This is a genomic window from Paucibacter sp. PLA-PC-4, assembly GCF_026241155.1.
Taxonomy (GTDB): Bacteria; Pseudomonadota; Gammaproteobacteria; order Burkholderiales; family Burkholderiaceae_C; genus Roseateles_E.
Genome location: NZ_JAPFGP010000010.1, coordinates 1 through 53255 on the forward strand (window position 1 = coordinate 1; position 53255 = coordinate 53255).

Here is a 53255-nt window from a genome sequence, read left to right on the forward strand (position 1 = left end):
GCAGCTTCGCTCCACGCTTCCTCCCCACATTCGGTCGCCCTCGTGCAGTTGCGCTTCGCTTCGTTCGCTGTGATCAACTTACGGCGGGACTTGCACCCGCAAGAGTGCGCTCATGCTGAGCGCACAAAGCAAAGGGCTCCCGAGGGAGCCCTTCAATGCTGAGGCACAGACGATCTGGTGCGAACAGGCGGCCTAGCGGGCACGCTGGCGCCGACGCGCAACAAAGCCGACAAGGCTCAAGCCAGCCAGCAACATCGCGTAGGTGCCGGGCTCAGGAACTGCAGTGACGGTCACCAGGTCCTGGTAGTCGATGTGCTGCAGCTTGCTCAGCTGATACTTCGCCGGACCTTGGTAGCCATCGGCGGCACTCAAGAAGCCGTTGACCTTGTTCAAAAACGCAGCGTCTTCCTCGGCCGTGCTGTTTGCATTGAGAAATGCGAACTGATAGCTGCCCTGAGAAGCATCGAGCTGCGAGTCCTGCTCATGGGTGATTTCCCAGACTGCGGTCTGAAAAGCCGCGCGGTCCTGATCCGAACTCAGCAGCCCGTAGCTGGTGGAGAACAGGCCCTGCAATTGGCGCGACTGGACGGCGCCGAAGCTGCCAACGGTATAGCTCTGAACACCGGCAAGCGCGTAGCTCTGACCGATCTCCACACAGAAAGCTTCGAAGCTTGCGCCACTCAGTGCCTTGTACTGCATGCCGCCGCTCAGATAGTCTTCGCTGACGGCACCATCAGTGACCATGGTGATCTCGGTGCCCAGGGTCTGGGTGTACTCGATGTCCAACACCGCAGCGCTGGTGGTACCGGCTGCGGCCAGGGCCAGGGCTGCTACAAGGATCTTGTTCTTCATGAGGCGTCTCGCTTGGAGGGATCGGCGTGTTTGGTTCAGCGGGCTGCGCGGCGGCGGCGCACCAGCGCCAGGGCGCCCAATGCGGTCACGGCCAGGGCCAGCGAGGCCGGTTCAGGCACTGCCTGCAGCGTGCCGGCACCAGACAGCGAGCTGTTGAACTTGCTGCTGTAGCTATTCATCTGCACCTTCACATCCCAGTCCCCGGCACTCAGCACCACCGGGCTCAGTGCGTAGCTCCAGCCCCAGTGCGTGACGTCAATCTTCTTGCCGGGCGTGACCCAATGATCACCGGTGACGGACAGAAACTTGTACTCATCATCCATCAGGTCGAACAGGTACTGTTCGCTGCCTTTGCTCAACGTGATCGACTCGATGACCACGTTGTCCTTCTTGTTCGAGACAGATTTGAGGTAGCCACTGAACAGCGATTGCTGGTCAACATGCAAGGTGTAGCTGGCGGACCAAGGAGCCTGTCCATCCAGGACTTTGGAGCCGAAGGTCACCGGCGAGGCCGACGCCAAAGGGGCGGCCAGGGCCAGAATCAAGGGGAAGAGAGCAACTAGGGGCTTCATAGACAGTTCTTGCGCCGGGTATTCTGTTGAAGTTCCGGTGCTGCAAACCTCCCGCACCGATCAACTTCACTTTAGGGGGGTGGCCTTGACATGCGCACCCCCCATCCACGGGCTTGGGCCTTGAAGTGTGCGAACTACGTCACAGATCACCCCCGGATAGGGGGCTGGGCTGGCGAGGTCTGCTCTCAGTTCAGCTTGCCGTGGCAGGCCTTGTACTTCTTGCCGCTGCCGCAGGGGCAGGGATCGTTGCGACCGACATGGGCGTACTGCGAGACGGCCGGCTCCGCCGCGTCCTGCGATACCGAACCGTCCTCGTTGGGATGGGTGTAGGTGACGTTGCTGATGTGCTCGGCACGTTCCTCGATCGCTTCGGCGGCGCGTGCCACCTCTTCCTGCGACTGGATGCGCACATTCAGCAGGGTGCGAGTGACCTCCATCTTGACCACATCAAGCAACTGGGAGAACAGCTCGAAGGCCTCGCGCTTGTACTCCTGCTTGGGATTCTTTTGCGCATAGCCGCGCAGATGGATGCCCTGGCGCAAATAGTCCAGCGCGGCCAGATGCTCGCGCCAGTGCTGGTCTATGCTTTGCAGCAGCACCATGCGCATGAAGGGCGAGAACTGCTCGACGCCAACGCGCTCGAGCTTGTCGGCGAACAGCGCGTCGCCGGCGGACACCACCTTCGCGAGAATGTCCTCGTCGGTGATGGAGTCGCTCTTCTCCACCTCGGCCGCCAGGCCCACATCGAGCTGCCACTCACTCTTGAGCACCCGCTCCAGCCCGGCCAGGTCCCACTGCTCTTCCAAGCTCTCGGCGGGCACATAGCTGCGCACCACGTCTTCGAGCGTGCTGGCGCGCAGATTGCCAATCTGGGCCACCAGGGAGTCGGCCTCGAGGATGTCGTTGCGCTGCTGATAGATCACCTTGCGCTGGTCGTTCGAGACATCGTCGTACTCCAGCAATTGCTTGCGTACATCGAAGTTGCGCGCCTCGACCTTGCGCTGCGCGCCCTCGATCGAGCGGGTCACGATGCCGGCCTCGATCGCCTCGCCCTCGGGCATCTTCAGACGATCCATGATGGCGCGCACGCGGTCGCCCGCGAAGATGCGCATCAGCTGGTCGTCCAGCGACAGATAGAACCGCGATGAGCCCGGGTCGCCCTGACGGCCCGATCGGCCGCGCAGCTGGTTGTCAATGCGGCGGCTCTCGTGGCGCTCGGTTGCGATGATGCGCAGGCCGCCGGCGGCCTTCACCTGCTCGTGCAGGCCGGCCCATTCGTCCTTGAGCTTTTGGATGCGCACGGCCTTCTCAGCCTGCGGGATCGCGGCATCGGCCTCGATGAACTGCACCTGCTTCTCGACGTTGCCGCCAAGCACGATGTCGGTGCCGCGGCCGGCCATATTGGTCGCAATCGTGATCACGCCGGGACGGCCGGCCTGGGCCACGATCTCGGCCTCCTTGGCATGCTGCTTGGCGTTGAGCACCTGGTGCGGGAGCTTGGCCTTGGTCAGGAGGCTGGAGATCAGCTCGGAGTTCTCGATCGAAGTCGTCCCCACCAGCACCGGTTGGCCGCGCTCGTGGCAGTCGCGGATGTCCTGGGTAACAGCGTCGAACTTCTCCTTGGTGGTCTTGTAGACCAGATCCAGTTCGTCCTTGCGTATCGTGGGGCGGTTCGGCGGGATCACGACGGTCTCCAGACCGTAGATCTCCTGGAATTCATAGGCCTCGGTATCGGCCGTTCCCGTCATCCCCGCGAGCTTGCCGTACATGCGGAAATAGTTCTGGAAGGTGATCGAGGCCAGGGTCTGGTTCTCGCTCTGGATCGCCACGCCTTCCTTGGCCTCGACGGCCTGGTGCAGGCCGTCGCTCCAGCGCCGACCGCTCATCAGCCGGCCGGTGAACTCGTCGACGATGACGACCTCCCCGTTCTGCACGACATAGTGCTGGTCTCGGTGATACACATGGTGCGCGCGCAGCGAGGCGTACAGATGGTGCATCAGCGTGATGTTGGCGGAGTCGTAGAGACTCGCGCCCTCGGCCAGCAGACCGGCCTGGCTCAGGTACTTTTCGGCATTCTCGTGGCCGTCTTCGGTCAGATAGATCTGATGAGACTTCTCGTCGACCGTAAAGTCGCCGGGCTCGACGACGCCCTCGCCGGTGCGCAGATCGAGCTCGCCGATCTGCTTCTTCATCAGCGGCGCGACCTTGTTGATCGCCAGATAGACATCGGTCTGGTCATCGGCCTGGCCGGAGATGATCAGCGGAGTGCGGGCCTCGTCGATCAGGATGGAGTCGACCTCGTCGACGATGGCATAGGCGGTGCCGCGCTGCACGCGGTCGGCCGTCTCGTAGACCATGTTGTCGCGCAGATAGTCGAAACCGTACTCGTTGTTGGTGCCGTACGTAACGTCGGCGCGGTAGGCGGCTTGCTTCTCCTCGCGCGGCATATTCGGCAGGTTGATGCCGACGGTCAGGCCCAGAAAGTTGTAGAGCTTGGCCATCCACTCGGCATCGCGCCGGGCAAGATAGTCGTTCACCGTCACCAGATGCACGCCCTTGCCAGTCAGCGCATTCAAGTAGACCGGCAGGGTGGCCATCAAGGTCTTGCCTTCGCCAGTGCGCATCTCGGCGACCTTGCCGGCATGCAGCACCATGCCGCCGATCAGCTGCACATCGAAATGGCGCATCTTCAGCGCGCGCTTACCGCCTTCGCGCACAACGGCAAAAGCTTCGGGCAGGATCGCGTCCAGGCTCTCGCCTCCCGCCACGCGCTTCTTGAACTCTTCGGTTTGGGCGCGCAGCTCATCGTCGCTGAGCGCTTCGAACTTGGGCTCCAGCGCATTGATCTGCTGCACGACGCGGCGGTACTGCTTGAGCAGGCGCTCATTGCGGCTACCGAAAATCTGGGTAAGAAGCTTGGGCAACATGCAGCGTGTGTGTCTTGGACTTGAAGGTAGGCGGACCAGGTCTGAGCCGCTGGCGTACCCGCTCGGGGGCAACGACGGGCGCGGCAATCAGCCCGTGGAGTTCTGTTCTTGCTTGTTCGAAGCTTTCTACAGCTGAGGGCTCCACGCCGGCTTGCAAGCCGGGTGCCGGCCTCAGCCTGCAGAAAAACCCACCGAGTTTAGCACCGGCACCCCGCACACCCCGGCCGGCCAGGCTGCGGGACTACACTGAGGCCATGTCCACGACGACGCACCCTTTGAGTCCCCACCGCCCGCGCCGCGCCGCCAAGCGCGGCGGACCGTCGGTGCCCGAGCCGATGCCCATCGAGCGTGCGATGAACGGTCATACGGGACTGGCGCGGCTGGGCCTGCTGATGCAGGAATCAAACCGACGCATGGCCATCGTCAGCGTCGCGCTGCCGGGCGCACTGACGCGCTTCGTGAAGCCGGGGCCTATCGATGAGGAGGGGTGGACGCTGCTGGCCTCTAACGCCGCCGTGGCGGCCAAACTGAGGCAATTACAGCCGCGGCTGCTGGAGCTGCTGGCCGAACAAGGCATTCCCGCCGCCAAGCTGCGCATCAAGGTGATGCAACCAGGGTGAGGCCTGTGTTGGGCGCAGGAAGAATGGTGCCGGCTATCGGATTCGAACTGATGACCTACCGCTTACAAGGCGGTTGCTCTACCAACTGAGCTAAGCCGGCACTGACTTCATGCGAGGGCGCATTGTAGGGGAAAAAACCTGCCCTACCCCGACTCAAACCAACTATTTAACGCGCTTGAGCGCGGGGCGACCGCCACCGGCAGCCGGGCCGCCGGAATCATCTGGACCGGGCTCGGTGACAGGCTCGGCCGCTTTGGGTTGATCCTGCGGCTCGGCCGGGCCGGGTGCCAGGCGCAGGCCGCGCAAGGGCGCGGGCGGGCGCACCGGCGGGCTCGGCGCTGCAGCCACGGGCGAGGCGCTACCGGCTAGGCTCAAAGGCGCGTTCGGCGCATCGGCGCTAGGCGCGGGGAAGGCCATGCCCTGGCCGTTCTCGCGTGCATAGATCGCTACCACATGATCGACCGGCACGACGATCTCGCGCGCCACGCCACCGAAGCGAGCCTTGAACTGGATGAACTCGTTGCCGAGTTCCAGCCCACTGGTCGCGTCGAAACCGACGTTCAGCACGATTTCGTTATTGCTGACGTACTCGTTCGGAACCTGCACGAAACGATCCACATGCACCGCGATATAGGGCGTGAAGCCGTTGTCGGTGCACCAATCGTGCAGGGCCCGTATCAGATACGGCCGGGTCGAGGTGCTGGCGGCCATGCCGCCATCGGAGCTTTGATCCATGGGGTCGCAGTTTACTTGCGCATCACCTTCTCGGACGGCGTCAGCGCCTCGATATAGGCCGGGCGCGAGAAGATGCGCTCGGCATACTTCAGCAGTGGCAAGGCGTTCTTCGACATGTCGATGCCGTAGTAATCCAGGCGCCACAGCAGCGGTGCGATGGCCACGTCGAGCATCGAGAAGTCGTCGCCCAGCATGTACTTATTCTTCAGGAAGATCGGTGCGAGCTGGGTCAAGCGGTCGCGGATCTGGGCGCGGGCCTTTTCCAGCTGCTTGTCGGTTGCCTTGACGGCTTGCGAGCGGCCCTCCAGCACATTGACGTGAGCAAATAGCTCCTTCTCGAAATTGAGCAGGAACAGGCGAACACGGGCGCGGGCCACCGGGTCGCCGGGCATCAGTTGCGGATGCGGGAAGCGCTCGTCGATGTACTCGTTGATGATGTGCGACTCGTACAGGATCAGGTCGCGCTCGACGAGGATGGGCACCTCGTTGTATGGATTCATCAGCGCAATGTCTTCGGGCTTGGCGAACAAGTCCACATCACGGATTTCAAAGTCCATGCCCTTCTCGAACAGCACGAAGCGGCAACGGTGCGAATAAGGGCAGGTAGTTCCAGAATAAAGCACCATCATGGCGGCAGGCTCCCGAGAAGGTCGGTGGGTGATTCACGGGCTCATGCTGGACGAGCACCGCACAAAATGCAAACGCAGTGGAGGCCGAGGCGCCCCACTGCGATCAACTCAGGCCCGGACAAACCGGGCCCGCAAGGCTTACTTCACGTCTTTCCAGTAAGACGCGTTCAGACGCCAGGCGAACAGTGTGAACACGCTGAGGAACAGCAGCACCAGCACGCCAAGACGGAAGCGCTGAGACTGAGCGGGCTCGCCCATCCACTGCAGATAGGCAACCAGATCGGCCATCGCCTCATCGAACTGCTGCGGCGTCAGCTTGCCCGGGGTTAGCTGCTCATAACCCTTGAACACATGGACGGTCTTGCTGGCGTCATGCGGATCGGGTTCGTCAGCAAACTTCGCGGCCCGCTGGCCTTGCAGCTCCCACAGCACATGCGGCATGGCCACGCTGGGGAAGGCCATATTGTTCCAGCCAGTAGCCTTGGTATCGTCGCGGTAGTAGGTGCGCAGGTAGGTGTACAGGTAGTCCGCACCCGAGCCTTGGCCCGCAGCCGCACGCGAACGCGCGATCACGGTCAGGTCCGGCGGCGTGGCGCCGAAGAAGTCCTTGGCCTGCTTGGGGTCCAGCGAGATCTTCATGGTGTCGCCAACCTTATCGCTGGCGAACATCAGATTGCTCTTGATCTGCGCCTCGCTCAGGCCGATATCGGCCAGCCGGTTGTAACGCATGAAGGCGGCCGAGTGGCAGTTCAGGCAGTAGTTGACGAAGAGCTTGGCGCCGTTTTGCAGCGCAGCCATGTCCGTCATCTTCTCCTTGGGGAACTTGTCCCACTCGATGCCGCCGCCGGCGGCCGAGGCGCCCGACACCAGCCCGGCGCTCAGCGCCAGCGAGGTCAGCAGCGTAGCAATGAATTTTTTCATTCTTGGAACTCCGATGCTCAGTGGGCGTGGAAGGTCACACGGTCAGGCACGGGCTTGGGCGTGCCCAGCTTGCTCCACCAGGGCATCAGCAGGAAGAAGCCGAAATAGAACAGCGTGCCGATCTGCGCGATCAAGGTGCCGATATCGCTGGGCGGCTTGATGCCCAGATAGCCCAGCACCAAGAAGAACACGACAAACACGGCGTATACATATTTGTGCCAGTCGGGGCGGTAGCGGATCGATTTGACCGGGCTGTGATCCAGCCAGGGCAGGAAGAACAGGATCACAACAGCGCCGCCCATCACGACCACACCCCAGAACTTGGCGTCGAAGGTCTTCAGCAAGGCCATCGCGACCAGGGCCACCACGGTGGCAGCAATCTTGCCCTTGGTCGAGAAGCCGCTCTTCAGCCAGGCCAGCACCACCGCCGCGCCGACCAGACCCACCAGCACATTGACCATCGGGTCGGTGGTGGCGCGCAGCATTGAGTAGTACGGCGTGAAATACCAGACCGGGGCAATGTGAGCCGGTGTCTTCAGCGGGTCGGCCGGGATGAAGTTGTTGTACTCCAGGAAGTAGCCACCCATCTCCGGGGCAAAGAAGATGATGGCGGTGAACACCATCAGGAACAGGCCCACACCGAAGATGTCGTGCACCGTGTAGTAGGGGTGGAAGGCTATGCCATCAAGCGGCTTGCCCGACGCATCCTTCTTGGCCTTGATCTCGACGCCGTCCGGATTGTTCGAGCCAACCTCGTGCAGCGCGATGATGTGCGCCACCACCAGGCCCAGCAACACCAGAGGGATCGCAATGACGTGGAAGCTGAAGAAGCGGTTCAGTGTCGCGTCGCTGACCACGAAGTCCCCGCGGATCAGCAGGGCCAGGTCTTCACCGACGAAAGGCACGGCGGCGAACAGGTTCACGATCACCTGGGCACCCCAATAGGACATCTGGCCCCAGGGCAGCAAGTAGCCCATGAAGGCCTCGCCCATCAGGCACAAGAAAATGCCGCAGCCGAAGATCCAGACCAGCTCGCGAGGCTTGCGGTAGGAACCGTAGATCAGTCCGCGGAACATGTGCAGATAGACCACGACGAAGAAGGCCGAGGCGCCAGTCGAGTGCATGTAGCGGATCAGCCAGCCCCAGGGCACATCACGCATGATGTACTCGACCGAGGCGAAGGCCAGCGCCGCGTCCGGCTTGTAGTGCATCACCAAGAAAATGCCGGTGACGATCTGGATCACCAGCACCAACAGGGCTAGCGAGCCGAAGATGTACCACCAGTTGAAGTTCTTCGGTGCGTAGTATTCGGAGAGATGCTCTTTGTAGAGCTTGGATGCTGGGAAACGGTTGTCCACCCAGGTCAGCAGCTTTTCGCCGATCGGAGCACCGGCGGGAGCTTCTTTGAATTCAGCCATGTTGACCTCTGTCCTTTAGCTTCAGGCTTGCTTGTCTTCACCAATCAGTAGCTTGGTGTCGGACAGGTACATGTGGGGCGGCACTTCGAGGTTGTCGGGCGCCGGCTTGTTCTTAAAGACGCGACCGGCCATATCGAAGGTCGAGCCGTGACAGGGGCAAAGGAAGCCGCCATGCCAGTCGTCCGGCAGCGAGGGCTGCGCGCCGGTCTGGAACTTGTCGCTGGGCGAACAGCCCAAATGCGAGCAGATGCCCACGACCACCAGATACTCCGGCTTGATCGCGCGCGCCTCATTCTTCGCATAGGCAGGCGTCGGGTAGGCGGTGCGATCCGAGGCCGGATCGGCCAGCTGTGGATCGATGCCCTTCAGCGCGGCCAGCTGCTCGGGTGTGCGACGCACCACCCAGACCGGCTTGCCGCGCCACTCCACGGTGAGCTTCTCACCCGGCTTCAGGGCGCTGATATCGACTTCAACGGCAGCTCCGGCGGCCTTGGCGCGCTCGGAGGGCGTGAAAGTACTGACAAAGGGCACGGCGGTGGCAACGCCGCCAACGGCGCCGGCACAACCGGTGGCGATGAGCCAGGTGCGCTTGCCTTGGTCCACTTGCTGGTCACTCATGAGGGTCCTCAAACGAGACTTCTGATCGGGGCAACCGAGGATTCTAACGGACGCCACCGCTTCCAACCATTGGAGACGACGCGAAGCGCGCCTCATGCGCACCACAGAACCCGTATTCAACCCGATTTCGCGCGCTGTAGCCCGGGCACAATCCTGACATTGCTACAGAGGAGAAACCTATGGGATTCATGACGGAGTTCAAGGAATTTGCGGTCAAAGGCAATGTCGTCGACCTGGCGGTGGGCGTCATCATCGGCGCCGCATTCGGCAAGATTGTCGATTCGGTCGTCAATCATTTGATCATGCCGGTGGTCGGGCGCGTGGTCGGTGGCCTGGACTTTTCCAACTACTTCATCATGCTGGCCGACCCGCCGGCCGACTTCAAAGGCCCGATGAGCTTCGAGGCCCTCAGCAAGGCCGGCGTGCCGCTGTTTGCCTATGGCAGCTTCCTGACCGTACTGCTGAACTTCATCATCCTGGCCTTCATCATCTTTTTGATGGTCAAGCAGATCAACCGCCTCAAGCGGGAGAGCGTCCCCGCCCCCGCACCGGCCGAACCGGCGCCGACGCCAGAGGACATCCAGCTGCTGCGCGAAATCCGCGACGCACTGCAGCGCCGCTGAGCCGGTAAGCAGCGGTAACAGAGAGCGGCCTGTCATTTATTTCGCAGCGCCGCGCCGGTGCTCGCACGCCCTCGCCTGCTCGACGCAGGCTTTGGCGCGATACTTGTCGACATAAGCTGTGGCAAATTTCCCACAGGCGGTCCACACGCAGCCATGAATTCGCCCGAACCACGCCTCAATCCGCACCTGGAAGCCGCACTGCAGCGCATACGCACCGCGGCCGAGCAAGCGGCCGAGCGCGGCGCCGAAGGCATGGGCATGGCGGCCCTGTCGGCCGGCCAGATCAAACGCCGCGACGCCCTACTGTCGGCGCAATTTCTGTTCCGCAAGCAGCAGGCCTTGTTCGGCCAGCGCTTCTACCAAAGCCTGCGCACCCAGATGGCGGGCGAGCAAAGGCCCAAGGCCGATCCAGGTGCGCGCAAAAGTACCCAGGCCTGGACCGAACTCTCGCTGATGGACGATGACGCCGTCGATGCGATGGTGGCGGCCGACCGGATTGGCCTGGCCATCGGCCACCAGAGCGAGTGGGAGCTGCGCGAGGTCGAGTCCTATATGTCGGCACTGGGTGGCGCCCAGGACGGTAGGGAGCAGCAGCGCAACCCGCTACGTCCCGAACTGGTCGCCCAGGCCTTGCTCGACGCCGTGCATGCGGTCACCGACGACGAGCAGACCCGCCAGATTCTGGTCGACGAGATGACGCGCGCACTGGCCCACGAGATGCGCAGCTGCTACGCCGACATCGTCGAGCTGTTTCGCAACCGCGGTCTGCGACCGCAAGACCTGCGGGTGCGTGGGGTCGATGTCGGCGGCCATTCGGTGCACTCGTCCCATTCGGGCCATTCCGCCCATTCTCAGTCACCCGGACAAGCCGGCCACAGCCGCATGGGCGAGCTAGGGGGATATGGTGGCGCTTACGCAGGCCCGGGCGGTATCACGGCTGGTGGCAGCCATGGCGGCGTCCCTGGCGTGGCCAGGCGTGGCGGCAGCCCCGGTACGATGGGCGCGGTCGATGCGCAGATGATGGAGCTGCTGCGCCGCCTGGCCTATCTGCCCAGCGTGCAGTCGCCGCTGGGTGCGAGCACCGCCGGCGGCCCCGTCAGCAACTGGAGCGAGGACTACGGCGATGCGACTTGGGCCAGTGGTGGTGGCATGCCGATGCCGCCCAATCTGATACATCTGCACCGCGACGAGTTGCGCCAGGCAGCCACCGGCAACCTCGACCATATGGTGATCGATGTGGTCGGCAGCCTGTTCGACCAGATCCTGTCCGATCCCAAGGTGCCGCCGCAGATGGCACGCATGCTGGCGCGGCTGCAACTGCCGGTGCTGCGCGTGGCGCTGGGCGACCGAACCTTCTTCTCTTCGCGCCGCCACCCGGTGCGCCGCTTCATCAACCGCGTCGCCTCGCTGGCCTGCGCCTTCGATGATTTTTCGGAGGATCCAGGCCGCGACTTTCTCAGCCATGTGCGCGAGCTGGTGCAGGAGGTCGCCAACGGCGACTTCGACCGCATGGATGTTTACGAGAGCAAGCTCGACGCGCTCGAACAATTCATCGCCGAGCAGACCGCCAAGGCTTTGCAGGCCCAGGGCGACGCTGCCGCGCTGATCGAGCGCAAGGAAACCGATCTGCGCCTGCAGCAGCGCTATATGCAGCAGTTGCAGGCGGCGCTGGGCCCGGTGCCGATGCCGGAGTTCTTGCGCGAGTTCCTGTCGCAAGTCTGGAGCCAGGCCATCGTGCTGGCCAGCCGCGAGGGCAGCACCGAGCGCGCGATGCGGCTGCGCCAGCTCGGTCGCGACCTTGTGATGAGCGTGCAGCCCAAGAGCGGCACTGCCCAGCGCCAGACCTTTCTAGGTCAACTGCCGGTGCTGATGCGCACTCTCAACGAAGGGCTGGAACTGATCGGCTGGCCTGAGAGCGGCCGCAAGGCATTCTTCGGCGAGCTGCTGCCGGCCCACGCCGAATCGCTAAAGGGCCAGGGCCTGTCACCGCTGGACCATAACCTTCTGGTCAAGCAGCTCGAAGGCGTTTTCGGCTGCGCACCACCGTCCGAGCAGGACCTGCCCCCGGCCCAAGCCGGTGCGCCGGTTTCGGTGCCGGCTGACTTGGACCTGGCGCAACGCCTGACCCCCGACGAAGCCAAGCGCCTGGGCCTGATGGAGGAAAGCCGGGTGGACTGGGACGGCCAGCTCGACATCGACCTCAGTGCTGAAGCGCCGCTCGCCGCCGTCGACATCAGCATCGACGGCCTTCCCGCCGCCGAGGCCCCTGAGCCCAGCGAGGGCGAACTCCTGATCGAGCATCTGCAGCTGGGCTTCGCTTACCAGATGAACACCGGCGATGCCTGGCGCAAGGTGCGCCTGGCCCATATCAGCGCCGGCCACAGCTTCTTCATCTTCACCCAGGGCCACAAGCACCAGGAGACCGTCACGATGACGGCCCGCATGCTCAAGCGCCTGTGCGAGTCCGGCCGGCTCAAGGCCTTCGAGAACGCCCATCTGCTTGAGCGCGCCACCGCCCGCGCGCGCAAACAGCTCTCCGAGCTGGGCAGCAAGAGCTAGGTGATCAGCTGGCGCGCCATGCGGATGGCTGCGCGCATGCTGGACGCATCGGCGCTGCCAGTGCCGGCGATGTCGAAGGCCGTGCCGTGGTCGGGGCTGGTGCGCACAAAGGGCAAGCCCAACGTCACGTTGACGCCCTGCTCCACGCCCAGATACTTCACTGGGATCAGACCGTGGTCGTGCGTCATCGCGACGACCAGATCGAACTCGCCAGGGTGCGCAGACGTGTTGCGAGCCCGCATAAAGATGGTGTCGGGAGCATAAGGGCCACTGGCGGTGATGCCCTGCTGGCGCGCCAGTTCGATGGCTGGCGCGATGATGTCAATTTCCTCGCGGCCGAAAAGCCCGCCCTCGCCGGCATGGGGGTTCAGGCCCGCCACCGCGATGCGCGGTGCTTTGAGTCCGAAGCGACGTAGCGCCGCGTCGCTGATCTGCAAGGTCTGCAGCACCCGCTCGACGCTCAGCATGTCGATGGCCTCGCGTAGCGCCACATGGATGGTCACCAGCACCGTACGCAGCTCTTCATTGGCCAGCATCATGCGCACCGGAGGCGCTGCCCCCCCTTGCGCGGCCAGGGCCTGCAGCATCTCGGTATGGCCGGGATAGTCCACCCCGGCTGCATGCAGGGCCTCCTTGTGCAGCGGCGCGGTCACAAGTCCTAGCGCCTGGCCGGTCTGGATCGCCGCGACCGCTGCCTCGATGCAGCCCGCCGCTGCGCGGCCGGCACGCGCATCGATGTGGCCCACCGGGCAGTCCAGCAGGTCGGACGGCAGGCCCTCGGGCTGCCAGACCGGCAGGCAGTCCGGCGGCATGGCCGCCAACTCATCCGGCGAGGCCAGCCGCGCTACCGGCAGGCCAAGACCCAGCCAGGCGACTGCACGGCGCAGCACGCCGACATGGCCGACCAGGCAGAGATCCTCGCGCCGCGCCTCGGCCACCCAGGCTGCCACGGCAATCTCTGGACCAATGCCGCAGGCGTCGCCCATGCTGATCAACAGGGGTTTGCTGTCACTCATCACATCATTGTTTCATGGGTAAGCCCTCATCCCACAACCGAGCGTCCGGTGGCAGGCTCGCGCGACCCACAAATCAAGGAGCTCCGCATGGCCTACCTGCCATCCCGCATCCACCGCCGCACCCTGGCGACTGTCCTGACCTTGGCCCTGGTTGGCCTAGGAACCAATACAAGTTGGGCGAACCCGGCCGCACAAACGCTGCATGCCCTGTTCGACGAAGCCTGGGAGCAAGGCGCCCGGCAGGCGCCAGAGTGGGCCACTGTGCGCGGCGACCACCGCTTCAATGACCGTCTCAGCGACCGCTCCCCGGCCGCCGTTGCGGCCCAGGATTCTTATGCGCGGGAACTGCTCAAGCGCGCGCAGGCCATCGATGTGGCTGCCTTGGATGAGCGCGACCGCGTGTCGCTGCAGATCTTTATCGATCGACAGCAAGGCGAGATCGAGTTCCAGTCTTTCGAGGGCTATCGCACACTGAGCCTGGGCTCGCTGTGGGGGTTTCAGTCGGGCCTGTCGAATCTGATGCGTGCCACGCCCACCGCCAGCGAGACCCAGGTCCGGCAGTTGCTGGCCCGACTGGCCGCTTATCCACTGCGGGTCGATCAGGAGATCGAGAGCCTGCGGCGTGGCATCGCGCTGGGCTGGGTCAGCCCACAGCCGGTGCTGGCGCGCGCGCTTGCCCAACTGGACGGCCAGCTGAGCGACGATGTGACGCGCAGCCCTTTGTTCGAGCCTTTCGACAAGCTGGGCAGCGGCATCGCTGAGGCCCAGCGCGAAGCACTGCGTCAACAAGGTCGACAGGCACTGCGGCAGCAGGTCTATCCGGCGATGCAACGCCTGCGCCGATTCATCCAGGAGGAGTACCTGCCCAAGGCCCCGGCCGCCGGCGGGCTTGGCCGCTATCCCGGCGGCGCCCAGGTCTATGCGGCGCTGGTTCGCCGCAACACCACGCTGGACCTGAGCCCGCAGCAGGTCCATGACATCGGGCTGCACCAGGTCGAGCGCCTGCGCGCGGAGATGGAGGCGGTGCGCCGCGAGGTCGGTTTTGCCGGCGACCGCCAGCAGTTCTTCAGTTATCTCTACAGCGAGCCGAAGTTCTTCCACCCCAATGGCGAAGCCTTGCTGGCGGCCTACCGCGAGATCAGCAAACGCATCGACCCCGAACTGCCCAAGCTCTTTGCCGAGCTGCCGCGTGCGCCCTACGGTGTGCGGGCGATGCCGGCCCATATGGGCGAGGGTGCGGCCGAAAACTACAACGGGCCTTCGCTGGACGGCAGCACACCGGGCTGGTTCAACGCCAATGTACTGGCCTACAAGCGCCGCCCAATCTGGGCGCTGGAGACCCTCGTCGCGCACGAGACCGTGCCCGGCCACCATCTACAGAACGCCCGCCAGCGGGAGCTGGGCGAGCTGCCGCCCTTCCGGCGCAGCAGCTTCTACACCGCTTATGGCGAGGGCTGGGCCCTCTATGCCGAGACCTTGGGCAAGGATCTGGGCCTGTACCGCGACCCCTACAGCCGCTTCGGCCATCTGCAAGCCCAGATGTTCCGCGCGGCCCGCCTGGTGGTCGACACCGGCATGCATGCGCTGGGGTGGAGCCGCGAGCAGGCACTGGCCTATATGCTTGAGGAAACCGGCCAGGACCGGATCTTCATGAATGCCGAGGTCGACCGCTATCTGGCCCAGCCCGGCCAGGCCCTGGCCTATATGACGGGCCAGCTGAAGATTCTGGAGCTGCGCGAGCTGGCTAAAGCGCAGCTCGGACCGCGCTTCGATCTGCGCCGCTTCCATATGGTGCTGCTGGATCAGGGCCAGCTGCCGCTGGGCCTGCTGGAGCAGCGGGTACGTGCCTGGATCGCCTCCCAGCCGGGCTGAGCAAGCGCCAGCGTTCAGGCCGGATTCGGGATGTCGATGAACTGCTGGCTCAGGCCAAAGTCTGTGGCCAGGCGCTGCGCCAGCGCCTGCACGCCATAGCGCTCGGTCGCGTGGTGGCCGGCGGCGACGAAGGCCACACCGGTCTCGGCGGCGTAATGGGCTTGCGGTTCGGATATCTCGCCGGTCACGAAGACATCAACCCCGGCCGCGATCGCGGCCTCGAAATAGCCCTGAGCACCGCCAGTGCACCAAGCCACGCGGCGCAGCGGCCGGCCGTCGCCGGCCACGGCCAGCACCTCGCGGCCCAGCGCCGCCGCCATCTGCCGGCGCAGCTCATCCAGGCTTTGCGGGGCGCTCAAGGACCCGGCAAAACCGAGCTCCTGATCGCCGAAGCGCTGCTCGGCCTGCCAGCCGAAGAGCCGACCCAGCTGCGCGTTATTACCCAGCTCCGGGTGGGCATCGAGCGGCAGGTGGTAGGCAAACAGATTGATCTCGTGCGCCAGCAGCTTTTGCAGGCGCTGCTTCATCCAGCCGGTGACGCGGCCGTCCTGGCCGCGCCAGAACAGTCCGTGGTGCACCAGGATGGCATCGGCACCGCTGGCAATCGCCGCATCGATCAGGGCCAGGCTGGCGGTAACACCGCAGACGAGATGGCGTATCTCCTCGCGCCCCTCCACCTGCAGACCATTCGGCCCATAATCTTTGAAGCGAGGCACCTCGAGCAACTGGCTGAGGTGGGCATCGATGGTGTGGCGGTTGGGCATGGCGACAGGAGCGGCGGTGCGCAGAATTTGGCTGATTTTCTCCCAGGCCGTGACGGTGGGCTTGGCGCTGTACTTTGTCGTCGCCACCTTGCGGCCCGAGTGGGTGGAGCGCGGCGAGACGCTGCGCCCCACGGTAATCCTGGGTCAGGCCATCCCGAGCGCCCGCCCCGCAAGCGATGCGAGCGGCGGCGGGGGCTACCGTTTTGCGGCCCAGCGCGCAGCGCCCGCCGTGGTCAGCGTCACGGCCAGCAAAGCGCCACGCCGCTCGGCGCAGAACGATGAGGCCTGGCGGCGCTTTCACTTCGGCCTGCCACGGCGCGGCCAACGCGGCGAAGACGATGGTGACGAGCAAGGCGGCCAAACCGGCCTGGGCTCAGGTGTGATTGTCTCGGCCGACGGCTACCTGCTGACCAACAGCCATGTGGTGGCCGGCGCCTCCGAGATCGAAGTGCAACTCAGCGACGGCCGCCAGGCCAAGGCGCGCCTGGTCGGCAGCGATCCAGAGACCGATGTCGCGGTGCTGAAGGTCGAGCTCGACGGCCTGCCGGCGATCGCGCTGGGCGACGCCGAGCAGCTGCAGGTCGGCGATGCGGTACTGGCGATCGGCAACCCTTTCAATGTCGGCCAGACGGTGACCTCGGGCATCGTCAGCGCACTCAAGCGCACACAGCTGGGCATCAACACCTTCGAAAACTTCATCCAGACCGATGCCGCAATCAATCCGGGCAACTCGGGTGGCGCCCTGGTCGACGACCAGGGTCGGTTGGTGGGCATCAACACCGCGATCTTCTCGCGCAGCGGCGGCAGCCTGGGCATCGGCTTCGCAATCCCGATCAGCACCGCGCAGCAGGTGATGCAGGCCCTGGTGCGGGACGGTCAAGTCGCGCGCGGCTGGATCGGTGTGCAAACACGCGAGCTGACGCCGGAGTTTGCCGAAGCCTTCAAGCTGACAGTGCGCGAAGGGGTGCTGATCAGCGCGGTCGTCGTCAATGCACCGGCCGCGAATGCAGGCATCAAGCCCGGCGATGTCGTGACACGGGTCGGCGGCACCCAGGTGCTCAGCCCGGCGGACCTGCTGGCGGCGGTAGCGGCACTCAAGCCACAGTCCAGCGCCGCCATCGCCGTGCAGCGCGGCGACAAGGCCCTGCAGTTCGAGCTAACGGTAGCGCAGCGCCCGCTACCGGGCGCGCGCGACTAGCCCTCAGCTCAGGGCTGATCGGTGGCCGAGTCCGGCGCCTTGGAGTAGCGGATGAAAAAGCCGGACGCCCAGATGCCGACCTCGTAGAGCAGGCACATCGGGATAGCCAGCGCCAACTGCGACACCACATCGGGCGGCGTGATCACGGCCGCGATGATGAAGGCTACGACGATGAAGTAGCCGCGGAACTCGCGCAGCTTCTCGACCGTGACGATGCCCATGCGGGCCAGCACCACCACCACCACCGGCACCTCGAAGGCCGCTCCGAAGGCGATGAACATGCTCATCACGAAGCTCAGATAGGCCTCGATATCGGGCGCCGCCGTGATGCTCTTGGGCGCGAAGCTCTGGATGAACTTGAAGACCTGCCCGAACACGAAGAAGTAGCAGAACGCCACGCCGACGAAGAAAAGCAGTGTGCTCGATACCACCAGCGGCATGACCAGCTTCTTCTCGTGCGAATACAGGCCCGGCGCCACAAAGGCCCAGACCTGATAAAGCACCACCGGCAGCGCGATCAGAAAGGCGGCCATCAAGGTGATCTTCAGCGGCACCAGAAAGGGCGAGATCACATTGGTGGCGATCATGGTCGAACCCGCCGGCAGGTTCGCGATCATCGGCGCGGCCAGCAGGTCGTACAGCATCGAAGGCCCCGGATAGAGCGCCAGCACGCCAAAGCACACCGCGACCGCGATGGCGGCGCGCACCAGGCGGTCGCGCAGCTCGATCAGGTGCGAGACAAAAGGCTGCTCGGTGCCGGCGAGTTCATCGTCGGACTTGTGGGAATCGGTCATGTAGGTCTGCGGGGCGGGCGAAAGCGCGCCACGCGGGCGGCGCCGGATTGGGCATGCTGGCGCACGCCCTGGCGCTGCTTGTACCACTGCGGCGTGGCACCGCGCTTGAGGCGCCAGTTCTTCTTCGGGCGCTGATAGCCGGGCGGCGGCATCAGGGTCTGGTAGCCGTGATCGGTGCTGCCGCCATCAAGGCCGGCACTGGCCTCATGCCAGTTCTGCTCGAAGGCCTGGTTGGCTTCGTTGATCTCTTTGCTGACTGATTGCTCGACATCGCGCGCCGCATCCTCGATGCCGCTCTTCATCTTCTTGAGCTCTTCGAGCTCGATGGAGCGGTTCACCTCGGCCTTGACGTCCGACACATAGCGCTGCGCCTTGCCCAGCAGATGACCCACCGTGCGCGCCACCCGCGGCAGCCTCTCGGGGCCGATCACAATCAGCGCGACGGCGCCGATCAGGGCCAGTTTGTCAAAGCCGAAGTCAATCATGCAGGGTCAATCAAGACTTGGTCTTGGCCTCGACGTCGACGGTATTGCTGTCGTTCGTCTTCTGGCTCGTTACCTGCTGGGTCGGCTGGGCGGCATCACTGCTGCCTCCGTCCTTCATGCCGTCTTTGAACCCCTTGACGGCAGAGCCCAGGTCCGAACCCATGTTCTTGAGCTTTTTCGTGCCGAACACCAGCACCACAATCACCAGCACGACGAGCCAGTGCCAAATGCTGAACGAACCCATAGTTATCTCCTGGAAACGAAGCGCCCATTCTAGTTGGCGCGCATGACAAATCAGCGGGGATGGCTATTGCCGCATCAACCCTTGAGCCAGGGGCGGGGGCCGCCCATCGCATGCATATGCAGGTGATAGACCTCCTGGCCGCCATCCGGGCCGGTGTTGATCACGGTGCGGAATCCATTGACCACGCCGAGCTCGCGCATCAGCTGCGGCACCAGGGCCGTCATATGACCCAACAGCGCCGAATGCTCGGGCCCCACATCGGCCATGCTGGCGATGTGCAGCTTTGGGATCAACAAAATGTGGACCGGCGCCCAGGGATGGATGTCGTGAAACACCAGCACCTGCTCGTCTTCGTAGACCTTCTTCGACGGGATCTGACCGGCAACAATCTTACAAAAGAGGCAATTGGGATCGTGAGTCATCGCGGCATCGCTTGATTGGCGTTCATCGTGGTCCAGCCGCGCACGATGCGGTAGAGGAACCAGATCGAGATCAGGGCCCAGGCGATCCAGCCAGGGATCAGGAATAGAAACCACAGCGGCAGGGTCAGCGCATACAGCACACCGGCCCAGATCACGCTGCGCAGGCGCCAGCTGAAGTGCGAGGCCTGCCAGGTACCGGCGGCCTCGTCGCGCTTGACCAGGTCGATGATGACCGCAACGATCAGCAGCAGCACGCTAGCCTGCACACCAGGCAGCACCGCGCCGACCGCAACAATGGTGTGCAAGATGTAGCTGACGATGCCGATGCTGCGCAGACTTTGCGCGCGCACCGGGTCTAGCACCACCGTCTCGACCGTCTGGTTCATGACTCAGCCCTTCGCTGTGCGTTGTGCAAATTCCTGGAGCCCCGACAGGCCCTCGCGCCGCTCCAACTCGGCCAGCACATCGGCCGGTTTGAGCCCGAAATGGACCAGCGCAATCATCGAGTGAAACCACAGGTCGGCGGTCTCGTAGACGATCTTCTGCACATCGCCGTCCTTGGCCGCCATCACCAGTTCGGTGGCTTCTTCGCCGATCTTCTTAAGGATCGCGTCGGTGCCCTTGTCGAAGAGTTTGGCCACGTAGCTGGCGCCGGGGTCCCCCCCGTTGGCCGGCTTGCGCGACTCGATCACCGCCGCGAGTTTGGCCAGGCTGTCAATATCGCTCATTTGTAAATGCTCTCCGGATCCTTCAGCACCGGCTCGACGCTGTGCCAGCCACCGTCCTGATAGCGCTGAAAAAAGCAGCTGTGGCGGCCGGTGTGGCAGGCAATGCCGGGTTCGTGGCCCTGCTGCGTTATCTTCAGCAGCAGCACATCGTTGTCACAGTCCATGCGCAGCTCATGAACGATCTGCAGATGGCCTGATTCCTCGCCCTTGTGCCAAAGCTTGTTGCGCGAGCGGCTCCAGTAGACCGCCTGGCCCAGCTCAGCGGTGCGCTGCACAGCCTCGCGGTTCATCCAGGCAAACATCAGCACATCACCGCTGTCCTTCTCCTGGGCTATTACCGGCACCAGGCCGGCGGCGTCCCACTTGATTTCATCCAACCAGTTCATGGTCACAGTGTACTCAGCCCAGATGGGTGGGGCCCTCATGGCCGCGCTCGGCGGCAAACCACTGCAGCACAGGAATCGTGCCGGGCAGCACCGGCTGCATTTGCACCGGCAAGCCCTGCCACGACATCTCCTGCTGCTCGCGCATTTCGAACTCGCCGCTCCAGTCGAACACCTTACAGAAATGCAGGCGCACGCGGGCATGCGGATAGTCCATCAACTCGATCTTCCACGGATGGGCAGAGCCTATCGTGATGCCCAACTCCTCGTGCAGCTCGCGCTTGAGCGCCTGCTCGACGCTCTCGCCGGTCTCCAGCTTGCCGCCCGGAAACTCCCAGTAGCCGGCATAGACCTTGCCCTCGGGCCGCGAGGTCAGTAAAAAGCGCCCTTCCCGGCCCGCCGCATCGCGCTCGACCAGCACACCGACTGCCACATCCACCGGCTGTCTTTGCGGCGACGGCTCAGACATGGTCAAGGCCCTCCGGTGCGTCACCATGGATAGTGCTCGACGGCAAGGACTCGAGCTGCCCACGCCCGGCCAGATCGCGGGCGAACTGATAGGCCACGCGGCCCGAGCGCGAGCCGCGCTCTAGCGCCCAGACCAGCGCGCTCTGGCGGCTGGCCGTAATCTGCGCCTCGTCCATCCCGTGGTAGCGCTGCCACTGGGCGCAAATTTCCAGATACTCCTGCTGGCTGAAGGGATAGAAGCTGACCCACAGGCCGAAGCGCTCGGACAGCGAGATCTTCTCCTCGATCGCCTCGCCGGGATGTAGCTCTCCGTTCTCATCGTACTTGACCGCCAGGTTATCCTTCATCTGCTCGGGCAGCAGATGGCGGCGGTTGCTGGTGGCGTAAATCAGCACGTTGTCGCCAGCCACCGAGACCGAGCCGTCCAGCATGGACTTCAGCGCCTTGTAGCCGAGCTCGCCCTCATCGAACGACAGGTCGTCGCAGAAGATCACGAAACGCTCGGGCCGCTCTGCCACCAGATCGACCAGATCCGGTAGGTCGACCAGATCGCTCTTGTCAACCTCGATCAGGCGCAGCCCCCGGTCCGCAAACTCATTCAGGCAGGCCTTGATCAGCGAGCTCTTTCCCGTGCCGCGGGCACCGGTCAACAGCACATTGTTGGCGGGTTTGCCGGCGACGAACTGCTCGGTATTGCGCAGCAGCTTCTCCTTCTGCGCCTCGACCTCTTTGAGGTCCTGCAGATGGATATGGGCGACGTGGCGCACCGGCTCCAGCTGCGCACGACCGTTGCGCTTGCGGTAGCGGAACGCCACCGACGCCGCCCAGTCGGGCGCCATCAGTGGCTGGGGCAAGACGGCTTCGAGCCGTCCAAGCAGCGCCTCGGCGCGAGCGATCAGGTGTTCGACTGCAGACATAAGCGCGCAGTTTAATGGGACGGCCGGCGGGCCGCCGGGCAGCTCAGCCGGCAAGCATGCGCAGCGCCGCCTCCAGCTGCTCGCTGGGCGCTCGCTTGAAGCCCGAGCGGGCATAGCGCTGCAGCCTACCAATGATGAAGCTGACCAGCACCGAGGCCTGCGCATTGGCCTGCACAGTAGGGGTGCTGGAGCCGGCCGCCTCCGCGGCGGCCCGCAGGCACTGGCGCAGCGAGGACTCGATACGGTCGAAGAACTGGTTCATGCGCACCACCAGGCGCTCGTTCTCGTAGACCAGCGCATCGCCCACCATTACCCGGGTCATGCCCGGGTTGCGCTCACCGAACTGCAGTAGCACCGAGACGATCTTCTGCGCCTGTGCAAGACCTGACCCTTCGCGCTCGGTGATCTGCGTGACCAGCGTGAACACGCTGCTCTCGATGAACTCGATCAGGCCCTCGAACATCTGCGCCTTGCTGGCGAAATGCCGGTACAGCGCAGCCTCGCTAACCTCCAGTTTGGCGGCCAGGGCGGCGGTGGTGATGCGCTCAGATCCGGGCTGCTCCAGCATGCCGGCAAGGGTCTGCAGGATCTGCACCCGGCGCTCGCCCGGACGCGGCCGCTTGCGCGGACTGGCCGGCTCGCCATGGCCCAGGCCTGCGGCGCCGGGCGCGGGATCCGTCATGTCGGTAGGGGATGCGTGCATCAAGCGGTGCGGGCGGGAGGTTTGCACCGATTCTGGCACAGGCTGCGCGCGCGCCGGCTAGTCGCGCAGCCAGCCCAGCCGGCGGGCCTCGTAAATGGCTTCCACCTTGGAGCGCACCTGAAGCTTGCGGTAGATGCGCTTCACATATGTCATCACTGTGTGCGGCGAGACCTGCATGAACTGGGCGATCTCGTCAAAAGTGAACCCTTTGGCCGCCAGATGCAGCACTCGCGACTCCTGCTCGGACAGCGCCACCGCAGACTCATCCTCCAGCAACGGCACGGTCGGAGCAGAACCCGCACCGGGCGCCAAGCGCAGCAGTAGACGCCGTGCGATCACCGGGCTGATCGGGCTGCCGCCGGAGCGCAGCGTTCGAAGTTGGCCGGCCAAGTCCAGCGCCAGCGAGTCCTTCAGCAGATAGCCCGTGGCGCCGGCCTCGATACTGGACAGCACATGCTGCTCGTCGCCGAACACCGAGATCACCATCACATCGCACTGTGGCCGGGTCTGCGCCGCATGGCGTATCAGATCGATCCCGCTGCCGCCGGGCAGGTCCAGGTCGACCAGCAGCACATCGGGCTGGGTCTGGTCAAAGAGTTTGCGGCCCTGAGGCAGGTCGGGCGCGATGCCCAGCAGGTCGATATCGGGAACACTGGCCAGGGCGAGCTGGAAGGCATCGCGGAATCTGGCCTGATCTTCCACAATCAGCACGGAGAAGTCGGGCATATCTGGCTCAGGCAAAAGACCGCCCCATTCTGCGGCCCAGACCTTGCAGCCGCAAGCCGCGACTTCCCCCCATGCGGGGGTGGTCGTGTCGCCGGAACAGCAAGATTCTGGGGATTGCCAAGCAGCGTTCAGCGCAGCAACTTGTTAAGTTGACCGATCCGGCGCCCCACATAGACTGGCCGGCGTCGCATCCGCGCGCTGGCTTCTGGACCATGCAGTGCCTGGCGCGCCCAGCGCTGCATCCAGACAGTCTGCATGCCCACCGAGCGGGCCGACTTCTGATGGACCAAGGTGTCCTCGACTAGCACGCAGTCGGTCAGGCGCAGGCGGTGCCGGGCGGCGATATGGCGATACATCCGCGCATCGGGCTTGGGCCGGTGCTCGCCGAACATGCGCATCTCCTCGAAGCCGATCACCCGCTCGAAACAGCGCTGCAGCCCCAGCGCAACCAGCACTCGCCGCGCGTAGGCAGCCGGCGCATTGGTCAGCAAGATCTTGCGGCCCGGCAGGCGCTTGAGCGCCGCCAGATCATGGGCGTGGCTGTGGACCAAGTCCCCCAACCCCGGCAAGGCATGGGTTTGAGCCAAGAAATGCGGCACGCTGACGCCATGATGGCGCACCAGTCCCAGCAGGGTCGCCCCATAGCGAGACCAGTAGAGCGCACGCAGCCGATTCGCCTCGGCGCGCTCGACGCCGACATGGCTTTCGATGTAGTCGGTCATCGCCACATTGAGCGCCCCAAACACATGGTGCGAGGCGTTGTGGACCGTGTTGTCGAGGTCGAACAGCCAGACCGGTCGGCGCTTGCCGCTCACCTCAGTGGGACCGGATCATGGTTCCATAAGCCTGATCTGACAGGATCTCCAGCAGCATCGCATGCGGCACGCGCCCGTCGATGATGTGGACCGCGTTGACCCCGCTCTTGGCCGCATCCAGCGCCGAAGCGATCTTGGGCAGCATGCCGCCGGACAGCGTACCGTCGGCGAACAGTGCATCGATCTCGCGTGCGCTGAGGTCGGTCAGCAGATTGCCAGCCTTGTCGAGCACGCCCGGCGTGTTGGTCAAGAGCACCAGCTTCTCGGCCTTCAGCACCTCGGCCAGCTTGCCAGCAACGACATCGGCATTGATGTTGTAGCTCTCGTTCTCCTCGCCGAAGCCGATAGGGCTGATCACCGGGATGAACTGGTCGTCCTGGAGCGCCTTTACTACGCTCGGGTCGATCGCGACGATGTCGCCGACCTGGCCGACATCGTGCTCCTTGCTCGGATCATCCTTGTCCACCATCTTCAGCTTGCGGGCTCGGATCATGCCGCCGTCGCGGCCGGTCAGGCCCACCGCCTTGCCACCGGCCACATTGATCAGGCCGACGATGTCTTGCTGCACCTGGCCGGCCAGCACCCACTCGACCACCTCCATGGTCTCCTCGTCGGTGACGCGCATGCCCTGGATGAACTGACCCTTCTTGCCAAGGCGGCTCAGGGCCCCCTCGATCTGCGGGCCGCCGCCGTGCACGACCACTGGGTTCAGCCCCACCAGCTTGAGCAGCACCACGTCCTCGGCAAAGTCTTGCTGCAGGGCCGGGTCGGTCATCGCATTGCCGCCGTACTTGATGACGATGGTCTTGCCATGGAATTTGCGGATGTATGGCAGGGCCTGGGACAGGATCTCGGCCTTGTCGCGCGGGGCGATGTGCGAAACATCGGCAAACTGGTGCGCCGGCAGAGCGGCAGCAGGGGGCTCGGTCTTCATGGTGTCGGTCGTCGCTGCGAGTTGAGGAGCGAATTCATTGTAGGGGCCGGCCCGGCTCAGCCGCGACAATGCATGCATGCAAGTCAGCGCCTATTTGAAGCTCTCGGTGGCGGTGGCCCTGGCCACAATCACCTTGAAGACCGCCGCCTGGTGGTGGACCGGCTCGGTCAGCCTGGCGGCTGATGCGCTGGAGTCTCTGGTCAATCTGGCCGGCGCCCTGTTTGCGTTGGCGATGGTGACGATTGCGGCGCGTCCGCCCGACGCCGACCACCCCTACGGCCATCACAAGGCCGAGTATTTCTCCAGCGGCTTTGAAGGCGTGCTGATTCTTGCCGCCGGCCTGGGCATTGCCTGGGCAGCGCTGCAGCGGCTGCTGGAGCCGCTGCCGGTCGAGTCCATAAGTCTGGGCGTCGGTCTGGCCGTGCTCAGCTCGGCGCTCAACGGGGGCCTGGCCTGGGCCATGCTCAAGAAAGCGCGCCAGCACCGCTCGGCCGCACTGGAGGCCGACGCCCGCCATCTGTTCACCGATGTCTGGACCTCGGCCGGCGTCGTGCTGGGCCTGATCGGCGTGCTGCTGACGGGCTGGCTGTGGCTGGACCCGCTGCTGGCCCTGTTGGTGGCTGGCAATATCCTGCGCGAGGGTTTTCGCTTGGTGCGCGACTCGAGCGCCGGCCTGATGGACGAGGCGCTCGATGCCGAGGCGCAGGCCCGGATCCGCCAGGTGCTAGACGGCTTTGCCGACGAAACGGTCCGCTTTGACCATGTGGCCACCCGCGCCGCCGGCCAGCGCCGTTTTGTCGATCTGCATATGCACATGCCCCCGGCCTGGACCCTGGGTCGGGCGGCCGACCTGCGAAACGCGGTCGAGCAAGCGCTGATGGCGGCGGTGCCGGGGCTGCGCGCGAGCATCCAGCTGCTGCCGCTGGATGTCGAAGCCCATTTCGAGAATCAAAAGGAGTGACCGTGATCGCCGTATTGCAAAGAGTCAGCGAGGCCCGGGTCGATGTCGCCGGCCAGACCATCGGCCGAATCGGCCCAGGGATTCTGCTGCTGGTCTGCGCCGAGCCCGAGGACAGCGAAGCACTGGCGGAAAAGTTGATTGCCAAGACGCTGAAGCTGCGCATCTTCGGCGATGCCGCCGGCAAGATGAATCTGAGCCTGCAGGACGTCGGCGGCGGCTTGCTGATTGTCTCGCAGTTCACTCTGGCGGCGGACACCGGTGGCGGCAACCGCCCCAGCTTCAGCGGTGCGGCTCGCCCCGAACTCGGACGGCGGCTTTACGAGCATTGCCTGAGTTACGCTCGGAGCCAGCATGCGGAGGTGGCCGGCGGCGAGTTCGGCGCGGACATGCAGGTCAGCCTGCTCAACGACGGTCCCGTGACCATCCCGCTGCGCATTCAGTGAACGACAAACCGCCAAGGAGCTTTCCGATGATCAGCTACGCCACCTTGGGCACTGTCGACCCCGGTCGTGCCGCCTTGTTCTACGACGCCGTATTGGCGCCGCTGGGTCAGCAGCGCAGCTATGCCGACGAGAACATGGTCGGCTACAAATCGGCGACGCAGCCCAATGCCAACTCGACCTTGTGGATCTGCAAGCCCTTCGACGGTCGGCCGGCTACGGTGGGCAATGGCTGCATGCTGGCCCTGAGCGCCGAGACGCGCGAGCAGGTGCAAGCCGTGCACGCAGCCGCAATGGCGGCAGGTGGCGCCGATGAGGGAGCGCCGGGTCTGCGCGAGGTCTACGGCCCCGACATGTACTTAGCCTATTTCCGCGACTTGGACGGCAACAAGCTGGCGGTGATCTGCCGCGCCAAGGGCTGAATTAAAAAACCCGCCGAGTGGCGGGTTTCCTGACACGCGGGACAAGTCTGGATCAATCAGTCGGCGTACTGACCAGCCGCCTTGATGACCGGGCCCCATTTGTTGATCTCGGCTTCGACGAACTTCTTGTGCTCGGCGCCGTTGAGGCGGTTGTCGGTGACGATGACGGCACCCAGCGCTTCCTGGCGCTTGATGAAGTCGGCGTCCTTGAGCGCGACCTTGACGGCCGCGTTGATCTTGTCGACCACAGCCTTGGGCGTGCCCTTGGGTGCGTAAAGGCCGTGCCAGATCGAAACGCTGAATCCCTTCAGCCCGGCCTCATCCAGCGTCGGCAGCTTGGCCAGCGCCGGCGTGGTCAGGCGCTTGGTAGTTGTGACGGCGAAGGCCTTGACCTTGCCCGACTCGATCTGGCTGGTCGTGTTGGTGGTCTGGTCGCACATGATGTCGACCTGGCCACCCAGCAGATCGGTCATCGCCGGTCCCGTGCCCTTGTAGGGCACCGTGGTCATGTCGATCTTGACGGCGCTCTGGAACAGCAGGCCGCACAAGTGCGAGGCGGCGCCCAGGCCGGCGTTGGCCAGATTGACCTTGCCCTTGTTGGCTTCCAGCCATTTGGTCAACTCGGCATAGTTGTTGGCCGGCAGTCCGGGCTTGCCGATCAAGGTCATCGGCACTTCATTGACCATGCCGAGGTACTCGAAGTCGTCCAGGGTCTTGTACTGCATATTGCGGTACAAGGCCGGCGAGGTCGCCATGCCGATATGGTGCAGCAGCAGGGTGTAGCCATCCGGCGCGGCCTTGGCCACCTTGGTGGCGCCCAGCGTGCCGCCAGCGCCGCCGACGTTCTCGATCACGATGGTGGCGCCCAGTGGCTTGCGCAGCGCCTCGGCCAGATCACGCGCCACCTTGTCGGTGGGGCCGCCGGCCGAGAACGGCACCACGATGTTGACGGGTTTCTCGGGATACTCGGCCCAGACAGCACCGGCAGCAACGGTGGCCAGACCAGCCAGCATGAACTTCTTCATCGTCATCCTCGTTGTGTAGTAGGTTCAGGCCTGCAATGCTAGGGGGCGCTTGTGCGCATGGCGTAGCGGGAAATACGTAAGTGCCGCCGAGTTCCATATATCGACATCGAATATTGATCCTGCGAATCTGTATTGGACCGAATAAGTCCCGGCTTCTAGAGTTCGGGCATGAACATCGCCACCACCGCCCGCCGCCTGCCCGCTCTCGCCGCCGCACTGCTGCTCGCCTCGGGTCTGGCCCAGGCAGAGATTGTTTCGGCAACCGCGGCGGCACAGCGCCTGCAAGAAGGCGCGCAAGCCTGGGACGTGCGCGCGCCCGGTCAAGGCCAGGTCTTACCCGGCGCGGTGCAACTCGATGTGAAGGCCTGCCTGCAATGGCTGGCCTCGGGCCATGTGCAGGCATTCAGCGCGGCGGTGTCGGCCGCCGGCATCGACCTGTCCCGCGACGTGGTGATCTACGGCAATGCAGGCGACACCCAGGCCCAAGCGCTTTACACCGCGCTGCGGACCGTGGCAACCGGCCATGTGCTGTGGTTCGTCGGCGGGATTGCCGAGTGGCAGCTCAGCGGCCGCAGCACCGTGGCGCAGCCGAGCTCGCGGCTGCCGGTGCCCCAGTATCTGGTGGCACTGAGCTCCGGGGCCGCATCCCGCATGGCCGCCGCCAACTTGCGGGACCCGGCCGCGCCACCTGAACTGCTGGCAACGCGCTGACTCTGAGCGCGGGCCGCCTCAGTCGTCCGCCTCAGTCATATTTGCGCGCGTCCTCGATCACCCGCCCGTCGTTGGGCAGGGTGCCGGGCGCCAGCAGCAGCACCTCGGCGCGCAGTTTGGTAACGTCGCGCACCGCGCCAGCCACCAGCTCGGCCAGACCTTCGGCCGCATCGGCCACCTCCAGCTTCAAGGTCATGCGGTCCTGGGCCATCTCGCCCTGGACCACCAGCCGTGCGCGCAATACCTCCGGGAAGCGCTTGGCGATCTCGGCCACTTGGCCGGCGTGGACAAACATGCCGCGCACCTTCGCGCTCTGGTCGGCCCGGCCCATCCAGCCCTTGATGCGGGTGTTGGTGCGGCCGGTCGGGCAGCTGCCCGGCAGCACGGCAGACAAGTCGCCGGTGCCAAAGCGTATCAGCGGGTAGTCGGCGTTCAAGGTCGTGACGACCAGCTCGCCGACCTCTCCATCCGGCACCGGATCACCGCTGCCGGGACGCACGATCTCGACGATCACGCCCTCATCGAGCACCAGGCCCTCGCGGGCGACCGTCTCATAGGCGATGAGGCCCAGGTCGGCGGTGGCGTAGCACTGGTAGCCCTGCACGCCGCGCGCGATCAGCCAGTCGCGCAGCGAGGGCGGGAAGGCCTCACCGCTGACCAGGGCCTTGGTGAGGGACAGCGCCTGGCCGGCCTCGGTCGCCTTGTCGAGCAGGATCTTCAGGAAACTGGGCGTGCCGACATAGGCATCGGGCCGCAGCTCGGCGATGGCCTGCAATTGCAGCTCGGTATTGCCGACACCGCCGGGGAACACCGTGCAGCCGAGCGCATGGGCGCCTGTCTCCATCATCGAGCCGGCCGGGGTCAGGTGATAGCTAAAGCTGTTATGCACCAGGTCTCCGGCCGCAAAGCCAGCCGCATGTAGGGCGCGGGCGACTCGCCAGTAGTCGCCGGCCCGGCCCTCCGGCTCGTAAATCGTGCCAGGCGACTGAAACACGCGCCGGGCCGTACCCCAGCCGATCGCAGCGAAGCCACCGAAGGGCTGGCCCGGTCGCTGTGCCTGCTGGCGCTCCAGCAACTCATGCTTGCGCGTCACCGGCAGGCGGGCGAGCGCCGAGCGGCTGCTGATGGTCGCCGCCTCGACACCGGCCAGCAGCTCGGCAAAGGCTGGCGCCCGGCTTTGCGCATGGGCGATCTGGCCGGCCAGCGCTGCCATCAAGACCTGCTCGCGCTGCGCCGGGTCGCGGGTTTCGAGGGCATCGTGGAAAGCCGTGCTACTACTCATTTTTGTCATCCGTCCAGCGCGCCAGGCGCTTCTTGATCTCGTCCTGCAGCGCGCGCACATCGGTGTTGCTTTTGCAGGTCCTGCTGTCCCATTCGGGGCTGCGCGACGGCCGCCGGGCCAGTCGGGCCGTCAGCTGTGTCGCGTCAATACTCAGCTCGATCACGCTCATGCCTTGTACGGTGAAGCCGTTGCCGCGCTCACTGAGCTGGCGCACATCGCGCAAGGCGCGCTTGAGCTGGATCAGGGCCAGGTCGGGCTTGAAGAGCGGTGGGGCAAAAAAGTCCTGGGGTTCGTCATCGGTCATCGCACGCGCTCCCCAGTCAGGCCAACCAACGCTTGCGGCGCTTGTAGCTCTTGACGTCTTTGAAGCTCTTGCGATCGCCGCCGCCCATGCCCAGGTAGAACTCCTTGACGTCCTCGTTCTCGCGCAGGGCCTTGGCCTCGCCATCCATCACGACGCGCCCGTTCTCCAGGATGTAGCCGTAATCGGCATAGCGCAGTGCCATATTGGTGTTCTGCTCGGCCAGGAAGAAGGTCGTGCCTTCCTTGGTGTTCAGGTCCTTGACGATCTCGAACACCTCTTCGACGATCTGCGGCGCCAGACCCATCGAGGGCTCGTCGAGCAGCACCATCTTCGGGTTGGCCATCAGCGCTCGGCCAATCGCGCACATCTGCTGCTCGCCGCCCGAGGTGTAGGCCGCCTGAGATGTGCGCCGCGTCTTCAGGCGCGGGAAATAGTTGTAGACCTTCTCCAGGGTCTGGGCCACCGCCGCTTTGCCGTCCTTGCGGGTGTAGGCGCCGGTCATCAGGTTTTCCTCGATGCTGAGGTGGGCGAAGCAATGCCGACCCTCCATCACCTGGATCACGCCGCGATCCACCATCGCCGAGGTGCTGAGCTTCTCGATCCGCTCGCCGCGCAGCTCAATGCTGCCCTTGGTGACTTCGCCGCGCTCGCCGGCTAGCAGGTTCGAAACCGCACGCAAGGTGGTCGTCTTGCCCGCGCCATTGCCGCCCAGCAAGGCCACGACCGCACCTTCCTTGACCTGCAAGGAGACCCCCTTAAGCACCAGGATCACATGGTTGTAGATGACCTCGATGCCGTTGACGTTCAGAAGAATATTGCTCATGGTCTCAGCCTCGTTGACTCGTCACAACGCCGCTCGCGGCGCTGTGACAAGGGCTCCATGGGGAGCCCTCGCGCCCCTCAGCGGGACGCGAAAGGGAAGGATGCAATCAAGACTGGCAGTCTGCAGGAGTGCGGCGGTCCAGCTTCTTCTCTGCGGCGTACTTGTCGGCGGCCTGCTTGACCATGGGTTTCATGATCATCTCGTCAGCCTGGTACCAGTCGGAGCTGAAGGCCCACTTCTTGCCGTCCCAGGTCTGCATGCGCGCCCAGGCCGAGCCCATATGGTCGACACAGGAGGTCGACACCGGACGCATCACGCCGGCAAAGCCCAGACCATCGAGCTTCTTCTGGTCCAGCGCCAGGTTCTCCAGGCCCCAACGTACCTGCTCGCCCGACATGACCTTGCCCTTGCCGAAGCGCTCCTGGGCGCGCTTGACGCCCTCGACCGCCAGCATCGCCGAGATCATGCCCCGCATATACAGCACCTGGCCGACCTCGTCCTTCGGGCCGGTGCCCTGGCCCTTGGCATGGACCTGGGTGAGGATGGCCTGCGTGACCTTGGCATCCGGGTGCACGCCATGCTGCATGGTCAGCGCGTTATAGCCCTTGGCACCATCGGCCACGTCCTTGACATCCGGCTCCGCGCCGGCCCACCAGACGCCGTACATCTTCTCGCGCGGATAGCCGGTCGCCTGCGCTTCCTTCAGCGAGGTGGTGTTCATCACGCCCCAGCCCCACAGCAGCACATAGTCGGGACGCTGCTGGCGGATCTGCAGCCAGGCCGACTTCTGCTCGACGCCAGGGTGGGTCACCGGGATCGAGTTGAGCTCGAATCCATGCATCTTGGCGCGCTCCTGCAGCAGCGGGATCGGCTCCTTGCCATAAGGGCTGTCGTGATACACCAGGGTGATCTTCTTGCCCTTGAGCTTGTCCAGCCCGCCCTCCTTCTTGCCCAGATGCTGGATCAGCACATCAGCGGCCATCCAGTAGGTGCCGATCAGCGGGAAGTTCCACTTGAACACGCCACCATCCTGGCTTTCGCTGCGGCCGTAACCGGCCGTGATCAGCGGGATCTTGTCGGCCGGGGCCTTCTCGGTCAGCGCGAAGGTCACGCCGGTGGACAGCGGCTGGAACACGGTGGCGCCGCCATTCTTGCCCTTCAGGCGCTCGTAGCACTCGACCCCGCGGTCGGTGGCGTAGCCGAACTCGCACTCCTCGAAGGAGATCTTGACGCCATTCATGCCGCCCTGGGCATTCACCAGCTTCAGGTAGTCAACATAACCGTTGGCCCAGGGTGTGCCGTTGGGGCCGTAGGCGCCGGTGCGGTAGACCAGCACCGGGAAGAATTGTTCCTTGGCCTGGGCGAAGGCCGGGGCCGTGACCAGCGAGGCCAGGCCGGCACCGACCAGGGTGGCCGCTAGCGCAAAGCGCCTGATATTCAACGTCGTCATGCTTGTCTCCTAGAAAAAAGCACTCTGTGGTGCCGGGTTGGTATGGCTTGACTTCAGTGCGGGAAAGGCCAGAGGCGCAGCTTTTCCTTGGCGGTGGACCAGAGTTTGGCCAGGCCATGGGGCTCGACGATCAGGAAGAACACGATCAGCGCGCCAAACACCATCGCCTCGGTGTGGCTGACCAGGGCGGTGTCGACATTAATGCCGAACAAGCTGCCCAGCGCCGGCAGCGCCTGGTTCAGGAAGATCGGCAGGATCACAATGAAGGCGGCGCCGAAGAAGCTGCCCATGATGGAGCCCAGCCCGCCGATGATGACCATGAAGAGCAGCTGGAAGCTGCGGTCGATCGAGAAGGCCGCCGGCTCCCAGGAGCCCAGATGCACAAAGCCCCACAGCGCGCCGGCCACGCCGACGATAAAGCTGCTGACCGCGAAGGCGCTGAGCTTGGCCTGCACCGGCCGGATGCCGATCACGCTGGCCGCCACATCCATATCCCGCATCGCCATCCAGGAGCGGCCGATATGGCCGCGCACCAGGTTCTTGGCCAACCAGGCAAACACGATCACGAAGAGCAGGCAGAACAGGTACTTCTGCAGCGGCGTGTTGATCGGCATGCCCAGCACCTGCAGGCCCGAGACGCTGACCGAGCCGGAGGCCGAGTCATTGGTGAACCACTTGATGCGAAGGAAAGCCCAGTCGGTGAAGAACTGCGCGGCCAGCGTAGCAACCGCCAGGTAAAGACCCTTGATGCGCAGCGAGGGAATGCCGAAGAAGACGCCGACCACGGTAGCGCACAGCCCGCCCAGCAGCAGGGCCGGGATCAGCGGCATGCCGGGAATGCGGACGAAGAAGTTGTACGCGGCATACGCACCCACCGCCATGAAGGCGCCGGTGCCCAGCGAGATCTGTCCGCAGTAGCCGACCAGGATATTGAGCCCGATCGCTGCCAGCGACAGGATCAGGAAGGGGATAAAGATGGCCCGCAGCATGTACTCGTCTGCCAGGGCCGGCACCAGCAGCAGAGCCGCAGCGATGATCAGGCCGATGACAAAGCGGTCTTGCGCGATCGGGAAGATCTGCTGGTCGGTCCGGTACGAGGTCTTGAACTGGCCGTTCTCACGATAGAGCATGGTCTGTGTCTCCTGGGCTCAGACGCGGTCAATGATTTTTTCGCCGAACAGACCCTGAGGCCTAAACAGCAGGAACACCAGCGCCAAGACATAGGCAAACCAGATCTCGATACCGCCACCCAGCATCGGTCCGATATAGGCCTCGGACAGCTTCTCGCCGACGCCGATCAAGAGGCCGCCGATGATCGCGCCCGGCACCGAAGTCAGGCCGCCCAGGATCACCACCGGCAGCGCCTTCAGCGCCACCAGCGAGAGTGAGAACTGCACGCCCAGCTTGGAGCCCCAGATGATGCCGGCCACCAGTGCGACGAATCCAGCCACGCTCCAAACGATGACCCAGATGCGCTTGAGCGGAATACCGATTGACTGGGCGGCCTGATGGTCATCGGCCACTGCGCGCAGCGCCCGACCCGTCGAGGTGTACTGAAAGAACAGCGCCAGCGCACCGACCAGGGCCGCGGCCACGACGGTGGCGATCAGGTCCTCCTGGCCCACCAGGATTCCGCCCTCGAATACGTTCTCGAACAGGAACAACGGGTCCTTGGGCATGCCGACATCGATCTTGTAGATGTCGCTGCCGAAAATAGTCTGGCCGAAGCCATCGATGAAATACGTGATGCCCAGCGTGGCCATCAAGAGCGTGATGCCCTCTTGATTGACGAGCTTGCCCAGCACCAGGCGCTCGATACACCAGGCCAGCGCGACCATGATCAGCATCGCGACGCCAAAGGCCAGTACATTGACGACCAACTTGCTCTCGATGCCGGTCCACTGCGGGATCCATTCGGAGAAGCGTGCCATCGCCAGCGCCGCGAACAACACCATCGCACCCTGCGCGAAGTTGAAGACGCCGCTGGCCTTGAAGATGAGCACAAAGCCCAGCGCGATCAGCGAGTACAGCATGCCGGCCATCAGGCCGCCGATCAGGGTTTCGAGAAACGGTCCCATTGCAGTTGTCCTTCGCGCTTCAGTGCGAGGTGCCGAGATAGGCACTGATCACGTCTTCGTTGGCACGCACTTCGTCTGGCGCACCATCGCCGATCTTTTTGCCGTAGTCCAGCACGACGACACGGTCCGAGATATCCATCACCACGCCCATGTCGTGCTCGATCAGCACGATGGTTGTGCCGAACTCGTCGTTGACATCGAGGATGAAACGGCACATGTCCTGCTTCTCCTCGACATTCATGCCGGCCATCGGCTCATCCAGCAATAGCACCTGCGGCTCCATCGCCAGCGCGCGGCCCAAGTCAACGCGCTTTTGCAGGCCGTAGGGCAGACGCCCGACCGGGGTCTTACGATAGGCGGGGATCTCGAGGAAATCGATGATGCGCTCCACCTTCTCGCGCTGCGCGATCTCCTCGCGCTCGGCGGCACCCCAGCGGATCGCTTGCTGGAAGATATTGGTCTTCATGCGCAGATTGCGGCCGGTCATGATGTTGTCCAGCACGCTCATGCCCTTGAACAGTGCCAGGTTCTGGAAAGTGCGAGCCACGCCCATCTCGGCAACCTGGCGCGAGTTCATGTGCTTGAAGGTCTGGCCCTTGAAGGTGATCGAGCCCTGCTGCGGCTGGTAGACGCCGTTGATGCAGTTCAGCATCGAGCTCTTACCGGCACCGTTGGGGCCGATGATGGCGCGGATCTCATGTTCGCGCACATTGAAGCTGATGTCGGTCAGCGCCTTGACGCCGCCAAAAGCCAGCGAGATGTTCTGGACGTCGAGGATGACCTCGCCGATCTTCTTGCTCGCCATCAGGCCGCCCTCCGCACTGCGGGAAATGTTTTGACATCGACGATCTTCAGATCGGCCGAGACCGAGCCACTGCGCCCGTCCTCGAACTTCACCGCGGTCTCGATGTACTGCGAGCTCTTGCCGCCATACAGGGCTTCGATCAACACCGCGTACTTGTCGGCGACCGCGCCACGCCGCACCTTGCGCGTGCGGGTCAGCTCGCCGTCGTCGGCATCGAGTTCCTTGTGCAGGATCAGGAAGCGGCTGATCTGGCTGCCGGCCAGCAACTCGTCCTGGGCCAGATCGGCATTGACCTGCTCGACACAGTCCCGGATCAGCTCATAGACCTCGGGCTTTTGCGCCAGGTCGGTATAGCCGGCATAGGGCAGGTTGCGGCGCTCGGCCCAGTTACCCACCGCATCGAAATCGATATTGATGAAGGCGCAGCAGCGCTCACGCTTATCGCCAAAGGCCACCGCCTCCTTGATATGCGCAAAGAACTTCAGCTTGTTCTCGACATACTTGGGCGCGAACATCGCGCCATCATTGGGGCCGCCGGCGATGCGGCCGACATCCTTGGCGCGGTCGATGATCTTCAGATGGCCGCTGGCATCGATGAAGCCCGCATCGCCGGTGTGATACCAGCCTTCGGCCGTCAGCACCTCGGCCGTCGCGGCCTCGTTCTTGTAATAGCCCTTCAACAGCCCCGGGGACTTGACCAAGATCTCGCCCGAGGGCGCCAGCTTGATCTCAACACCGTCGATCGGCACGCCGACCGTGTCCGAACGCGCCTGGTTGTCGGGCTGCAGGCAGACAAACACAGCCGTCTCGGTCGAGCCATAGAGCTGCTTCAGATTGATGCCGATGCTGCGGTAGAAGCTGAAAAGATCGGGGCCGATGGCCTCGCCGGCCGTGTAGGCCACGCGCACTCGCGAGAGCCCCAGCGTGTTGCGCAGCGGGCCGTAGATCAGCAGATTACCCAAGGCATACAGCAGCTTGTCGCTGCCGCTGACTGGTTTGCCGTCCATCAGCGCCGGCCCGACGCGGCGCGCCAGGCTCATGCAGCGCGCAAACAGCCATCGCTTGATCGCGCCGGCATCCTCCATGCGGATCATCACGCTGGTCAGGAGACCTTCGAACACCCGCGGCGGAGCGAAATAGTAAGTCGGTCCAATCTCCTTCAGATCGATGGAGACGGTGCTGGTCGACTCGGGGCAATTGACCACATAGCCGCAGGCCAGCCACTGCGCATAGCTGAAGATGTTCTGGCCGATCCAAGCCGGCGGCAGATAGGCCAGCACTTCTTCGCTGCTGCTCAGCTTGTCAAAGCGCGCGCCGGCCTGGGCGCGGTCGATCAGGCTCAGATGGGTATGGACCACGCCCTTGGGGTTGCCGGTCGTGCCAGAAGTGAAGAACATCGCCGCCACATCGCTGGGCTCGCTGAGCTGGACCTGGGCATCGTAGAAGGCCGGGTGGGCATTGGCATGCTGGCGGCCGCGTGCGCAAAGATCATCCAGCGAGGCTAGGCCCGGCTCCGCATAGTTGCGCAGGCCGCGCGAATCATCGAACCAGATGTGCTGCAACTGCGGGCATTGCTCGCGGATCTCCAAGAGCTTGTCCACCTGCTCCTGGTCCTCAACCACCGCGAACGCGATCTCGGCGTTGTTGATGGGGAACACGAACTCGGCGCTGACAGCATCCTGGTACAGCGGCACCGGAATCGCACCCAGCGACTGGGCCGCCAGCATGCTGGCATACAGCCGCGGCCGGTTTTCACCGACCACCACCAAATGCTGGCCGCGTTTAAGCCCAGCCTGGGCCAGGCCATGAGCCAGCTCGCGCACCAGCAGGGCCAGTTGCGCCCATGTCAGCGTCTGCCAGATGCCGTATTCCTTCTCGCGCAATGCGGCGGCATCGGGCCGTCGCGCCGCGTGGTCGATCAAGAGCCTGGGGAAAGTCGTCGCCACCATCTGTCTCCTGTGCAGTCCGCACCGCCGGGCGGTGCTGGTGCATGACGCCCTTCTGCGGGGCCTACATGCCTTCAGTGGGTGCAATACTAGGCCCGACTTTGACGTCAGGCTGTCGTTGCGACGACATTCCTAGGGACACCCCGGGGGCGTGCTTTCCCGGGGGTCGTCAACGGCCGTTTGTAAGCCTGCTGTCAAGCTGCACGATAAAGACTGCATCATGACCGTCTCCGCCTTCTCCAGCCCCAGCGGCGCCCCCTTGCGCCAGCGCGCCCGCGCTGCCACCCGCAACGAGCTCGACGCTATTCCCTGGCTGGCCGTGCTGGAGCCGGCCCAGCGCGAGCAGGCGGTGGCCGAGCTGCAGGTGGCCGATGCCGAGGTCGGCGAGCGGGTCTGCCGCATTGGCCGGCAGGCCAATTTCTGGTTCGGCGTCGTCGACGGCCTGTTGAAGATGAGCAATGACGACTCGACCGGCCAGGCCATCACTTTCACCGGCGTGCCGCCGGGCGGCTGGTTCGGCGAAGGCACCCTGCTCAAACGCGAGGTCTACCGCTACAACATCCAGGTGCTGCGCAAGAGCGTGGTGGCCGGCCTGCCGATCGATACCTTTCACGAGCTGTTGGAGCACAGTATCGGCTTCAACCGCTTTGTGCTGAACCAGCTCAACGAGCGCCTGGGCCAATTCATTGCAGCGCGTGAAACCGACCGCATCGGCAATCCCGATGTGCGCGTGGCCCGCAACCTCGCCGCGCTATTCCATCCTCAGCTGTATCCCGGTGTCGGCAGCATGCTGCGCATTACCCAGCAGGAGCTGGGCTATCTGGTCGGCCTGTCGCGCCAGCGCGTCAACGAGGCCTTGAAACGCCTGCACGAGCAGCGCCTGATCAGCGTCGAATACGGCGGGCTGCGGGTGCTGGATCTGCAGGGCTTGCGCAGCTTCTTTCCCGGCAGTGATGCGGCGGGATCAGCCCTGCCGACGCCCTGAGCTTCGGCGCAAGGCCCGCCCGGCCCGCGTCAGCACCGCCATGCCGCCGTCATAGGCCTGCCGGCCGTTGACGAAGACCGCTTCAATGCCTTGCGAGCGCAACAGCGGAGCCTCGAAGCTGGCCAGGTCCTGCACCCGTTGGGGGTCGAACACGACGACATCGGCGGCCCAGCCGGGGCGCAGCTCGCCGCGCTGGTGAAGGCGGAACTGGCGCGCTGACAGGCCGGTCATCTTGTGCACCGCTTGCTCCAAGGTGAACAGGCCGCGCTCGCGCCAGTAGCGCGCCAGCACGCGCGGGAACGCGCCCCACAGCCGCGGATGCGGATGGCGGTCATGCGGCAGGCCGTCGGAACCTATCATCGTCAGCCGGTGCGCGAGCACGCGCTCGACATCGTCCTCATGCATCTGGAAGTAGCAGGCGCCGCCGGGCTGCAGACGCCGGCAGGCCTCCTTTTGGTCGACGCCCCAGTTTGCGGCGATATCGGCCAGACTGCGCCCACCCAGCTCGGGATAGGGCTCGCTCCAGGTCAGCAGTACCTCGATCACGCCGTCCACCAAGTCCTCGCGCAGCACCGTGGAGCCGGCCAGATAGGGATAGACGTCCAGGCCCACGCCCTGGCGCTCGGCGAAGCGATCGATCAGCGGCAAGGTCTCTCGCGTGCGGCCCCAGTTCGACGGACCGGCGCACTTGTGGTGGGAAAAGATCAGCGGCACCCCGGCTTCGAAGGCGGTGTCGGCGGCCTCGTGCATGGCCTCCAGGATTGCCGCCATCTCGTCGCGCAGATGGCTGGCATAGACACCGCCGTGGCGGGCCACGATGCGGGCCAGGGCCAGCACCTCGGCGGTCGGCGCGGCGGCGGCCGGCTGGTAGAACAGGCCCGAGGACAGGCCTTGCGCGCCCTCGGCCATGGCTGCATCCAGCAGCGCTTCCATGCGGGCCAGCTCGGCTGCCGAGGCGGCTCGGTCGATATCGCAGCCCATGACAGCGAAGCGCAGCGCCGTGTGGCCGATCAGCGAGACCACGTTGACCGCCGGCATCGCCTCGTTGACGGCCTCCTGATAGGCCGCAAAGCTGGAAAAGCGAAAGCCCGTGCGGCCCAGCAGATTCAAGGGCGGCTGCGGTGCCTTGGTCAGCAAGGGCACCAGCGAGATGCCGCAGTTGCCGGCCACCACGGTGGTGATGCCTTGCGAGATCTTGGGTAGACAATCTGGCTGCTCCAGCACCAGGGCATCGTCATGGGTGTGCACATCGATGAAGCCCGGTGCGACTACCTTGCCTGAGCAATCAAGGCGGCGCGCGCTGACGCTCGTGAGCGCTTCGCCCATCGCAACGATGCGGTCGTCCTGCAGCAGCACATCGCCGCGCCAGGCCGGCGTCGCACCTGAGCCATCGACGATCAGCCCGCCTTGCAGCAGCCAAGACTCACTCATTGGGCACCTGCCAGTTCAGCAGCGGATGGTCATGCGTGTCGATGCCATGGCGCTGCAGCACCTCGCGCACGCTTTGCAGGCGGTAGACCGCCGGCTCGCCGATCACCTTGGCGATCAGCACGGTCAGTACCTCGATGGCGGTCAAGTGCGCCAGATAGGCCTCAGTGCCCACATGCATCACCGCGTCCTCCGGCACCTTCAAGCCCAGCACGATGTCGGCATTGGCGGCCAGCTTGGTGCCCGGCTGGGTCAGCGCGATGACAGTCGCGCCCTGGGCCCGCGCCACGGCAACCGCCTCCAGCAGCAGCGGCATGCCGCCGACATGGGAGATCGCGACGATGACGCCGCCCGGTCCCTGCGTGGCTGCAGCCAGCAGCTGCGAGTGGAAGTCCGACCAGGCATTTGACACCAGACCCAGTCGGAACAGCCGCGCATGCAGATCGGCGGCCATGAAGTTGGAGGTGGCGCCGGCCGCCAGTGCATCAATGCGGGTCGCGTGGGCGATCGCATGGGCGGCGGCGTCCAGGGCCTGGGCATCAAACTGACTGCTCAGCCCGGCGATGGTGCCGGCCGCACCGCGCGTGATCTTGTGGGCCACCTGCTCGGTCGTGTCCTGCAACTGCACGCGGCGGTGCAGCGGCGAGCCGCCAACGGCCATCTCATGCGCCAGTGCCAGCTTGAATTCGCGCAGCCCGGCAAAGCCCAGATCGCGGCAGGCCCGCATGATGGTGGGTACCGAGGCGCCGCTGCGCGCCGCCAGCGCCTCGAAGCTCTCGTCGAGCACCCGCTCCGGATCCTCCAGCATCAGTGCGAAGATCGCGCGACGCGCAGCTGGCGCTTTCTGCTGCGCCTGGGCGATCGCGGCCATCAGCCCTGTTTTACGGTCATTCATCTCAGAAATGCGTCAGCACCGCATCGCTGACGCGGTAGTCCTTCTCGACGATGGGCAGCCAGGTCCATTTGTCGAAAGTTGTGCAGGGATGCGAGACACCCAGGCCCAGCCGGTCGCCAACCTGCGGGCCCAACGCGGCGGCCGGATCCCAGCGCAGATAGGCGTGCTGGTCATTGAGCCCGGTGATGCGCCAGGCGGCCGGTGCGGCCAGCGGCGCGCGCGAATCCAGCGGCGCATGCCAGACGGGGGTCGGCAGATCGATGTCGAAGGAGATGTCGCGCCGGCCCACGGCCAGGATGGCCAGGCCCGGCTCCGGGCAGGACTGCACCAGGGCCCAGACCTCCAGCGCACTTTGCAGGCCGTCGACATGCCGGCAGCGCTGGTCCAGCACATTGACCAGGCGCTTGTAGTGGCCGTGGTCATGGGTGATGTAGCAGCCCGAGCGCAGCAGGCCAAGCACCGGCTTGCCCAGGCGCGGCCGCAGCGCGCCGGCCACCAGATCGAAGATGCCGGAGCCGCCGGCCGAGACGATGACCTCGTCGGCTCCGTCGAACCAGCCGCGCTCTGCGCAGGTCCGGGCCACAGCGTGCACCCGCGCCATCAGCGCGTCGGCATAGGCGGTGTCGGCAGCGCTGTCGCCGGTGGCGCCCAGGCCTTCGTAGCATTCGATACCCGCGAGCCGGAATGCTGGGCTGGCGTGAAGATGCGCGGCCAGGGCCAGCGCCTCGTCCTCGCCGCGCGTGCCGGTGCGGCCACCGGCCAGGCCGATCTCCAGCAGCACCTCGAAGACGGGCGCCACCAACTGGCGATTAGCTTGACGCTGGTGCCAGCGCTCGATCAGCGCGCACTGCGCCAATGAGTCGACAAGGAAGACCACGCGCAGATCGGCGTGCTGCGCGAGCAGCGCCGCCAGGCCCGCCAGATCGGCTTCGGAGCAGACCTGGTTCGCGATCACCGCTCGGCGCACGCCGCTGGCCACGCCCACGGCCAGCTGCTTGATCGTTGCGAAGCTGATGCCCCAGGCGCCGGCATCGAGCTGGCGCTGGAACAGCTGCGGGCTCATCGTCGTCTTGCCATGCGGCGCCAGCGCCACGCCCTGGCCTCGCGCGTAGTCCTGCATCCAGCGGACGTTGTGTTCTAGCGCCTCGCGCTTGATCACCGCCAGCGGCAAGGGCAGATCGCCGGCCAACACATTCCATTGCCGGGCGGCCAACTCAGCCAGCTGCAGCGGCGGCTCGGTCAACGGGAAGCCTTTCAGCGCGGCACTTAGAACAACAGGCGTGGTCATACGAAAAGCTCCTGGCGCCAGCAGGCCGAGAACCGGCCGGGACGCACTTCGGTCAACGGGGGTTGGGCCTCGGCGCAGCGCGCCTGGGCATCCGGGCAGCGGGTACGGAACACGCAGCCCGAGGGCGGATTCATCGGACTGGGGATGTCACCCCGCAGCGGCACCGGACGATGGGGCGCCTCTGGGTCGGGCTGGGGCGACGCGGCCAGCAGCGCTCGAGTGTAGGGGTGCAGCGGCTGCGCGTAGAGCGCCTCGGTCTCGGCCACTTCCATCACTCGGCCAAGGTACAACACGACGACGCGGTCGCACAGGTACTCGACCACATCGAGGTCGTGCGAGATGAAGAGCATCGTCAGCTTGAAACGCTCGCGCAGATCGCATAGCAGGTTGACGACCTGGGACTGGATCGAGACGTCCAGCGCCGACAGCGGCTCGTCGGCAACGATGAACTCCGGCTCGACCGCCAGCGCCCGCGCCACGCCGATGCGCTGGCGCTGGCCACCGCTGAACTCATGCGCAAAACGCGCGCCATGCTCGGGCCGCAGACCCACCAGATCCAGCAACTCGGCGATGCGCGCCGCCCTGGCCTCGCGGCCCTTGGCCAGGCCATGCGTGTCCAGCGCTTCGCCAAGGATGTCGGCGATTCGCATCTTCGGGTTCAGGCTGGCATACGGGTCTTGGAAGATGATCTGCAGCTTACGGCGCAGCTCGCGCATGCGGCGGCCGCCGGCCCGGGTGATGTCCTCGCCTCGATACAGCACCTGGCCGGCACTGGGATCGATAAGCCGCAGGAGGCTGCGGCCCAGGGTGCTCTTGCCTGAGCCCGATTCACCGACCAGGCCCAGGGTCTCGCCGGGCTGGATCGTGAAGCTGACATCGTCGACCGCGCGCACCGGTTTCTTGGCGTCGCCGAAATAGCGCTTGAGCTGGCGCACTTCTATCAGCGGCCGTTGTTGATCTTTACGCATCAGTCCCATTCCTCGACATGGATGCAGCGCGTCTGGCGCTCGGAAGAAGCCTGCGCCAGCAGGGCCGGCATCGACTCGCGGCAGCGCGCCTCGGCGCTGTCGCAGCGCGGCTCGAAGGCGCAGCCGGGTGGCGGCGCCAGCGGGCTAGCGACCTGACCGCGGATCGCGAACAGGCGTTTGGGTCGCGGCTCACCGGGCTTGCGCGCCTTCGCCGGCAGGCAGTTCAACAAGCCTTGCGTGTAGGGATGCTGCGGCGCGGCGAACAGCGGCCGTACCGGGGCGCTCTCGACTACTCGGCCGGCATACATCACGACCACCTCGTCGGCATGGTGGGCGACGACACCCAGGTTGTGCGTAATGAATAGCATGCTCATGCCGGTCTCGCGTTGCAGCCGGCCCATCAGCGCGAGGATCTGCGCCTGTATCGTCACATCCAGCGCGGTGGTTGGCTCGTCAGCGATCAGGAGGCGCGGCTCGCAGGCCATCGCCAACGCGATCATTACGCGCTGGCGCATGCCGCCGGAGAGTTGGTGCGGATACTCATGCAGGCGCTGGCCGGCAGCCGGAATCTCGACCAGCTCCAGCATGCGCTTGGAGGCCGCCAGCGCAGCCGCGCGGTCCAGGCCCTTGTGCAGGCGCAAGCTCTCGGCGATCTGCTCGCCTATCGTCAGCACCGGGTTCAGGCTGGTCATGGGCTCCTGGAAAATCATCGCGATCTCATTACCGCGCAGCGCCCTCGCCTGCCGGGCCGGCAAGCTCAATAGATCCACACGGCGGCTGTCGCGGCACACGAAGTCGGCCCGCCCTGTGATCTGCGCGCCGCAATCCTTGGGCAGTAGACCCATCAGGGTCAGGCTGGTGACCGATTTGCCTGAACCCGACTCGCCCACCAGGGCAGTCGTGCGACCAGGCAGCACGCTGAAGCTGACATCGGCGACCGCACGCACCAGGCCGTCGTGGGTCGGGAAGGCGGTGCCCAGGCCCTGGACGCTCAGCAGGGCGTTGTTGCTGCTACTCATCGCATCGACTTCTTCAGTTTCGGGTCCAGCAGATCGCGCACGCCGTCGCCGACCAATTGCAAGGACAGCGCGGTGAAGATGATGGCCAGCCCCGGGAACAGTACGACCCAGAAGGCCTGGTGCGCATAACTTTGGCTGCCTGCCACCATCGTGCCCCATGTGGGGATGTCGGGCGGCACACCGACGCCCAGAAAGGACAGACCGGCCTCGGCCAGGATCGCGTAGGCAAAGATAAAGGACAGCTGCACCAGCACCGGCGACAACAGGTTCGGCAGTATGTGGCGCCACAGGATGCGCCCCGTGCTGACGCCAACCGCGCGCGCCGCCTCGACGAAGAGCAGCTCGCGCAAAACCAGGGTCGATGCTCGCACCACGCGCGCGACGCGCGGCGTGTAGACCAGCACGAGGGCCAGCACGACGTTGAACATCGAAGGACCCAGGATGGCCACCAGCGCGATCGCCAGCAGGATGTCGGGAAAGGACATCATCGCGTCGACCAGGCGCATCAGCGGCCCGTCCAGGCGCTTGAAGAAACCTGCCACCAGGCCGAGCAAGGTTCCCATCAGCACAGCCCCGAGCGCAGTGCTGGCCGCAATCATCAGCGAGTAGCGGCCGCCGTGGACGATGCGGGCATAGACATCGCGGCCGAGCTCATCGGTGCCCAGCCAGTGCACGGCGCCAGGGCCGCGCAGCCGCTCCATGATGGCGGTGTCGTTCGGGTCGAAGCGGCCGAAGGCCTCGGCCCCCAGCGCCAGCACCGAAATCAGCGTGAGGACGATCATCGCGACCAACACGGTGCGGCGGCGCACCAGTTGTCTGAGAGCCAGCGGAACTTTCATACTTTGACCCGCGGGTCGACCAGCATGTACAGCAGGTCGATGAAGAAATTGATCAGCACATAGATGGCCGCGATCACCAGCAGCGCGCCTTGGATCACGGGGTAGTCGCGCCGCAGCACCGCGTTGACGACCAGATTGCCGACGCCGGGCAGGCCAAACACCGTCTCGGTGATCACCGCGCCGCCGATCATCAGCGCGACGGTCAGGCCCAGCACAGTGACGATGGGCACCAGCGCATTGCGCAGCGCATGCTTGAACACCACAACCCCCTCGGGCAGGCCCTTGGAGCGGGCGGTGCGCACATAGTCTTCGCCCAGCACATCCAGCATCGAGGCGCGCGTGAAGCGGATGATCAGAGCAGAGTTCAAAAGGCCCAGCACCAGGGCCGGCAGCACCAGCGCGTGCAGGCGCGCTAGCAGGGGCGCGCCGGGCTCGCCATAACCGGAGACCGGGAACCAGCCCATGCCCACCGCGAAGATCTGGATCAGCACCAGTCCCATCCAAAAGCTCGGGATGCTGGCGCCCAGCATCGCCAAGCCGGTAAAGAACTGGTCGATGAAACGGCCACGGAAAACCGCCGACAGCACGCCACAGGGCACGCCGATTAGCGCCGCGATGGCGACCGCCAGCAGGGCCAGCAAAAAGGTGGGCTCGGCGCGCTCCCACAGCGCCTGCGTGACCGGGCGCTGCAGAAAGATCGAATCGCCCAGATTACCCTGGGCCAGTTCGCGCAGCCAGTAGCCGAACTGCATCAGCAGCGGCTGGTCCAGCCCGTACTGCACGCGCACACGGGCGATATCGGCCGGCGTGGCCTGATCGCCCAAGAGCACGGCCACCGGATCGCCGGGCGCGGCGCGGGTCAGCAAGAACACCAGCACCGCGACGATGGCCATCACCAGCGCCATGCCGCCCAAGCGCGAGAGCAGGTACTTCAGCATGCCGGTAGTGGGTCAATTCTTGACCGTGACGTTCCAGAAGAAGGGCCAGGCGGCCGGCTGGTAGTTCGTCAGCGCCGGGCTGCGCGCCGACAGGCTGGCGAACTTTCCGACGTTCACATAAGGGACCTCGTCATAGACCACCTGCTGGACCTTGCCCCACAGCGCGCCACGTTTGGCAGGATCGGCCTCACGGTTAAAGGCCTCCAGCGCTGCGGTCTTGGCCTGACTGCTCCACCAGCCCGGTGCGCCCTCGCCCAGCTGCGGCGGCGACAGCATCGGCTCGGGGAACTGGCCAGAGTGCGTAATGTAGAGATCCCACAGCTTGGCTTCGCCACGGCGCTGCACCAGCGTGGCCCAGTCGACCACATTGAGCTCCACCTTCAGCCCGGCGCGCTTGAATTGCTCGGCCATCAGCAAGGCCATGTTGTAGTGGAAATCGTACTGGCGGCTGGTCAGCACGCGGATGGTCTCGCCCTTGTAACCGGCCTTCTCGGCCATGGCCTTGGCCTTAGCGGCATTGCGCTGGTTGTACTGGTCTGCACCGGCGGTGGAATAGAACGGCGAGCCCTTGGGGAAGTGGTTCGCCTCGGCGCTGAAGAAGCGTGTGTCGCCGAAGCCGGCGGCTAGCATCTCGCCGCTGCCCATCGCGGTCTGCACCGCCCGGCGCAGCGCGGTACTGGCCAGCGCGCCCTCCTTGGTGTTGAAGACGATGTAGGGAAAGCCGAACGAAGGCGTCATCAGGGCCACGGTCTTGCCTTGGGCCTTATCCAGCCGCGCCATCGCCTCGACCGGCAGCAGGTCCGCATAGTGATACTGGCCGGCCAGCGCGCCCTCGACCCGGGTATTGGCGTTGGGCACCGGCACAAAGCGCAACTCGGCGATCAGCGCCTCGCGCTTGCCGCCATAGCCGTTGGCCGGCTCCTTGCGAGCGCTGTACTGGTCGAAGCGGCTCAGCAGCACATACTGATCAGGGCGGCGCTCCTTGAAGCGGTACGGGCCAGTGCCGACGAACTCCTTGAGCGGCAGCGCGATCGCCTCCTTGGCCATGATGGCGGCCATGCCTGTGGGCAAGGCCAGTTGGGCCACCAGTGGCGCATAAGGGTTCTTCAGCGTCAGCTCGATCTCCAGCGGGCCCAGCGCCTTCATGCCAGCCAGCTCCCTGGCCACGGCCTTGCCGCGCGGCGCGTTGTCCATCCAGCGCCGCAGGCTGGCAAGCACATCCTCGGCATTCAGATCGCGACCCGAATGCAGCTTGACACCTTTGCGCAGCGCGATGCGGTAGGTCTTGCCGTCGGCCGAAACCTTGGGCATGGCCTCGGCCAGCATGGGCACAAGCTGCCACTTGGCATCGAAGGTGTAGAGCGGCTCGAAGACATGCTGCATGATCGTGCCGACCAGATCGGCGGTGGAGGCCATCGGGTCCAGCGTCTGCGGCTCGGCCACCATGGCCAGCGTCGCATGGCTTGAGGCTACGCCTTGGGCCAGCGCCGCCTGCAAGCCACCCAGCAGCACGGCGCCTGCCAGGCCACTGAGGACGCTACGCCGTACAAACAAAAATGGGTTGACTACTCGCATAGATGGCTCTCCATTTGAAAATTACTTTCAATGAGGAGAACGATATCTAGGTTTTACTCGCCAAAACCTAGAGAAAACCCGCTATTCAGCAACTCGTCTTGAAATACACTTTCATTCATACACCCTGAAAGTCAAGCATGCCATTGGAATACCTGGGCGCCCCGCCTGTCGCCTCAGACCAGCAAGCCCGTCCCTTCTCGCCCGCCGTGCGGGCCGGCGATTTCGTCTATGTGTCGGGCCAGGTACCGGCCAATGCCGCAGGCGAGATCATCACCGGCGGCATCGAGGCTCAGACCCACCAGGTGATGGCCAATCTGAAGACCGTGCTGGCGCTGGCCGGCTGCACGCTGGACGATGTCTGCAAGAGCACCGTGTGGCTGGAAGATGCGCGCGACTTTGGCGCCTTCAATCGCGTCTACATGAGCTACTTCCCGAACGGCAAACCGGCCCGCTCGACCACCGAGGCCCGTCTGATGGTGGACGCAAAGGTCGAGATCGATGTGGTGGCTTACAAGCCCAGGTGATCTGGCATGGCCCCGTCACTTGAGCTTTAAGTCGCCGCCAGGCGGTCAAAGCAGATTTGTTGACACATGGGCGATGTCAGCGGCCTCGGCCGACTCCTTTGCGCAACGCCTTTGCAGCCGAGCTTCCATGCGAACGAACACAGCGATCGGTAAGCATTGCTGATTCCCAGGACCTGGGCGGCAGCTTCCAGGCTGATACCCCCTCCGGTGGTCGCGCGGTGCGCACCGCCTGCCCGAATGCCGCGGCATCGCGGACCAGCGGGTCTGAAAAGGCGCAGCCGCCATGTTGAGCGTCATTTCTGCCGCTTTGACAGGATCAAAAGCACTACTTACGCCCGAAATGCGTTTTCGGATGATTTGGCAGGGGGTTTGCGATATTTCTGGCTGAGATCTGCACAACACCTGCTTTGGCAGCCGCTAAGCCCCGAACGGCGTCGGCTCCGGAGGTGTCTTCGGCAGGGTGGCCCAGCGCGCCGCCGTGATCTCGTAGACCAGGCTGGGCGCCTGGCCCGGCACATCGGCCAGCGAGCCTTTAAGCAGCATGCCGATGCGCTCCAGCGTCTTGCGCGAGGGCGTGTTGGCCGGCTGCACCACCGCCTGCACGGCGGGTGCATGCCGGATATCGAAAGCCTGGGTCAGCGCCGCCTGGGCCATTTCCGAGGCATAGCCGCGACCCCAGGCATGGGGCCGGAAACGGAAGTACAGATAAAGGCCAGGCTGGCCGCCGATGGGCCGATTCATGATGCCACCGCAACCCAGCAACTGCTCCGGGTGCTCGCGCTCGGCAATCACCCAATAGCCGAAGCCCTGGCTCTGCCAGTGAGCCAGCCAGCTTTGCAGCAGGGCGGCAGCGGCCTCGGCGGAGTGCAGCGGGCCGCCGGGGCTGAAACGGTTGGTGACCGGGTCGGCATGCAGGCCGTAGATCTCGTCCAGGTCCTGTTCGCGAGGCGCCCGCAGCAGCAGGCGAGCCGTTTCCAGCGGCATCGACATCTCTTCTCGCGAACTCATGAGCAGCAATCTCCCGATACGCACCGATACAAGTCGGCGCACCCCAGGGTTTTAACCGATATGGCGAAGCCGGCGCGGGTTATCACCCCCTCGCTCGAGCGGTAGCAGCACAGCGAGGCCAAAAACTGCACACCGCAGCCGCTCTACTTGCTGGCCATGTACTGTGCACATATACAGCTTCTGGATCTTTGCAGTCCCCATGCACGCCACCCTCCCCTTGCTACAAGGCTCGCTGCGCCAGTCGCTCTGGCACTGCTCTGAACTGGCCCATGGCAGCAGCCCGGGCCTGCCCAGCGGCTTTGCCGCGCTGGATGCCGCTCTGCCCGGCGGCAGTTGATCCAGTACCTGTACAGCAAGTATGGCCGCGAGCGCGCCGCGCTGGCAGCCACCGTGATCAGCTACCGCGCCAAGAGCGCGATCCGCGATGTCGGCAAGGCACTGGCCATTGGCGAGGCGCTGCTGGAGCGGCTGGCGCTGGACCACCATGGCTGGTCCGAGGAGTCGCTTCCCAACGACCGCCTGAGCCAGCTCTGCACCGAGCTCAATCCGGCCCCCGGCGGACAGCCGCTGCGCCAGTTGGTGAAGCTGTCGCGCCAGCTGATGGGCATGCCGCGCCATCTAAGTCAGCATGTCGGCGGCTTTGTGTTGACCCAAGGCCCTTTGGACGGGCTGGTGCCGATCGAGAACGCGGCGATGAAGGGCCGTACCGTGATCGAGTGGGACAAGGACGATCTGGACTCGGTCGGGATGATGAAGGTGGACATGCTCGCCCCGGGCATGCTGAGTTGCCTGCGGCGCTGCTTCGATTTCTACCGCCAGTGGCACGGCAAAGACTACGACCTAGCCAGCATCCCCGAGGGCGACAAGCCGACCTACGAGATGATCAGCAAGGCCGACACGGTCGGCGTATTTCAGATCGAGAGCCGCGCGCGGATGTCGATGCTGCCGCGGCTGCGCCCACAGAACCATTACGACCTGGTTGTCGAGGTGGCCATCGTGCGGCCCCGGCCGATCGAGGGCGGCATGGTCCATGCCCTATCTGAAGAACCGTGCCGAGCATCGCGCCGGCCGCCAGATCGACTACCCCCCGGGCCTGAAGCCGGCGCTGGAACGCACCTTCGGCGTGCCGATCTTCCAGGAGCAGGCAATGCAGGTAGCAATGATCGCCGCCGAATTCACGGCCGGCGAAGCCGACCAGCTGCGCCCCGCGACGGCGGCCTGGAAACGGCCCGGCGACCTGCAGCAGTTCTACGCGAAGATCATCGGCAACATGCGCCACAACGGCTACGAGGACGAATACGCCGAGCGCATCTTCAAGCAGATCAAGGGCTTCGCCTCCTACGGTTTTCCGGAGTCCCACGCTGCCAGCTTCGCGCTGCTGCCCTATGTGTCCTGCTGGCTCAAAAGCCACGAGCCCGCAATCTTTCTGTGCGCCCTGCTGAACTCGCAGCCGCTGGGGGTTCTACACGCCGAGCGAACTGGTGCAGGACGCGCGGCGCCATTGCGTCGAGGCGCGGCCAGCCGATGTCAGTCTCAGCGAGATCGACAGAAGCACTGAGTCCGATGCCAAGCAGGATCTGGCCGTGCGCCTGGGCCTGCGCCTGGTGTCCGGCCTGTCGACCGACGCGTCGACACGCATCGTCGCGGCGCGCGCCGAGGTGCCGTTTGCCGACGCGCAAGACCTGGCCCTGCGTGCAAGACTGAAGCAACGCGAGATGCAGCGGCTGGCCGGAGCTGACGCGCTGCTGTCGCTGGCCGGACACCGTCGCCAGCAGGTCTGGCAGGCGACAGACTGGCACCGGCTGCCGCCGCTGCCAAAGGCGAGGAGGTGCGCTGGGACGATGCGGCCACCGGCCTGACCCTGCGCACCCACCCGCTGGCCATTCTGCGGCCGCGGCTGAGCCAACGCGGCCTGCTCAGCTCGACCGAGCGGGCGCAGGACCCGCACCTGCGGCATCGTCACCGTACGCCAGCGCCTGCAGAACGCCAAGCGCACGATCTTCGTCTCGCTGGAGTACGAAGGCGGCAATGGGCAGGTGAGCGTCTGGGTCGATGTCTATGCCGAGCATTGCTCCACCATCATCGGTGCGCGACTGCTGGCCGTGCGAGGCCGCTGGCAGACGGAAAAAACGGTGTGGCCCATCTGATGGCCCAGGACGTCAAAGACCTCTCGCACCTGCTGGGGCCCATCCTGACGCCCAGCCGGGATTTCCATTGAGGTCCGGACTCAGCGCCCGGCCCGCCACAAACGCCAGATCGTCAGACCGTTGATGCCGGCTACCACCAGCTCCAGCAAAGTGCCACCCACCGAGCCGACCAGAGCGTTGTGGACCACCCAGCACAGCGTACCGGCCAGCATCAGCAACCGCATCCGCAGGCCTTGCAGCAGGAACAGCGCCAGACTGCCCAGACAGGAAGCCGCGATCGGCAGCAGCGAGACAAAGCCGCTGAACAGCCACCACCCCAGCGCCAGGTTCAGGCCCACGAAAAGCGCCGCCAGCCAGCGCGCGCGGCTGTACATCGCCGCCAACGAGCGCCCCAGCGAGACCAAGGAGCTGGCCACCGCCGTGGGCTGGCCCAGCAGCCCGAAATGCAGAACATAGGCGAAACACTCGACCGCCATGAACTGCTTGAAGCGCCGGTCATCGGTCTGCAAAAAGCAGCCAACACCAAACACAAAAGCCAGATAGCCCAGCAGCTGAGCGGGCGACAACAGGGAGGACATCATGGGTGACAACAAGGCGGCGGGAGCAGACGCTATTCTCAGGGGCGCCCTTTCAACCGCTTTGGAGTCACCAGAATGATTGCGATGAAGACCCGACTTTGCCTGAGCCTGGTGGGCGTGGTACTGAACGCCTGCGCCACGCCGCCCAGCCCGCCGCGACCAGCCGCGTCGGCCCCAAGGCCCGACCCCCTTCTGATCGCCGAGGGCCGCGAATGGCGACTGGTGGAACTGATGGGCCAAGAGATCAAGGCCGACGCGGGCGGCCGCGTGCCGACGTTGAGCTTCAAGCTGGAGGGCCAAAGCCTGCGCGTCAGCGGCTACAACGGCTGCAATGGTTTCTTCGGCCAGGCCGAGCAAGGCGCGCCGCTGCGCCTGCGCTTTGACAAGCTGGCGAGCACTCTGCGTGCCTGCCCCGACATGAGCCTGGAGCAGCAGTTCATGCAGACGCTGGAGCGCACCGACAGCTACCAAGCCGACGCCAAGCAGCTGCAGCTGCACCGCGCCCGGATGGCGCCGCTTGCACGCTTCGAGCCGGCGGCGCCGTGACAGCACTCGCCTTTCTTCACACGGCCGAAGTCCATATCGCCGGCTTTGAGCGTCTGGTTCAGTCGCAGGCGCCGGGGCTGCGGGTGCACCACGCTGTCGCGGCACCTTTGCTGGAGCAGGCCCGCCGGCTCGGCACTGACGATCCGGCCCTGCGCGCAGCCTTGCAGCAGACCCTGGCCGAGATAGCGTGCAGCAGCGGCGCCCGGCTGCTGGTCTGTACCTGCTCGACCCTTGGCGCGCTGGCAGAACAGGTCGATGGCGACGGCCGGTTCCGTAGCGCACGGATCGACCGGCCGATGGCCGAACGCGCGCTCACCCTGGGATCACGCGTGCTGCTCCTGGCCGCGCTGAACTCGACTCTGGACCCCACACGTGCGCTGCTGCAGGACTGCGCCCTGCATCAAGACCGGCCGCTGCAACTGCACGAACTGCTGGTCGAGACGGCCTGGCCGCTTTTTATGGCCGGCGACACCGAGGCCTATCTGGACTGCCTGGCCCACGCCTTGCGAGCCGAGGCCGTCGAGGTTGATGTGATCGTGCTGGCCCAGGCCTCGATGGCGCCGCTCGCCGAGCGGCTCGCCGGCTCGGGCCCGCCGCTGCTGGCCAGCCCGGTGCTGGGGGTGCAATGGGCTTTGGCCCAGCCCGAGGTGCAAGGACTGCCTCGATGACCACACCCCCCCTGCTGTTCGAGATTGACATCGGACTGAACGCACGCCGGTTCGACCCCGCCGACGCAACGCTTCTGCAGGCATTTCTCGACGCCAACCCCGAGTACTTCGAGCGCATCGGGCGGTGCGCCGCCCAAGCCCGACGAGGCTGCCACCGAGCTGGCCGAGCGGCCGCCGGCGGAACTGAGTTGGCGCGAGCACTTCAATATCGGACTGTGGCGCGAAACAGCGGAAACGGCGCCAGAGCTGATCGGCATTGCCATCGTCGACAGCGATCTGGTGATCGAGGGCTGCTGGCATGTGGCATTGTTCATCGTCGCCACGACTCTGCATGGCCAGGGCATCGCGCCGCGCAGCTACCAGGCGCTGGAGCAATGGGCGGAGACTCAGGGCGCTCGCTGGATGCGGCTGGGCGTGGTGCTTGGCAACGCCAGGGCGGAGGCTTTCTGGCAGCGTCAGGGCTTTGTCGAACTCCGCCGCCGCGAGGGCGTGCCGGCCAACGACAGGCTCAACACGGTGCGGGTGCTGCTCAAGCCCCTGCGCGAGCCCGATGTGGCGCCCTATCTGGCCTTGGTTGGGCGCGACCGGCCCGAATGACGGCAGGCACTGCTATCCTCGCCCGCAAACTCAACAGTCCAGAAAGCACCCACCATGAACAC

General features: G+C 65.0%; 60 protein-coding genes, 1 tRNA gene and 1 pseudogene (1 of these 62 running past the window's edge). 19 read left to right on the forward strand and 43 right to left on the reverse strand.

What is annotated here, in order from left to right; all coding sequences use genetic code 11:
• Window positions 1–192 precede the first annotated feature (192 nt).
• The 3 genes from OOZ63_RS16140 to secA all read right to left on the reverse strand — a co-directional run bounded on the left by OOZ63_RS16140 (window position 193) and on the right by secA (window position 4351).
• Window positions 193–852 (reverse strand): PEP-CTERM sorting domain-containing protein, encoded by a 660-nt coding sequence (locus OOZ63_RS16140; RefSeq protein WP_266006578.1) that lies wholly within the window; start codon window positions 850–852, stop codon window positions 193–195.
• A 35-nt stretch (window positions 853–887) separates the two neighbouring features.
• Window positions 888–1424 (reverse strand): PEP-CTERM sorting domain-containing protein, encoded by a 537-nt coding sequence (locus tag OOZ63_RS16145; RefSeq protein WP_266006579.1) that lies wholly within the window; start codon window positions 1422–1424, stop codon window positions 888–890.
• Between the two features lie 185 nt (window positions 1425–1609).
• The gene (gene secA / locus OOZ63_RS16150; RefSeq protein ID WP_266006580.1) at window positions 1610–4351 is read right to left on the reverse strand and encodes a preprotein translocase subunit SecA; all 2742 of its coding nucleotides are present in this window, start codon (window positions 4349–4351) and stop codon (window positions 1610–1612) included.
• A gap of 254 nt (window positions 4352–4605) precedes the next feature.
• On the opposite strand from secA, the gene OOZ63_RS16155 reads away from it, so the two are divergent.
• Window positions 4606–4971 carry a hypothetical protein gene (locus tag OOZ63_RS16155; protein ID WP_266006581.1) on the forward strand — a complete coding sequence of 122 codons (366 nt, stop codon included), beginning with the start codon at window positions 4606–4608 and terminating at the stop codon, window positions 4969–4971.
• A 24-nt stretch (window positions 4972–4995) separates the two neighbouring features.
• Here the strand turns inward: OOZ63_RS16155 and OOZ63_RS16160 are convergent.
• From OOZ63_RS16160 to petA, 6 genes are all read right to left on the reverse strand, one after another.
• A tRNA-Thr gene (locus OOZ63_RS16160) sits at window positions 4996–5071 on the reverse strand.
• Between the two features lie 62 nt (window positions 5072–5133).
• Window positions 5134–5706 (reverse strand): ClpXP protease specificity-enhancing factor, encoded by a 573-nt coding sequence (locus OOZ63_RS16165; RefSeq protein WP_266006582.1) that lies wholly within the window; start codon window positions 5704–5706, stop codon window positions 5134–5136.
• Between the two features lie 11 nt (window positions 5707–5717).
• Complete coding sequence (locus OOZ63_RS16170; protein ID WP_137941068.1) at window positions 5718–6335, reverse strand: glutathione S-transferase N-terminal domain-containing protein; 618 nt, start codon at window positions 6333–6335, stop codon at window positions 5718–5720.
• 138 nt (window positions 6336–6473) lie between these two features.
• The gene (locus OOZ63_RS16175) at window positions 6474–7256 is read right to left on the reverse strand and encodes a cytochrome c1 (RefSeq protein WP_266006583.1); all 783 of its coding nucleotides are present in this window, start codon (window positions 7254–7256) and stop codon (window positions 6474–6476) included.
• Between the two features lie 17 nt (window positions 7257–7273).
• On the reverse strand, window positions 7274–8674 hold the full coding sequence (locus OOZ63_RS16180) for a cytochrome b (RefSeq protein WP_137941070.1): 1401 nt from the start codon (window positions 8672–8674) through the stop codon (window positions 7274–7276).
• Between the two features lie 21 nt (window positions 8675–8695).
• The gene (petA, locus tag OOZ63_RS16185; RefSeq protein ID WP_137941071.1) at window positions 8696–9292 is read right to left on the reverse strand and encodes a ubiquinol-cytochrome c reductase iron-sulfur subunit; all 597 of its coding nucleotides are present in this window, start codon (window positions 9290–9292) and stop codon (window positions 8696–8698) included.
• Window positions 9293–9471: 179 nt separating this feature from the next.
• Here petA and mscL point away from each other — a divergent pair, with 179 nt between their 5' ends.
• The gene (gene mscL / locus OOZ63_RS16190; protein ID WP_266006584.1) at window positions 9472–9915 is read left to right on the forward strand and encodes a large conductance mechanosensitive channel protein MscL; all 444 of its coding nucleotides are present in this window, start codon (window positions 9472–9474) and stop codon (window positions 9913–9915) included.
• Window positions 9916–10068: 153 nt separating this feature from the next.
• Entirely contained in the window at window positions 10069–12474 is a 2406-nt protein-coding gene (locus tag OOZ63_RS16195) for a DUF1631 family protein (RefSeq protein WP_266006585.1), read from the forward strand.
• Here the strand turns inward: OOZ63_RS16195 and pdxA are convergent.
• Complete coding sequence (pdxA, locus tag OOZ63_RS16200) at window positions 12471–13490, reverse strand: 4-hydroxythreonine-4-phosphate dehydrogenase PdxA (RefSeq protein WP_266006586.1); 1020 nt, start codon at window positions 13488–13490, stop codon at window positions 12471–12473. The genes OOZ63_RS16195 and pdxA overlap by 4 nt on opposite strands.
• Before the next feature lie 87 nt (window positions 13491–13577).
• Here pdxA and OOZ63_RS16205 point away from each other — a divergent pair, with 87 nt between their 5' ends.
• Complete coding sequence (locus OOZ63_RS16205) at window positions 13578–15362, forward strand: DUF885 domain-containing protein (protein ID WP_266006587.1); 1785 nt, start codon at window positions 13578–13580, stop codon at window positions 15360–15362.
• Window positions 15363–15376: 14 nt separating this feature from the next.
• Here the strand turns inward: OOZ63_RS16205 and OOZ63_RS16210 are convergent, their stop codons facing one another.
• Window positions 15377–16126, reverse strand: coding sequence for a Nif3-like dinuclear metal center hexameric protein (locus OOZ63_RS16210; RefSeq protein ID WP_266006588.1), 750 nt, complete (start codon window positions 16124–16126; stop codon window positions 15377–15379).
• A 16-nt stretch (window positions 16127–16142) separates the two neighbouring features.
• Here OOZ63_RS16210 and OOZ63_RS16215 point away from each other — a divergent pair, with 16 nt between their 5' ends.
• Complete coding sequence (locus OOZ63_RS16215) at window positions 16143–17324, forward strand: S1C family serine protease (RefSeq protein WP_266006589.1); 1182 nt, start codon at window positions 16143–16145, stop codon at window positions 17322–17324.
• Window positions 17325–17332: 8 nt separating this feature from the next.
• On the opposite strand, the gene tatC is transcribed toward OOZ63_RS16215, so the two are convergent.
• From tatC to argB, 13 genes are all read right to left on the reverse strand, one after another.
• The gene (gene tatC, locus OOZ63_RS16220; RefSeq protein ID WP_266006590.1) at window positions 17333–18118 is read right to left on the reverse strand and encodes a twin-arginine translocase subunit TatC; all 786 of its coding nucleotides are present in this window, start codon (window positions 18116–18118) and stop codon (window positions 17333–17335) included.
• Window positions 18115–18603: a Sec-independent protein translocase protein TatB gene (gene tatB, locus OOZ63_RS16225; protein WP_266006591.1), complete on the reverse strand. Its 489-nt coding sequence runs from the start codon at window positions 18601–18603 to the stop codon at window positions 18115–18117. Before tatB ends, tatC begins: the two co-directional genes overlap by 4 nt.
• Window positions 18604–18613: 10 nt before the next feature.
• Window positions 18614–18847: a Sec-independent protein translocase subunit TatA gene (gene tatA / locus OOZ63_RS16230; RefSeq protein WP_266006592.1), complete on the reverse strand. Its 234-nt coding sequence runs from the start codon at window positions 18845–18847 to the stop codon at window positions 18614–18616.
• A gap of 74 nt (window positions 18848–18921) precedes the next feature.
• Window positions 18922–19269: a histidine triad nucleotide-binding protein gene (locus OOZ63_RS16235; protein ID WP_266006593.1), complete on the reverse strand. Its 348-nt coding sequence runs from the start codon at window positions 19267–19269 to the stop codon at window positions 18922–18924.
• Entirely contained in the window at window positions 19266–19655 is a 390-nt protein-coding gene (locus tag OOZ63_RS16240; protein WP_266006595.1) for a DUF4870 family protein, read from the reverse strand. Before OOZ63_RS16240 ends, OOZ63_RS16235 begins: the two co-directional genes overlap by 4 nt.
• 3 nt (window positions 19656–19658) lie before the next feature.
• Window positions 19659–19997, reverse strand: a complete 339-nt coding sequence (locus OOZ63_RS16245; RefSeq protein ID WP_266006597.1) for a phosphoribosyl-ATP diphosphatase — start codon at window positions 19995–19997, stop codon at window positions 19659–19661.
• A complete protein-coding gene (gene hisI / locus OOZ63_RS16250) occupies window positions 19994–20383 on the reverse strand; it encodes a phosphoribosyl-AMP cyclohydrolase (protein WP_266006599.1) in 390 nt (129 codons plus the stop codon). The genes OOZ63_RS16245 and hisI overlap by 4 nt, the downstream gene beginning before the upstream one ends.
• 13 nt (window positions 20384–20396) lie before the next feature.
• Window positions 20397–20849: an NUDIX domain-containing protein gene (locus tag OOZ63_RS16255; RefSeq protein WP_266006601.1), complete on the reverse strand. Its 453-nt coding sequence runs from the start codon at window positions 20847–20849 to the stop codon at window positions 20397–20399.
• A complete protein-coding gene (locus OOZ63_RS16260; RefSeq protein WP_266006603.1) occupies window positions 20842–21765 on the reverse strand; it encodes an ATP-binding protein in 924 nt (307 codons plus the stop codon). Before OOZ63_RS16260 ends, OOZ63_RS16255 begins: the two co-directional genes overlap by 8 nt.
• Window positions 21766–21808: 43 nt before the next feature.
• Entirely contained in the window at window positions 21809–22447 is a 639-nt protein-coding gene (gene slmA, locus OOZ63_RS16265; protein WP_266006817.1) for a nucleoid occlusion factor SlmA, read from the reverse strand.
• 78 nt (window positions 22448–22525) lie between these two features.
• A complete protein-coding gene (locus tag OOZ63_RS16270; RefSeq protein ID WP_266006606.1) occupies window positions 22526–23194 on the reverse strand; it encodes a response regulator transcription factor in 669 nt (222 codons plus the stop codon).
• 128 nt (window positions 23195–23322) lie between these two features.
• Entirely contained in the window at window positions 23323–24009 is a 687-nt protein-coding gene (locus tag OOZ63_RS16275) for an HAD-IA family hydrolase (RefSeq protein WP_266006608.1), read from the reverse strand.
• 1 nt (window position 24010) lies between these two features.
• Complete coding sequence (argB, locus tag OOZ63_RS16280) at window positions 24011–24943, reverse strand: acetylglutamate kinase (RefSeq protein ID WP_137941089.1); 933 nt, start codon at window positions 24941–24943, stop codon at window positions 24011–24013.
• 76 nt (window positions 24944–25019) lie between these two features.
• Between argB and OOZ63_RS16285 the strand changes: the two genes are divergently transcribed.
• The 3 genes from OOZ63_RS16285 to OOZ63_RS16295 are packed head-to-tail and all read left to right on the forward strand — an operon-like array spanning window position 25020 to window position 26766.
• Window positions 25020–25904: a cation diffusion facilitator family transporter gene (locus OOZ63_RS16285; protein WP_266006610.1), complete on the forward strand. Its 885-nt coding sequence runs from the start codon at window positions 25020–25022 to the stop codon at window positions 25902–25904.
• 2 nt (window positions 25905–25906) lie between these two features.
• A complete protein-coding gene (gene dtd / locus OOZ63_RS16290) occupies window positions 25907–26347 on the forward strand; it encodes a D-aminoacyl-tRNA deacylase (RefSeq protein WP_266006611.1) in 441 nt (146 codons plus the stop codon).
• 26 nt (window positions 26348–26373) lie between these two features.
• Complete coding sequence (locus tag OOZ63_RS16295; protein WP_266006612.1) at window positions 26374–26766, forward strand: VOC family protein; 393 nt, start codon at window positions 26374–26376, stop codon at window positions 26764–26766.
• 56 nt (window positions 26767–26822) lie between these two features.
• On the opposite strand, the gene OOZ63_RS16300 is transcribed toward OOZ63_RS16295, so the two are convergent.
• Window positions 26823–27791, reverse strand: a complete 969-nt coding sequence (locus OOZ63_RS16300) for a tripartite tricarboxylate transporter substrate-binding protein (RefSeq protein WP_266006614.1) — start codon at window positions 27789–27791, stop codon at window positions 26823–26825.
• A 168-nt stretch (window positions 27792–27959) separates the two neighbouring features.
• Here OOZ63_RS16300 and OOZ63_RS16305 point away from each other — a divergent pair, with 168 nt between their 5' ends.
• Window positions 27960–28502 (forward strand): rhodanese-like domain-containing protein, encoded by a 543-nt coding sequence (locus tag OOZ63_RS16305; protein ID WP_266006616.1) that lies wholly within the window; start codon window positions 27960–27962, stop codon window positions 28500–28502.
• Window positions 28503–28533: 31 nt separating this feature from the next.
• On the opposite strand, the gene OOZ63_RS16310 is transcribed toward OOZ63_RS16305, so the two are convergent.
• The 8 genes from OOZ63_RS16310 to OOZ63_RS16345 form a co-directional block, all read right to left on the reverse strand.
• A complete protein-coding gene (locus tag OOZ63_RS16310; RefSeq protein WP_266006617.1) occupies window positions 28534–29784 on the reverse strand; it encodes a phenylacetate--CoA ligase family protein in 1251 nt (416 codons plus the stop codon).
• Window positions 29777–30088 (reverse strand): hypothetical protein, encoded by a 312-nt coding sequence (locus tag OOZ63_RS16315; RefSeq protein ID WP_266006619.1) that lies wholly within the window; start codon window positions 30086–30088, stop codon window positions 29777–29779. The genes OOZ63_RS16310 and OOZ63_RS16315 overlap by 8 nt, the downstream gene beginning before the upstream one ends.
• A 16-nt stretch (window positions 30089–30104) precedes the next feature.
• Window positions 30105–30911 (reverse strand): ABC transporter ATP-binding protein, encoded by an 807-nt coding sequence (locus OOZ63_RS16320; RefSeq protein WP_266006621.1) that lies wholly within the window; start codon window positions 30909–30911, stop codon window positions 30105–30107.
• Between the two features lie 106 nt (window positions 30912–31017).
• Window positions 31018–32361, reverse strand: a complete 1344-nt coding sequence (locus OOZ63_RS16325; RefSeq protein WP_416234741.1) for an ABC transporter substrate-binding protein — start codon at window positions 32359–32361, stop codon at window positions 31018–31020.
• A gap of 53 nt (window positions 32362–32414) precedes the next feature.
• A complete protein-coding gene (locus OOZ63_RS16330; RefSeq protein ID WP_266006623.1) occupies window positions 32415–33491 on the reverse strand; it encodes a branched-chain amino acid ABC transporter permease in 1077 nt (358 codons plus the stop codon).
• Window positions 33492–33509: 18 nt separating this feature from the next.
• On the reverse strand, window positions 33510–34439 hold the full coding sequence (locus OOZ63_RS16335; protein ID WP_266006625.1) for a branched-chain amino acid ABC transporter permease: 930 nt from the start codon (window positions 34437–34439) through the stop codon (window positions 33510–33512).
• Between the two features lie 19 nt (window positions 34440–34458).
• Window positions 34459–35244, reverse strand: coding sequence for an ABC transporter ATP-binding protein (locus tag OOZ63_RS16340; RefSeq protein WP_266006627.1), 786 nt, complete (start codon window positions 35242–35244; stop codon window positions 34459–34461).
• Entirely contained in the window at window positions 35244–37190 is a 1947-nt protein-coding gene (locus OOZ63_RS16345) for an AMP-dependent synthetase/ligase (RefSeq protein ID WP_266006628.1), read from the reverse strand. The genes OOZ63_RS16340 and OOZ63_RS16345 overlap by 1 nt, the downstream gene beginning before the upstream one ends.
• A gap of 220 nt (window positions 37191–37410) precedes the next feature.
• On the opposite strand from OOZ63_RS16345, the gene OOZ63_RS16350 reads away from it, so the two are divergent.
• Complete coding sequence (locus OOZ63_RS16350) at window positions 37411–38175, forward strand: Crp/Fnr family transcriptional regulator (RefSeq protein WP_266006630.1); 765 nt, start codon at window positions 37411–37413, stop codon at window positions 38173–38175.
• On the opposite strand, the gene OOZ63_RS16355 is transcribed toward OOZ63_RS16350, so the two are convergent.
• Genes OOZ63_RS16355 through OOZ63_RS16390 form a run of 8 tightly spaced genes read right to left on the reverse strand, consistent with a single transcriptional unit; the run spans window position 38155 to window position 47125 of the window.
• Entirely contained in the window at window positions 38155–39606 is a 1452-nt protein-coding gene (locus OOZ63_RS16355) for an N-acyl-D-amino-acid deacylase family protein (RefSeq protein WP_266006632.1), read from the reverse strand. The genes OOZ63_RS16350 and OOZ63_RS16355 overlap by 21 nt on opposite strands.
• Window positions 39599–40498, reverse strand: coding sequence for a MurR/RpiR family transcriptional regulator (locus tag OOZ63_RS16360; RefSeq protein ID WP_266006634.1), 900 nt, complete (start codon window positions 40496–40498; stop codon window positions 39599–39601). The genes OOZ63_RS16355 and OOZ63_RS16360 overlap by 8 nt, the downstream gene beginning before the upstream one ends.
• A gap of 1 nt (window position 40499) precedes the next feature.
• Entirely contained in the window at window positions 40500–41786 is a 1287-nt protein-coding gene (locus OOZ63_RS16365; RefSeq protein WP_266006636.1) for an alanine racemase, read from the reverse strand.
• Window positions 41783–42754: an ABC transporter ATP-binding protein gene (locus tag OOZ63_RS16370; protein WP_266006638.1), complete on the reverse strand. Its 972-nt coding sequence runs from the start codon at window positions 42752–42754 to the stop codon at window positions 41783–41785. Before OOZ63_RS16370 ends, OOZ63_RS16365 begins: the two co-directional genes overlap by 4 nt.
• Complete coding sequence (locus OOZ63_RS16375) at window positions 42754–43773, reverse strand: ABC transporter ATP-binding protein (protein ID WP_266006640.1); 1020 nt, start codon at window positions 43771–43773, stop codon at window positions 42754–42756. Before OOZ63_RS16375 ends, OOZ63_RS16370 begins: the two co-directional genes overlap by 1 nt.
• Complete coding sequence (locus OOZ63_RS16380; protein WP_266006641.1) at window positions 43770–44612, reverse strand: ABC transporter permease; 843 nt, start codon at window positions 44610–44612, stop codon at window positions 43770–43772. The genes OOZ63_RS16375 and OOZ63_RS16380 overlap by 4 nt, the downstream gene beginning before the upstream one ends.
• Window positions 44609–45550 carry an ABC transporter permease gene (locus OOZ63_RS16385; RefSeq protein WP_266006642.1) on the reverse strand — a complete coding sequence of 314 codons (942 nt, stop codon included), beginning with the start codon at window positions 45548–45550 and terminating at the stop codon, window positions 44609–44611. Before OOZ63_RS16385 ends, OOZ63_RS16380 begins: the two co-directional genes overlap by 4 nt.
• A gap of 12 nt (window positions 45551–45562) precedes the next feature.
• The gene (locus tag OOZ63_RS16390) at window positions 45563–47125 is read right to left on the reverse strand and encodes an ABC transporter substrate-binding protein (protein WP_266006643.1); all 1563 of its coding nucleotides are present in this window, start codon (window positions 47123–47125) and stop codon (window positions 45563–45565) included.
• A gap of 137 nt (window positions 47126–47262) precedes the next feature.
• Between OOZ63_RS16390 and OOZ63_RS16395 the strand changes: the two genes are divergently transcribed.
• Complete coding sequence (locus OOZ63_RS16395; protein ID WP_266006644.1) at window positions 47263–47649, forward strand: RidA family protein; 387 nt, start codon at window positions 47263–47265, stop codon at window positions 47647–47649.
• Between the two features lie 417 nt (window positions 47650–48066).
• Here OOZ63_RS16395 and OOZ63_RS16400 read toward each other — a convergent pair whose 3' ends face one another.
• Window positions 48067–48657, reverse strand: coding sequence for a GNAT family N-acetyltransferase (locus OOZ63_RS16400; protein ID WP_266006645.1), 591 nt, complete (start codon window positions 48655–48657; stop codon window positions 48067–48069).
• A gap of 199 nt (window positions 48658–48856) precedes the next feature.
• Between OOZ63_RS16400 and OOZ63_RS16405 the strand changes: the two genes are divergently transcribed.
• The 4 genes and pseudogenes from OOZ63_RS16405 (at window position 48857) to OOZ63_RS16420 (ending at window position 50516) form a co-directional block, all read left to right on the forward strand.
• Window positions 48857–48994: a hypothetical protein gene (locus tag OOZ63_RS16405; RefSeq protein WP_266006647.1), complete on the forward strand. Its 138-nt coding sequence runs from the start codon at window positions 48857–48859 to the stop codon at window positions 48992–48994.
• A pseudogene (locus OOZ63_RS16410) lies at window positions 48991–49629 on the forward strand (error-prone DNA polymerase); the annotation flags it as partial. The gene OOZ63_RS16405 and the pseudogene OOZ63_RS16410, both read left to right, overlap by 4 nt.
• A 58-nt stretch (window positions 49630–49687) precedes the next feature.
• A complete protein-coding gene (locus OOZ63_RS16415) occupies window positions 49688–50215 on the forward strand; it encodes a hypothetical protein (protein WP_266006648.1) in 528 nt (175 codons plus the stop codon).
• Entirely contained in the window at window positions 50139–50516 is a 378-nt protein-coding gene (locus OOZ63_RS16420) for a hypothetical protein (protein WP_266006649.1), read from the forward strand. Before OOZ63_RS16415 ends, OOZ63_RS16420 begins: the two co-directional genes overlap by 77 nt.
• A 368-nt stretch (window positions 50517–50884) precedes the next feature.
• Here OOZ63_RS16420 and OOZ63_RS16425 read toward each other — a convergent pair whose 3' ends face one another.
• Window positions 50885–51382 carry a YgjV family protein gene (locus OOZ63_RS16425; RefSeq protein ID WP_266006650.1) on the reverse strand — a complete coding sequence of 166 codons (498 nt, stop codon included), beginning with the start codon at window positions 51380–51382 and terminating at the stop codon, window positions 50885–50887.
• An 84-nt stretch (window positions 51383–51466) separates the two neighbouring features.
• On the opposite strand from OOZ63_RS16425, the gene OOZ63_RS16430 reads away from it, so the two are divergent.
• The 4 genes from OOZ63_RS16430 to OOZ63_RS16445 all read left to right on the forward strand — a co-directional run.
• A complete protein-coding gene (locus OOZ63_RS16430) occupies window positions 51467–51928 on the forward strand; it encodes an META domain-containing protein (protein WP_266006651.1) in 462 nt (153 codons plus the stop codon).
• On the forward strand, window positions 51925–52596 hold the full coding sequence (locus OOZ63_RS16435; RefSeq protein ID WP_266006653.1) for an aspartate/glutamate racemase family protein: 672 nt from the start codon (window positions 51925–51927) through the stop codon (window positions 52594–52596). The genes OOZ63_RS16430 and OOZ63_RS16435 overlap by 4 nt, the downstream gene beginning before the upstream one ends.
• Before the next feature lie 183 nt (window positions 52597–52779).
• Complete coding sequence (locus tag OOZ63_RS16440) at window positions 52780–53193, forward strand: GNAT family N-acetyltransferase (protein ID WP_323055759.1); 414 nt, start codon at window positions 52780–52782, stop codon at window positions 53191–53193.
• Between the two features lie 54 nt (window positions 53194–53247).
• Window positions 53248–53255: the 5' portion of a hypothetical protein gene (locus OOZ63_RS16445; protein WP_266006655.1), read on the forward strand. The gene runs 214 nt beyond the window's last position; the window shows 8 of its 222 coding nt (coding positions 1–8); its start codon is at window positions 53248–53250; its stop codon lies off the right edge, out of view.

Excerpts from the sequence above, each read along its gene's own strand:
- OOZ63_RS16140 (WP_266006578.1), bottom strand. The coding sequence starts at position 852 with ATGAAGAACAAGATCCTTGTAGCAGCCCTGGCCCTGGCCGCAGCCGGT.
- OOZ63_RS16145 (WP_266006579.1), bottom strand. The coding sequence starts at position 1,424 with ATGAAGCCCCTAGTTGCTCTCTTCCCCTTGATTCTGGCCCTGGCCGCC.
- secA (WP_266006580.1), bottom strand. The coding sequence starts at position 4,351 with ATGTTGCCCAAGCTTCTTACCCAGATTTTCGGTAGCCGCAATGAGCGC.
- OOZ63_RS16155 (WP_266006581.1), top strand. The coding sequence starts at position 4,606 with ATGTCCACGACGACGCACCCTTTGAGTCCCCACCGCCCGCGCCGCGCC.
- OOZ63_RS16165 (WP_266006582.1), bottom strand. The coding sequence starts at position 5,706 with ATGGATCAAAGCTCCGATGGCGGCATGGCCGCCAGCACCTCGACCCGG.
- OOZ63_RS16170 (WP_137941068.1), bottom strand. The coding sequence starts at position 6,335 with ATGATGGTGCTTTATTCTGGAACTACCTGCCCTTATTCGCACCGTTGC.
- OOZ63_RS16175 (WP_266006583.1), bottom strand. The coding sequence starts at position 7,256 with ATGAAAAAATTCATTGCTACGCTGCTGACCTCGCTGGCGCTGAGCGCC.
- OOZ63_RS16180 (WP_137941070.1), bottom strand. The coding sequence starts at position 8,674 with ATGGCTGAATTCAAAGAAGCTCCCGCCGGTGCTCCGATCGGCGAAAAG.
- petA (WP_137941071.1), bottom strand. The coding sequence starts at position 9,292 with ATGAGTGACCAGCAAGTGGACCAAGGCAAGCGCACCTGGCTCATCGCC.
- mscL (WP_266006584.1), top strand. The coding sequence starts at position 9,472 with ATGGGATTCATGACGGAGTTCAAGGAATTTGCGGTCAAAGGCAATGTC.
- OOZ63_RS16195 (WP_266006585.1), top strand. The coding sequence starts at position 10,069 with ATGAATTCGCCCGAACCACGCCTCAATCCGCACCTGGAAGCCGCACTG.
- pdxA (WP_266006586.1), bottom strand. The coding sequence starts at position 13,490 with ATGAGTGACAGCAAACCCCTGTTGATCAGCATGGGCGACGCCTGCGGC.
- OOZ63_RS16205 (WP_266006587.1), top strand. The coding sequence starts at position 13,578 with ATGGCCTACCTGCCATCCCGCATCCACCGCCGCACCCTGGCGACTGTC.
- OOZ63_RS16210 (WP_266006588.1), bottom strand. The coding sequence starts at position 16,126 with ATGCCCAACCGCCACACCATCGATGCCCACCTCAGCCAGTTGCTCGAG.
- tatC (WP_266006590.1), bottom strand. The coding sequence starts at position 18,118 with ATGACCGATTCCCACAAGTCCGACGATGAACTCGCCGGCACCGAGCAG.
- tatB (WP_266006591.1), bottom strand. The coding sequence starts at position 18,603 with ATGATTGACTTCGGCTTTGACAAACTGGCCCTGATCGGCGCCGTCGCG.
- tatA (WP_266006592.1), bottom strand. The coding sequence starts at position 18,847 with ATGGGTTCGTTCAGCATTTGGCACTGGCTCGTCGTGCTGGTGATTGTG.
- OOZ63_RS16235 (WP_266006593.1), bottom strand. The coding sequence starts at position 19,269 with ATGACTCACGATCCCAATTGCCTCTTTTGTAAGATTGTTGCCGGTCAG.
- OOZ63_RS16240 (WP_266006595.1), bottom strand. The coding sequence starts at position 19,655 with ATGAACCAGACGGTCGAGACGGTGGTGCTAGACCCGGTGCGCGCGCAA.
- OOZ63_RS16245 (WP_266006597.1), bottom strand. The coding sequence starts at position 19,997 with ATGAGCGATATTGACAGCCTGGCCAAACTCGCGGCGGTGATCGAGTCG.
- hisI (WP_266006599.1), bottom strand. The coding sequence starts at position 20,383 with ATGAACTGGTTGGATGAAATCAAGTGGGACGCCGCCGGCCTGGTGCCG.
- OOZ63_RS16255 (WP_266006601.1), bottom strand. The coding sequence starts at position 20,849 with ATGTCTGAGCCGTCGCCGCAAAGACAGCCGGTGGATGTGGCAGTCGGT.
- OOZ63_RS16260 (WP_266006603.1), bottom strand. The coding sequence starts at position 21,765 with ATGTCTGCAGTCGAACACCTGATCGCTCGCGCCGAGGCGCTGCTTGGA.
- slmA (WP_266006817.1), bottom strand. The coding sequence starts at position 22,447 with ATGACGGATCCCGCGCCCGGCGCCGCAGGCCTGGGCCATGGCGAGCCG.
- OOZ63_RS16270 (WP_266006606.1), bottom strand. The coding sequence starts at position 23,194 with ATGCCCGACTTCTCCGTGCTGATTGTGGAAGATCAGGCCAGATTCCGC.
- argB (WP_137941089.1), bottom strand. The coding sequence starts at position 24,943 with ATGAAGACCGAGCCCCCTGCTGCCGCTCTGCCGGCGCACCAGTTTGCC.
- OOZ63_RS16285 (WP_266006610.1), top strand. The coding sequence starts at position 25,020 with ATGCAAGTCAGCGCCTATTTGAAGCTCTCGGTGGCGGTGGCCCTGGCC.
- OOZ63_RS16295 (WP_266006612.1), top strand. The coding sequence starts at position 26,374 with ATGATCAGCTACGCCACCTTGGGCACTGTCGACCCCGGTCGTGCCGCC.
- OOZ63_RS16300 (WP_266006614.1), bottom strand. The coding sequence starts at position 27,791 with ATGAAGAAGTTCATGCTGGCTGGTCTGGCCACCGTTGCTGCCGGTGCT.
- OOZ63_RS16305 (WP_266006616.1), top strand. The coding sequence starts at position 27,960 with ATGAACATCGCCACCACCGCCCGCCGCCTGCCCGCTCTCGCCGCCGCA.
- OOZ63_RS16310 (WP_266006617.1), bottom strand. The coding sequence starts at position 29,784 with ATGAGTAGTAGCACGGCTTTCCACGATGCCCTCGAAACCCGCGACCCG.
- OOZ63_RS16315 (WP_266006619.1), bottom strand. The coding sequence starts at position 30,088 with ATGACCGATGACGAACCCCAGGACTTTTTTGCCCCACCGCTCTTCAAG.
- OOZ63_RS16320 (WP_266006621.1), bottom strand. The coding sequence starts at position 30,911 with ATGAGCAATATTCTTCTGAACGTCAACGGCATCGAGGTCATCTACAAC.
- OOZ63_RS16325 (WP_416234741.1), bottom strand. The coding sequence starts at position 32,361 with ATGACGACGTTGAATATCAGGCGCTTTGCGCTAGCGGCCACCCTGGTC.
- OOZ63_RS16330 (WP_266006623.1), bottom strand. The coding sequence starts at position 33,491 with ATGCTCTATCGTGAGAACGGCCAGTTCAAGACCTCGTACCGGACCGAC.
- OOZ63_RS16335 (WP_266006625.1), bottom strand. The coding sequence starts at position 34,439 with ATGGGACCGTTTCTCGAAACCCTGATCGGCGGCCTGATGGCCGGCATG.
- OOZ63_RS16340 (WP_266006627.1), bottom strand. The coding sequence starts at position 35,244 with ATGGCGAGCAAGAAGATCGGCGAGGTCATCCTCGACGTCCAGAACATC.
- OOZ63_RS16350 (WP_266006630.1), top strand. The coding sequence starts at position 37,411 with ATGACCGTCTCCGCCTTCTCCAGCCCCAGCGGCGCCCCCTTGCGCCAG.
- OOZ63_RS16355 (WP_266006632.1), bottom strand. The coding sequence starts at position 39,606 with ATGAGTGAGTCTTGGCTGCTGCAAGGCGGGCTGATCGTCGATGGCTCA.
- OOZ63_RS16360 (WP_266006634.1), bottom strand. The coding sequence starts at position 40,498 with ATGAATGACCGTAAAACAGGGCTGATGGCCGCGATCGCCCAGGCGCAG.
- OOZ63_RS16365 (WP_266006636.1), bottom strand. The coding sequence starts at position 41,786 with ATGACCACGCCTGTTGTTCTAAGTGCCGCGCTGAAAGGCTTCCCGTTG.
- OOZ63_RS16370 (WP_266006638.1), bottom strand. The coding sequence starts at position 42,754 with ATGCGTAAAGATCAACAACGGCCGCTGATAGAAGTGCGCCAGCTCAAG.
- OOZ63_RS16375 (WP_266006640.1), bottom strand. The coding sequence starts at position 43,773 with ATGAGTAGCAGCAACAACGCCCTGCTGAGCGTCCAGGGCCTGGGCACC.
- OOZ63_RS16380 (WP_266006641.1), bottom strand. The coding sequence starts at position 44,612 with ATGAAAGTTCCGCTGGCTCTCAGACAACTGGTGCGCCGCCGCACCGTG.
- OOZ63_RS16385 (WP_266006642.1), bottom strand. The coding sequence starts at position 45,550 with ATGCTGAAGTACCTGCTCTCGCGCTTGGGCGGCATGGCGCTGGTGATG.
- OOZ63_RS16390 (WP_266006643.1), bottom strand. The coding sequence starts at position 47,125 with ATGCGAGTAGTCAACCCATTTTTGTTTGTACGGCGTAGCGTCCTCAGT.
- OOZ63_RS16395 (WP_266006644.1), top strand. The coding sequence starts at position 47,263 with ATGCCATTGGAATACCTGGGCGCCCCGCCTGTCGCCTCAGACCAGCAA.
- OOZ63_RS16400 (WP_266006645.1), bottom strand. The coding sequence starts at position 48,657 with ATGAGTTCGCGAGAAGAGATGTCGATGCCGCTGGAAACGGCTCGCCTG.
- OOZ63_RS16405 (WP_266006647.1), top strand. The coding sequence starts at position 48,857 with ATGCACGCCACCCTCCCCTTGCTACAAGGCTCGCTGCGCCAGTCGCTC.
- OOZ63_RS16415 (WP_266006648.1), top strand. The coding sequence starts at position 49,688 with ATGCCCTATCTGAAGAACCGTGCCGAGCATCGCGCCGGCCGCCAGATC.
- OOZ63_RS16425 (WP_266006650.1), bottom strand. The coding sequence starts at position 51,382 with ATGTCCTCCCTGTTGTCGCCCGCTCAGCTGCTGGGCTATCTGGCTTTT.
- OOZ63_RS16430 (WP_266006651.1), top strand. The coding sequence starts at position 51,467 with ATGAAGACCCGACTTTGCCTGAGCCTGGTGGGCGTGGTACTGAACGCC.